The sequence below is a fragment of the Flavivirga spongiicola genome (assembly GCF_030540825.1).
Taxonomy (GTDB): domain Bacteria; phylum Bacteroidota; class Bacteroidia; order Flavobacteriales; family Flavobacteriaceae; genus Flavivirga; species Flavivirga spongiicola.
The window spans coordinates 3091373-3149043 of record NZ_JAUOEO010000001.1 but is presented as its reverse complement, the minus strand read 5'-3'; the positions used below and the strand labels follow the sequence as shown (position 1 = coordinate 3149043).

Genomic DNA, 57671 nt, shown 5'->3' with positions numbered 1-57671 from the left:
TACTCTGCAAGCGTTAGAATAATCATTTCTTCTAAAAAACGAAGATATTTATGTATATCTGTAAAAAAATTTTCTAAATCTAAGATAGGATACCCAACTACTTGCCCTGGACCATGATATGTGATATCACCACCACGATTAATTTTATAAAAAGTCGCGCCTTTTTCAATAAGTTGTTCTTCGTTTAAAAGCAGATTAGACAAATCCCCACTTTTACCTAAAGTATATACATGCGGATGCTCTACAAACAAAAAGTGATTCTTAGTTTGTAAACCAGCTTCTTCTCGCCTATTTTTAATTTTAGTATCTACAATACCTTTAAACAACTCTTCTTGGTAGTCCCAGATTTGTTTATAGTCTTTAAAACCTAAATCTTGTAGTGCAATTTGTTTATTCAAAATACTAATCCTCTAATACAACTTCTACATTTAAAGCTTCAGGGTTTGATAGATATTCCATAAATCCAAACTCCACCGTAAAGCTTTTTCTATCGGCACTAAACATGGCCGTTTCATTAGATACAGATTTAATTGCTTTAGGAAAATGATAGTTTAACTTATATTTTGAAGACCCAAACATAACAGCCATTTCTCCCAAACTATCTGTAACTTTTTTATAAGCTTCTTTATCAATTATTTTGGCAACACGTTTAAATGTTTTACCATTGTAATTATACTCAAGTGCTGTACTTCCATCTTTTCCAAGAGACGAAAACGGGTTTGTAGGATCATTAGCTTGAGCACCGCTCTTTCCTTTCTCCATGTTGCCAAAACTATTCATCGCTTTAAACATATCTTGAAGTTCACCGACTTCTTTAAAATCTGTAAACATATCAAACTTCATTTCCGAAGTTTCTGGATTCATAACCATATGCATGCTAAATGGCTCTAAATTCTTTAGTTCTAATTGCTCTTCTTCTGTTAATTTAGAAATACTATCACGCTTTGCGTCAAATAATTCTTTAAAACTAAAGGTTGAATCTATGGCTTCTTCTTTGCCTTTACTCATTTCTTCTCCTGCCATTTGCATAAGTTGGGTTCCATCAAAAGAAAATTCCATTCTACCAGAACCATCTTCATTTATATAGATGTTTTCAGAAAATTGACAGCTAGTAAAACTAATAGAAATAATAAAAACGATAAGGGTGTAAAATTTGTTCATTTAATTAAATTTTGGGTTTTTAATTTAACCTGGATGATGTATTGGAAAATCTATTGCAGCCTGAAACTACTTCAAAAGCTATCGCTGCGCTGTATTTTTCGATCTAACCGTAGCGGTGCTATGCTAAAGCCGATAAAATACTAGCTTTTATTGTATTTCCGACCCTCATAACGAAGTTCCAATACATAATCTAGGTTTAGGGAACAAAGATACGCTTTTATCTATTCGGATTATTAATAATAACAAGTGCAGCAATAACGCCTGGCACCCAGCCGCAAAGCCATAATAAGAAGACAATAAAAATGGAGCCACAACCTTTATCGATAACTGCTAAAGGGGGACAAATAATAGACAGTAAAACTCTCCAAAAACTCATACTTTGATTTATTTTAATACTGAAACATACTTCGACGACGCTCTGCACATAAATTCAGTATAGATTGATGATAATACCAATCAAACCTCAAGATGGCCATATAATTCGTTTCTTTTTCACTTATATTTCAAATTATTCATGAGCCATTTTGAAATTCAATTGGTTTAATTGTTTGACGTTATTGTTTCTGTTTTGTTACAATTTACATTAGAAATAGTAGAAAAAACTCATTTTATTTATAACATACAAAGCGATTGTAACAGTTAGTCTTCTTCCTGTGATAACGGCAAAAAAATCGTAAATCAATAATCGTAAATCGTAAATCAAATGATTATCTTTGTGCCTTTAAAATTCATACAGCATTTAGAATATGTCGCAATTATCAGAACAAGAACTTGTACGAAGAGAGAAGTTAGCAAAATTACGCGAATTAGGTATTAATCCGTATCCAGCAGATTTATACACCGTATCGCGTAATTCTAAACAAATAAAACAGGACTTTAAGGAAGGGAGCAAGGTTATTATAGCAGGCAGATTGATGTCTAGACGTATTCAAGGGAATGCCAGTTTTGCTGAGTTACAAGATAGTGAAGGCAGAATACAAGTGTATTTTAATAGAGATGAAATTTGTCAAGGTGACGACAAAAGCAAATACAACGATGTTTATAAAAAGCTTTTGGATATTGGTGATTTTATTGGTATTGAAGGCGAATTATTCACAACTAAAGTTGGCGAAAAAAGTGTTAGGGTAAAAGATTTCACCCTACTTAGTAAATCTTTAAAACCATTACCATTACCAAGAACGGATGCTGATGGAAATGTACATGATGCTTTTACAGATCCTGAGCAGCGTTACAGACAACGTTATGCAGATTTAGTGGTGAATCCACAAGTGAAAGACGTTTTTGTAAAACGCACCAAATTGTTTAATGCTATGCGTCAGTTTTTTAATGACTCAGGTTATTTTGAAGTTGAAACACCTGTATTACAACCAATACCTGGTGGTGCAGCAGCGCGTCCTTTTATAACGCATCATAATGCTTTAGATATTCCATTATACATGCGAATTGCCAATGAATTATATTTAAAACGATTGATTGTTGGTGGTTTTGATGGTGTCTACGAGTTTTCTAAAAACTTCAGAAACGAGGGCATGGATAGAACGCATAATCCTGAGTTTACCGCTATGGAAATTTATGTAGCTTATAAAGATTATAATTGGATGATGGATTTCTGTGAACGTTTATTAGAACATTGTGCTATAGCCGTAAACGGAACTACTAAAGCTACTTTTGGTGAGCATGAAATAGATTTCAAAGCACCGTATGCACGTGTTACTATGGCTGATTCAATTAAACATTTTACAGGATTTGACATCACTGGAAAAACTGAAGAAGACATTAGACAAGCAGCTAAAGGTTTAGGTATCGAAATAGATGACACCATGGGTAAAGGCAAGCTTATTGATGAAATTTTTGGAGAAAAATGTGAGGGCAACTACATACAACCTACCTATATAACAGACTATCCAAAAGAGATGAGTCCGTTATGTAAAGAGCATAGAGAAAATCCTGATTTAACCGAGCGTTTTGAATTAATGGTTTGTGGTAAAGAAATTGCTAATGCGTATTCTGAACTTAATGACCCTATTGACCAACGTGAACGTTTTGAGCACCAACTTAAATTAGCAGCCAAAGGTGATGATGAAGCTACCGAGTTTATTGACCATGATTTTTTACGTGCTTTAGAATACGGTATGCCACCAACATCGGGTATGGGGATTGGTATGGATAGATTGATTATGTTTTTAACCAACAACCAATCGATACAAGAAGTTTTATTCTTCCCACAAATGAGACCAGAAAAGAAAGCATTGGCTATTAGTGAAGAAGGAAAAGCCCTTTTAGAGCTACTAAAAAAAGCAGAACGCTTCACGCTTAATGATCTTAAGGCGCAGTCTGGCTTATCAAATAAAAAATGGGATAAAACCATTAAAGAATTAACTAAAAATAGTTTAGCTAAGGTTGAGAAAACCGATGATGGCTTGTTTGTTGAGATGATCTAATAATGTCTTTTACGCATTAAAACCGCCCATTCTACAACGGAACAGGCTATTTTCTTTTAGAGTTATTTCAAAATAGAAATGGTATAAATAAACTAAAATATACAAAACAAAAAAAGCCAGTAAATTTTATATTACTGGCTTTTTAACTAACTAACTAACTAACTACATTTAACTTAAAACAAACTATGATTTAACTCATCCCTTTACAGGGAGAGAAATTTTCCGGTAAATATTTTTTTGTATCAAAACTTATCTCAACTTCTTCTTCTATTTCAGCTAATTTAATTGCCTCCCATTCTACATCTCCTTTTCCTTTTAATGAATTAAAATTTTTCGGCAAATAATCTTTTGTATCGAAACCTAAGTCTACGTCTTCTTCAATTTCGTAAATTTCTACTGTGCTCCAATCTATATTCCCTTTTCCTTTTAAAGGATTGAAATTTTCTGGCAAATAATCATTTGTATTAAAACCAAGATTTACGGTTTCTTCTATTTCGTAAACTTCAATACTACTAATATCTAAATAGCAACTGTCATTTTCACAAATAGATGTTTCAATTTTATCTGTATTCTCATTTGGAATACCCGTTGTATTTAACACAAACAACGAACTAAAAATAAAGACTAATTTTATCATAATAATTAAATAGTTTTCTAATTTACACTACAAAATTGACGCATTTTTCCGGAAGTAGTTACATGGGTTTAGAAACTTTTAACACTGTGGATTTGTGTTTTATGTTTTATTTAAGAATCTAAGAATAGAGGTGTTAATTTTTTAAGAATTTATGCCCCTAACAAAGGCAAAATGGATCTATTAAATAAATTACCTTGGGACAAACTCATGAAGTATTAAATTCCAAAAAAAAGAAAAAAGAAGCTAGCCTCGGGATATTAATCCCTAAAAAACATTTCCTTTCTGCAACTACTGTGTGTACACACCATAAAAAGACACGAATTACACAAATCTATTGTTTTATGTTTATGTATTCCTAGGCTAAATATAAATCACCAAGCTTGTACAGGCTTGAAATCTGTCGATAGACAGATTAATTAGTGAAAATCTGTGTAATTCGTGTCTAACCTTTATTATTTCATTACATGTGACAATATTTATACACACACGCTAACTTTCTGTAACGAAGCTGGCTATTTTATTTTACGGTAATTCCAAATGAATATAGTATTACACCTGTTTTGGTATAAAATGGTATCATCTAAGAATTTAAATTTCATAAAATCTGATTTACTCCTTTTATAAAAGCCTCATAGGTGACTAAATTATTGTGCCCTCCCCCTTTTATAGTTGTAAAAGTAGTATGAGATGTTGGAGCTACTTCAAATAATCCTTTTGCAGATTTGTAAGGCACCACTTGATCATTAGTTCCATGAAATATATATATCGGACAGTTTATTTTGGTTATAAACTGATAGCTTGGTAATTTATATTTTAAAAGATGTTTTACAGGAAAAATAGGAAATCTGGATTTTGCTACATCAATTATACTATAATATGGGGTTTCTAAGATTACTTGTTTAGGATTATTCTTAGAAGCTATATAAGTAGCTACTCCTGTTCCCAGTGATCTCCCATAAACAGTTATATCGTTTTCTGAATAGTTCTTTTTTAAATAATTATAACAAAACTCCGAATCATTATACAAGGCAGTTTCGCTTAATTTGCCAGTACTTTTACCAAATGTTCTATAATCCATCACCAAAACATCGTACTGCTTTTCTACAAAAAATTCAGTAATTATCCCCCAGCGAGATAAATTACCGGCATTTCCATGAAAATACAATATAACCCCTTTAGGGTTTTCTGTTTTAAAATGGATCGCATTAATCACGGCATCATCATCAGTATTAAAAAATAATTCTTCAAAAGGGTATGAAAATTCAAACTTAAAATCTTGTGATAGCACCGTGGGATGAAACAACATTTTTTCTTGCATAAAATATAACAACGCACTAACCATAATATATAAGCTTATTACAACAACTACTATTTTTCTAAGCCTTTGTTTTAGTTTTCTTTGACACATGATTAACATGAATACTTGTAGTTGACAAATCTATTTCTTCTGGAATTCTATTTAGAATTTCATGAATCATTTTATGATATGATTCAAAGTTATTTAAGTTTTTATGTCCACCACCAATTACCGAATGTAACTTAGTAAGTTTAGGTTTTACTTGAGACAATTTAATACTTGTTTTATAAGGAATAAGGGTATCGTTCGTACCGTGTATAATATGTATTGGGCATTGTACATACTTTAACCATTTATAAGTTGGTAAAGGATATTTTATTAAAACGGACAATGGCATAAAAGGTGCATAACGCGCTGTAACTTTTGTTAAACTATAGTATGGCGCATCAAGAATTAACATTTTAGGGTAGTTCATTGATGCTAATTTAGCAGCAAAACCTGAACCTAGAGAACGACCGTAAAGTATTATTCTATCTTCTGAAGTATGTTCTTTTATCTTATTATAAACTTCTTGCAAATCTCTTTTAATAGCTTTTTGAGAACGTCTACCTGTACTTTTTCCAAAACCACGATAATCTACCATAAGAACATTGTAATTATGTCGTGTAAAATCCACAGCAAATTTGCCCCAACCTTTTATGCTTTTAGAGTTTCCTTTAAGATATAATACAATCCCTTTTGATTTGCCTTTGGGTTTAAAAAGAATACCATTAATAACAGCCCCATCTCTTGTTTCTAAATTATGCTCTTCTATATCTTGGTTTTCGTAATAAAACTGAAAATCCTCAGGTAATTTTTCAGGTTTAAACAATAAGTAGTCCTGCAGATAATAAATAGCTATACTTATTATCACATAAATAATTAGGATTATTATAGTAACATGTAACCAGTAAGGCATAAAAAAACCATTAGAATACTAATATACAATAAATTAGATGATTTATTTAACCTTACAATTCGACAAAGTTCTTTATCGAAATTTAATTATGACATCATTTAGCGTGGCAAAAAAATGTATATACATAGTTAAAAATGAGCTTTGTTATATAAGAATAAATCCAAAATTATTCAAGCAGTCCATTTTTATGATAGTTTTAACAAAGCTTTAATAAGGGTATTACATATAGTAACGTCTTAATAGATAACAAATCTATTATAACAAAAACACTATTTTTATAAAACAACTAAATGAAATATTATTCTATTAAAGTTTTTCTACTCGCATTTATACTAATTGCAACGTCTTGTAATACAGCAAAAAAACTTGCTGAAGCAGAAGCGGAAGCAGCAAAAAAAGCCGCCGCCGCAAAGAAACCAAAACCTAAAAAAGGCGCCATTAAACCTTACGACAAAGTCATTACTAAAGATGCAAAAAGTGACAAAGGACTATTTATAGTTCACAAATTAGACGAAAAGTATTTTTATGAAATTCCCGATACGCTTTTAAATAGAGAAATGCTTATGGTTACACGTATTTCTAAAACGGCATCTCGTATCGGTTTTGGTGGAGGAAAACAAAACACTCAAGTGCTTAGATGGCAGAAAAAAGGCAAAAAAATATTACTTCGCGTTGTTTCTCATAATGTTGTAGCAGCCGATTCTTTACCTGTTCATGAGGCTGTAGTTAATTCAAATTTTGAACCTATTTTATATACCTTTCCTATCAAAGCATTTAGTAAAGACTCTTTAAATACAGTTATTGATGTTACCGACTTATTTTCTAGAGATGTAAAAGCTATAGGCTTTCCTAGCTCTACAAGAAAACAATATAAAGCAGGTCGCTTAGAATCTGATAAATCATTTATTGAAAACATTAAGAGTTATCCTTTAAATATTGAAGCACGTCATATAAAAACGTACTCAGCAGGCGCACCGCCTTCTAATGCCAGTACAGGCACTATTTCTATAGAAATAAACAACTCTATGGTATTATTACCAAAAACCCCAATGAAACGCCGTTATTTCGATGAACGTGTTGGTTGGTTTACAAGTAGTCAAACTGATTATGGCTCTGAAGCGCAAAAAAGTGAAAGAGTTACATATCTCGATCGTTGGAGATTAGAAGTCAAAGATGAAGACATAGAGAAATTTAAACGCGGGGAGCTTGTTGAGCCTAAAAAACAAATTGTTTATTATATTGATAGAGCTACACCAAAAAAATGGCGAAAATATATAAAATTAGGTATTGAAGATTGGCAAGCTGGATTTGAAGCAGCTGGGTTTAAAAATGCCATTATTGCTAAAGACCCTCCAACTGAGGAAGAAGACCCTGAATGGACCCCTGAAGATGCTCGTTATTCTGTAGTACGTTATTTAGCATCACCAATTCCTAATGCTAATGGACCTCATGTAAGCGATCCCCGGTCAGGAGAAATATTAGAATCAGATATTAATTGGTATCATAATGTTATGAGCCTTTTAAACGGTTGGTTTTTTGTTCAAACTGCTGCTGCTAACCCCGATGCTCAAAGCGCTGAATTTAGTGATGAAGTTATGGGAGAGTTAATCAGATTTGTATCATCTCACGAAGTTGGACACACCTTAGGTTTACCACACAACATGGGAAGTAGTTGTGCCTATAAAGTAGAGGATTTGCGCGATCCCGAATTTACTAAAAAGTATGGAACGGCACCATCAATAATGGATTATGCCCGTTTCAATTATATTGCACAACCTGAAGATAAAGGGGTTTCATTATTTCCTAATATTGGAGTTTACGATAAATATTCCATTAACTGGGGTTACAGACCCATTTTAAATAAAACAGCTAAAGAGGAAAAAACCATATTGAACAATTGGATTCTAGAACATGCCGGAGACCCTTTATACAGATTTGGGCGCCAACAGAGAGAAGTTATAGATCCTAGCTCACAAACTGAAGATTTAGGAGATAATGCAATACTTGCAAGTACTTATGGTATTAAAAATTTAAAACGAGTAGTTCCTAATTTAATAAAATGGACAACCAAAGCAGGCGAAAATTATGAAGATCTTAGCATGATGTATGGTCACGTAGTTTCTCAATTTAGCCGTTACATGGGACATGTTTCTAGCAATATAGGCGGCGTTTATGAACATTATAAAACTGCCGAGCAGGAAGGAGCTGTTTATACGCCTGTAGATAAAGATCATCAAAAAAATTGTTTGAAGTTTATTAATGAACAATTATTTAAGACACCTAAATGGCTAATAGACACTAACATTTTTAACAAGATACAAAATTCGGGTTCAGTAGAACGTATAAGAGGTATGCAATCACGTACTTTAAATAGTATTTTAAGCCTTGGAAAAATGACTCGTTTAATAGAACATGAAACACACTATGGCAATAATGCCTACAAATTAACTAGCTTGATGCGCGATTTACGTAATGGCATTTGGAACGAGTTACGTTCTGGCAGAAAAATTGATACCTACAGACGTAACTTACAAAGAGCTCATATAGATAGGTTAGCTTATTTAATGACTTCAGGCTCAACTACATCAGATGTTAGAGCTGTTGTAAGAGCAGAGCTAAATATGTTAAAGCGCTCAGCTAGTGCTGGCATAGGGCGAGCAGGAAATTCTATGAGTAGAATTCACCTTCAAGATATTATAAAACGAATTGAAACTATTTTAGATCCTAAATAATAAATTTTTAATTAAAATAAATTAAGAAGCCTCAGTTTACTGAGGCTTCTCTTTTTCTACATAATCCTTAATAGATATTTCATCAATTATAACATCATTTAAAACGACCTCTCCATTTTTAACATAAACTAACGCATAAGTATTATTTGGTAGAGAATCACGTTGTCTATTCCTCACAGCTATCTCAGCATCATACGCCTTCGTTTCTTCCATATAATAGCGATTAAAAGAAAACTCTACACTTAATTTATTTGTATAATTTGAGTACCACCCTGCTTTAGTTTTTATATAATCGTTATTATTATTTGGTATTAAAGTTCTAGCAATCGTATCAATTTTAGCAAAACCCAGACTATCTTTAGTTAAATAAACATATATCTCTTCATGTCGTTGCCATAAAGAATCATTAGTTTTATATGAATCTATCTCATAATTAAGGTTTATATATTTACCCTTAAAAGGATCCGTTGGATCAACAGGTTGTGTTTTAAACTTATATACTTTTCCTTTCTTCAAAATTTGCTCTTGATTAAAAATCATTTGAGAAGGAATAAATAATTGTATCAATACTACAATTATAAATATTGTGAATATATGTATTGTTTTCATTTTATTTTTATTTTTTTATTATTGAACTCATTTAAAGTTTTTCAATTGGCTAAAAAATTGCCCTTTTTCATCTATATTTCGCCTTTTTTGAATTCCGTAGCGATGCTATGCTATTAAAAAAAGTCTTTATCTATATAAAAATGACTAATTTTCGCTATAATTCTAAAGCTTTAAATGAGTTCATTCATATTTATTAATTAATTCAAAATCGAATGGTGTCCAATAACAACTTTTTAAACCACTAGTTTTAAATGCAGAATTGACCCAAGAATTACACGTTTTAAGGCATGAATAACTACCTTTTGCTTTATAAAATTCATCATTAAAAGAGTACCCTTTATCTTTTAAAATTATTTTTTCACCACGACCATCTAGTTTAAAAGAGTTTAACAAGTAATAATTTAGATGAGTTAATTGTTCTTTAGTAACATTTACAGCAACCCAATTTGAATGCTTTTGAAAGTACTTAGTTAAATGAATCAACGTATTACTTTTAAAAAATAAAGCACCAAAAGCATTCTTAAAAGTTAAATCTCCCCATGTTGGGGTATTTAGATAAAAATTTTCGTCTCCCCAGCCAAAAGATAAATACCTTGCCTCTTCTTCGACATTTAATCCGGTAATTAATTTTTCATCAATTTGATGTACTGGAATAACAATATCCAAATGAATGCCATTAGTATTAAGATATATAGTATTTACAAGACTTACATTATCATCTGTTTTATTTACTGTAATAGAAGTCAATAGCAATGATCCAATTATGTAAACCCCTGGAACTATCAATAAACACAGAACATATCTAAATATTTTATTTAAGAACCTCATAACTACCTTTTTAAAGTCTTTTGTTTTTTCAACATGATATAATTGGTTAAAAAGAAACCAATACCAACACCAACAAATAGCAATCCTCTAAGTACAAAGCTCATATCCGTATCAAAAAAACGACAAGCAATAAGTGCCGTAATAATTAACAAACCGTAATTTAAAACTCCAAAATGAAATGTATCTGCTCCAATTTTCACAGCCATAATTCCTAATATTAAAACAAGCAGATTTATTAGTATTACAGGGAGCCCTGTATTAACTAAACTAATTATAAAAAATAGTGTAAAAAATATAAAGGCGTATTGAAAAAGGTTAAAATTGCGAATCCATTTTTTTGAATACGAATAAATTAACAAGACAAGAGTTAAACAAAAAAGTGTTAATGCTATATAAAACGCTTGCGAGTTAAAATTTAATTTACTGTCAAAAACAGCTTTCCAAAGCCAATTAAAACTTGTCAACAGCAACATATAAACGGTTCCTAAAGAGCCTAAAACTAAATAGCCATTTCGTCTCAATTTTTGATTATTAAAGAATGGCATTTTGCCTATATTGTATAGCAATCCAAATAAAATAACATAAATTAAAAATCCAAAATCCCCATCCTCTCTAACAAAAGCACCAATTACAATAACAAAACTTAAAGGCAAAAGCCAATTTAAAATTGATGTTATATTGTGTGACTTTTTCTGTTTTAATAGTTTATAATAATGTGGCAATAACGATACTAAGAGTATTAAGTACACCCATGGTGTTTCATTTCCCGAAAAATATCCTAAACTGCATGCATAACTCGTCATAAAAACAATTTGCAAAAGGACTAATGCATTCGATTTCAGAAGGTAAATTAATGGTAAACATAGCAATACCCAAGTTAGCAAGTAGCTGCTCAAATCTCCAGGGATATTGTAAATCTGACTCACTAAAGCGATACTTGCCCCTACTGCAAAAAACAAAAATACTCCCGAAGCCTCTTTCCAGGTAACGCTTTTATTTTTTAAAATTGAATACCCAACAATGGCCTGCCCCATAATTAAAGGTGTAAAAGCAAAAACAGTTTTTAAAGTTCTTGAAAAATCATCCCAATTATGAGCCAATATTAATATGAGACCAAGACCTACCAATGTAGAACCTAATACGGCAAAAACAGTAAACAGTCTATTTGATGAATGACTCTGCTTTGACAGATAATAAGACTCTATTTTTGAGGCAGTGTCTTTTGATATAACTTGTTCCGCAACAAGTTCTTTTATGTCTTTTTGAATTTTTGAATTCATACTTCCTTTAATTTAAAAATTTTAAAAATACTTCTTGAAAAGGATCTTTATTAACCACTGTATAATAAAATAAAGCGCCTAACCATCCATGAAACACTCCCATGACATATATATTTTTCACTTTCAAATACATATATCCATAAAATAATGCCAGAGCAAAAGTGCCTATCATCAACCATATTGAAGGAAAATGAACCACAGAAAACAAAAGAGCTGTTATAAATATAATGAAGCCTTTACTTAGTTTTCTATTTTTCAAATCATTTAAATTCCCTGCAATTAAACCAATAATTAAAAACTGTTGCATACTCCCCCAAATGGGATATGTAATTAAAAGTGGTAAAATATGCCATGTTATATTAATTGTATTTTGATAATGCCCTATACCAAGAAATAACATGACTGAAATGGTCGCAAAGGGCACCATTAATTTTAAAGCGTATTTGAAATTATCTGTTCTAAATCCCCAATACCTAATAACACCCTTTTCAACTTTATATCTAAAAATAATATATAAAATCCATAATGTCGTTGCAAAAACAACGTAGAATAATCTCCAGTCGAGGTAGTCCATAAAAATAAACTTCCCAAGTGCAGTTAGAACTACTCCCAATATTTCTATTAACCTCCTTTTATTTGAAATGGGTCTTTTTAATTTAGTTTCTGAAAATTCTATTAAATCTTTGGTGAGATTGTGTTTCATTTTAAAATTAAATTTATCAATTAAAACCTAGTCAACAACCAGTCTCCCCATGTAAAAACCATAGTAGTTAATGAGATTACTACTGTAAAAGAAATATAAGGTTTCAGTTTAAATTTCACTTTAAAAAAATTTCTCAAAGCCAGATATAGTAGCACAGGTTGGATTAACACACAAGGAATAGTAAACATTTCTTGAATAACCCCAAGAAGTACAAAACTTAATTTTGTATAAGTATGATTTATGTAAATCATCATTAAAAACGATGATGTTATGACACTTATATAAAAAATATTCCTATCTGCTTTTAACAACTTATTATTTTCAATTATTTTTTTCATGATTGTAATGTTTAAAACCTCGCAGCATCTAACCGCGAGGCCTTGGGTTATCTAACTAACCAACCATCAAAACAACCCTTTATAATTTTTGTTTTGACTAACATATCTAAAACTATTTTTCATCTTCAGTACTTCTATCAATAAACTGTACATCTCTTGTATTCTTCTGTACAGCAATGGCAGAAAACAGACTTAAAAGAAACGACATACCATAAAACCCTTTCTCACTTAAAAGTAAATCGGCATTCCAAAGTCCAATAACTAATAACACAATAGAGATCACTGTTGTAAACCAACTAATACTATAATAAATATCGGTCACCGGAATATCTTCTAATTTATCTCGTACTGCCTTTTGAACAGATATTACTGAGAATAATCCAAAAAGAAGAATTGTAAAATAATACCCTTTCTCATTTAATAGCATCTCTGCATTCCATAAACCAATACAATAAGATGTTATTCCTATTAACAATGCTGACCAAGATGCTCCTATAAAAGCTGAAGTTGGTTTTTGATCATAAACTTTCTTGTCCTTTTTAATTTTTGTTTCTTTCGATTTTTCATCTGCAGAAACTGTTGTTTGATAATTCATAATTATTGTTTTAATGATTTGATTACAGGACAAAATTGCAACACTTACCCAGTATACGAAACACAATGTTTTAATAAAACTGATGATATAATTTTTATTAATAATCTTTTATTACCTATATTTAAAATGATTTAACTAAAAAAACTGACGATTTAATGACTAATTTAAATGATATAATTTCTACTTTTTCTTATGAAGACCAACAGCGATTCACAGCATATTTAGACAAAAAAAACAAACGTAATGACACTAAAAACACGCAGCTATTTAATTATCTATTAAATGATGAATTGAATTCTAATGACATCTGCTTCAAGCTCTACGGAAGTCTTAAGAAAGATGCTTACCACGCTTTAAGAAAACGTTTATATCAATCTATCATTGATTTTATTGCAAATAACAGTTTGCAAGAAGAAAACTCAATAGACATGCAAATCATTAAATATATATTAGCTTCTAGATCCTTCTTACAACATAAACAATACAAAGTTGCTTATAAAGTTTTAGACAAAGCTGAGATATTAGCTTCTGAGCATTATTTGTTTCCATTGCTAAATGAAATTTATCATACCAAAATTCAATATGCATATACAAACCCGTCTATTTCAATGGAGGACCTTATCACAAAATTTGAGGAAAATCAAAAAAATCATCAAGTAGAAGATCAGCTCAATATTGTTTATGCAAAAATCAAACATACCTTAAACAATATTACCTACAAAGGTGACGTTGTCGATTTTCAAACAGTTCTAAATCAAACCCTACAAGAACACAACATTAGCATTAACGAGTCCATGTCTTTTAAGTCCTTATATCAATTAGCAACTATTGTGAGTATTTCGGCCTTTGTAACTAAAGACTATCTACAAATAGAGCCCTTTTTAATAAACACTTATAATATTATAATCACACATAAAAATAAAGAGAAACAACTCTTCTATCATATTCAAATTATATACTTAATAGCCAATACACTATTTAGAAACAAGAAATTCAATGAGTCTTTTTACTATTTGGAACTCATGCATAAACATATGCTACTAAAACAGAAAAAACATTACAATACTTACAAGTTAAAATATAACTTGCTAGTAGCTCTCAACTATAATTACTCTAACAAACAAAAAATAGCTATCGAAATTTTAGAACCTCTAGCGGTTAACAAGCATCCAGATACAGAATCATTATTAGACATTCATTTGAGTCTCATTATGTTTTATTTTCAGAAAAATGATTTTAAAAAAACACATACGCTCTTCTCCAAATTCTACCACACTGATCAGTGGTACACAGAAAAAGCGGGAAAAGAATGGGTCATAAAAAAGAATTTAATGGAAATATTACTTCATATTGAACTTAAAAATATTGACTTGATAGAGTCTCGACTACTTAGTTTTAAAAGAAATTATTACGACTATTTAAAAAGCATCAATCAACAACGCGTTATCACATATTTAGGCTTTGTTGAATCTTATTATAAAACCCCAGAAGCAGTGACTTCAAACGAATTTAAAAATACCGTAGCGCAATCTTTCGATTGGGTTGACATACATAAGGAAGACATTTTTGTAATAAGTTTTTATAGTTGGTTGAAAGGTAAGATGAATAATCAAGACCTATACTCAACTACTTTAAATTTAATAAAACAATCTCAGCAAGAATTAACAAATAAATAATAATTCATTATCCAAACTTTAACTATTTTTATATGATGCTAAAAAAGGGGGTTTTAATTATTTCTTGTATTTGTAATCTTCTTGTTGTTGCTCAGCAAAAAGATAGTTTATCTACAAAAAATGGCATTGACAACCCTAGTCTTTTAACCACACATCATTTTGGCATTTTCAGCTCCAGAATTAATCCGAATTTCAAATACAAACCTCCAAAAAAACCAATACTCACTATAAGCACTACAAGCGGAAACAACTTTCATCCTTTTGTTGAAGGGTATTTCCCAAAAGATCCAGACGTAAGAGAAGAACAAAGTAAACTTATTTGGTATAATAGGGATTTCACCTTTATAGATCAACAAACAACCCCTGCTGATTATTCAAATATTGTCATTGATGCTGTTATAAAAGAATTTAGGTTAAGTATAAACATACCGTTAGATAAAAAAAATGAGCTAGGGGTTACGTTGCGATCTTATCTAATAACAAAAGGAAAACATCCATTTTCAATTTTCACTGGAGATGAGACCATTGAATGGTTTCATAGTAATATAAATGGAGGGGAAGATCCTTTCGGCAGACGTTACTATGGCTTGAATCAAGTAAACTTTAAATATTTTGACAGAAATGGCAATACACTTGAACTACATAACAATGATTTTTTTATAGGAGGCATCGAATTAAATCATTTTTATTACCCGACACTTTCAATAAATAAAACTAAAAAAATATTTATCAATTTTGGAAGTCACTTAGGTATTAACACTTCTAAATTTAATTCGTCTCTAGATTTAGGTCTTTCTGTAAATGCCATTAAAAAACTAAAACTAAATAATAGCTACGAATTTAATATGGGAGTCGGGATGAATGTTTTATACAAAAACCTCATCAACTTTAAAGAGGTTATCGATTTGGGTAATAATCCATTTTTAGCAACTATTGAAAGTGATATCGAAATAACTAAATACACAAAAAAGGGCAACTATAATTCATTAGGAATAAACTATCAAATTCAATCCCGCTATAACAAAAGAAAAGAAGCTGATTATTATAGGCTTTTAGGTAACTGGGAAGAAATAAGGGGCGGCTGGCATCATGGTATTGCTACTTTATATAGAGCACAATCTAATTGGTCTTTTGTATATACTTATGGTCATCCTAACTATAAACTATCTCTATACTTTAAGGAAGACTTTTTGGTTAATAATGCTCCAGATTTTCAAACTGGCGTGTCTCTAAAAATTCCTGTGTTTAAATAATCTCATCATTTTGTCATTCCTGTGACACGCTCTGAACTTGTTTCAGCCTGGTAGAGACCTTCCGGTTTATAAAATACGTGAAGCATAATAATCAACCAATACTACCTTTACAATTTTAATCAATAAAACTTGTAGAATATGTCGCATGAGTGTAGCAAGCAGTTTGGAACGACATATGTTCGAGTGAAAATAAAGCAGTGATCAATATCTCTAATATTCAAGTGGATTCCTGCTGTAGTTTATCTTGAGCGAAGACAAAAGGCAGGAATGACAACAAAAGTTTAATACTGTTAATGTTAGGTTAAAATCAAAAAACAGTTTAAACCTTTTAAAAAAGTAAAAGTCCTACTTGCAAATAACTTAAAAGATATAAAAATGAAAAAATTAATAGTCATTGCTATAGCATTAATATCTATTCAAGCTATAGCGCAAACGGAAAGAAGAGATCGATCTGAACGTGCTCAAAAAATGAATAACCTTTCTGCTGAAGAAATGGCCACTTTAAAAACAAAAAAAATGACTTTGTTTTTAGATTTAAATGAATCACAACAAAAGGAGGTTCAAAAAATAAATCTGGAAAATGCTACTTTACGTAAAACAATGATGGCACAGCGTAAGGCCAGAAGAACGAATGGAACTGCTCAAAGACCGACTAAAGAGGAGCGCCTTAAAATGGAAAATGCCCGATTAGACCATAAAATTGCTATGAAAGCCAAAATGAAAAACATATTAAATAAAGAACAATATGTTAAATGGGAAAAAGCACAATTAAGAATGGCTGCCAAAAGAAAAGACAAATATAAAGGCATGAAAAGAAAAAAATAGATTTAGTTTATTGGTTGGTTTTAGTTTGTTAATTAAAAGAGCATTTCAAAATTTGAAATGCTCTTTTTTAAATACCAATAAATTGATAAACTATTCTTTAATAACCTTTAAGGTTGAACAACCTACATTCGAGTCTATTTTAACAAAATATAAACCAGGCATCATGTTCTTAGTTTCAATTATTGTTTTTTCAGTTTTACTCTTAGGGTACACTATTTTAACTAATGATCCGTGTACATTATAAATCGTGATTTTTGAAACATCTGTACTTAGCATTTTAATTGTTAGTCTATCCGAAAAAGGAATTGGAAACGCAACATGATCTGGTATACTATGATTTTCACCCTCGAAGGCAAGCCTCGTATTTTCTTTCTTTTTAGAACTCTTTGAAGTACTCCCATTATAGTCTGATAAAATTTGACTAGCAGACCAAGCTTCATCTATAATATGCAAATCATCTATCTGTCCTAAAAATCTTCGAGAAGCATGATCTGTTCCTATTTTCACTGTTCCATTTCCTGTATTTATGGTTCTAGAACTTGAAGATGATATGGTATCTAATTGGCCATCTATATATATTTTAAGCTCATTGATATTTGGTGTTCCATCATTAGAAAATGTACAAGCTACATGATGCCATTGGCCGTCATTAATTGTAGTAGTACCTACAATAGAGCCTCCAGCTACTTCGGCACGTATTCTACCGGATCCATCTACGAGAAATATCCATTTTGCAGAGGTTGCTGTTGTTCCCCAAGAGGCTATAGCATCATTGGTTGTGGTTGTTTTAATCCATGCGATAATTGTTCTGTCATCTCCTCCTTCTATCCCATTGTATCCATTTACAACGACTTCATCTGTACCATCAAAATCTGCTACTTGCCCTCTTTCACTATCATTAATAAAAGCAACGCCACTATTGGTTCCGTTATATCCATTGCCTGAAGTATCTTGTACGTTATTATCTAATGGATATTCGGCTTCTAACGTCATGTCGTTCACCGTAATATAAGCTGATTTTGTTTCTGTATTACTACCATTATTATTGGTTGCTGTTAACTGTACTTGATATGTTCCTACTGCATTATATGTTATTGTCGGATTTTGTGAAGTACTGGTTGAAGGCGTGCCTCCTGTAAAGCTCCAAGACCAGCTAGTAACATTTCCTGTAGAAGTATCTGTGAAGCTTACACTATTTCCCTCAATGATTGTTGTTTGATTTGCAGTGAAATTAGCGGTTGGTGGCAAGGACGAGTTGTAACCAACAAGAATGTCGTTAGCTGACCAGGCTTCATCAATAATATGTAATTCATCCATTTGCCCTAAGAAACGTCGGGAAGCATGATCTGTACCTATTTTCACTGTTCCATTTCCTGTATTTACATCAGTAGTGTTTGAGGAGGATATGGTATCTGATTGTCCATCTATATAGATAACACCTTCATTAATCGTAGGTGTACCATCATCAGCCAAAACAAATGCTACATGATGCCATTGTCCGTCATTAATAGCTGTTGATCCTACAATAAATCCACCTGCTACCTCAGTACGAATTCTACCTGATCCGTCTACAAGGAAAATCCATTTTGTTGAAGTTGCTGTTGTTCCCCAAGATACTATAGCATCATTGGTTGTGGTTGTTTTAACCCATGCCGTGATTGTTCTGTCACTTCCTTGTTGTATACCACTATATCCGTTGACTATAACTTCGTCTGTACCATCAAAGTTAGCTACCTGCCCTCTTTCACTATCATTAATAAAAGAAACACCTCCATTAGTTCCGTTGTATCCATTACCAGAAGTATCTTGTACATTAGTATCCAATGGATATTCTGCCTCTAGCGATTGAGATGCTACACTATATAGGTCAGATCTCCAAAATCCTCTACCGTCTGTTGCTATTGTTAATACACTTTGACTACGCGTAGCACCATAATAGATATCCATTCCCGATACACGTATCACTGGTAAACCATTCCCGTAATCTATCCAATTTGTTAAAGTGACATCTTTATAATACACGCCAATATCAGTGCCTATATAAATGCCTTCATTGCTAGATTTATCATATACCATTTCCAATAAAGCAACTGATGGTAGCCCATTTGAAATGTCTGTCCATGAGCTTCCTTTATTTGATGATTTATAAACTTTACTTCCTTGTAGAATGTAAACCAGATTATCATTAGTAGGATGCGTAGCAATGTCTGTAACAGTTCCAGATCCTGGTAAGCTTGTGGAAATATTAGTAAAACTAGGTGATGTAGCCCTTACATTATCAGATCTATAGAAACTACCTGCTCTAGAAACATACATAATATTATGGTTCGCATCACATTGTTCTATTTTTTGAATTTTGGTATTACCTCCAAATGAAGATATTTTTGTCCAGGTTACATCCAGTCTATTAGCAGTTCTTACGTTTTGGCTTCTTTCTACTTCAAATAAACCTACAAAAAGGGTGTTTACACTACTTTTATCTAATACCCCGGTTCCTGTATACTCCCCTCTATCTGCTGAAGTTGAATTTATACGCTGAAAGGTAAGTCCTCCATCAATTGATCTGTGAATTTTATCATATTTAAAATGGTAAGCATAAGTGTCATCTGAATAATCAAACAGCACTGTAGATTCATCTCCACCCCAATTAGAATACCATGTCCCATTAAGGTTTAACTTAATTCCTGCATGAAATGTACCTCCAGCCACATTGCTTTTAGTTGTTTGACTTTGCGTACATTCCCAGACCTCAGCTATAGGTAAACCATCTGTAATACCTTGAAATTTATTACTACCATTCAAAAACCAAATTCCACCATCATTAAGGGCAAATAATTTATCATTTATAGGGGAATATGCCCAGGTTAATTGATCTAAATGTAAACCAAAACCCAGATCGGTAACATTATCAAAGGATTGTGCCCAAGTTGTTCCTCCATTTGTTGATTTCCATGATTTTACGCCGCCAGCGTATAAAATATTCGCATTAGTAGGATCTGCTACGATAAAAAGGTTGTAGTTTGGTTGCCCTCTAGATATTGTTCCATCTATTTTATAACCAGTAATGCAAGGTGTGCCTCCTGAGCGTTTTGTAAATGTAACTCCAGAATCTGTAGAACGATAAACACCTTCGAAAGAATCTTGTCCTAAATGGTCTCTTGAATTAATAACATACACATAGTTTGGTTGGTTAGGAGTTACAGCTATTTTCATAAATGCTCCTTGTCCAAAAGCTGTTGTATTTTCAGTCCATGTTACACCCCCATCTGTAGATCGAAAAAATTGAGATGTAGATCCATTTGTACTAGCATACATGATATTTGCATTAGTTGGATGAATTCTAAGTTCTTCTACCTTACTCGCAGTTTTAACTAAAGTAAATGTGGCTCCTCCATTAGTAGAACGATAAATACCACTTTCATTTCCTGCAACAATAATGTTTTGATTATCGGTTTTGATTAATAGTGCATTCGTTTTATTAGTAGAAAGACCGGTAGTATTCCAAGAAGTTCCACCATCAGTTGATTTTAATATGCCAGAATTTGTTCCTATGAATATAGTATTAGGGCTTGAAGCATGAAATTTAGATATATAAACCTCTTCTGGCAAATGGTCTGTAAGTGGCGCCCAACTTAAACCTGCGTCGGTTGTTTTAAAAAGTCCGCTTTTAAAACAAGAAACTAAATAAGTATTTGCATCAGTTGGGTGAAAAGCAATGTCCTTTACTCTTCCTCCGTTTCTAGGGTCTCCATTAGTTTTCTTGCCTACATTTATGGGCCCGTAATTTGTCCAATTACCTTGTTGGGAAACCAAAGCCATCGATCTCATTTTTTGGAATTCTTTATTAACTTGGGTAGCAGAAATAACGTTTCCAAATTCATCTAATCGTTTTAGATTTTTTGCATACCAACGCTCAAACTGTTTAGATCTATCCCCTTTAAAATGTTTGTTGTATTGCCAATAATCATCAAAAGTTTTTTTGGCCTCAGACAGATTTACTCCAGGTTCTTCCATCATATCAATCCAAACTGGAAGATTCTCTTCTAAAGATTCATTACTTTTTATAGCGAATTCTTCATGAAGAATTGAAAAGATTCCTATACCTGTAAGTAATAGTAAAACTAAAGTTGTTAATTTTTGATTAAATTTAATAGATTTCATTTTCTAAATGTTTTTTTGGTTAGTTATGAATCATGTTATAGTTTCTATAAAATTCAAACTTTCCTACAAGAGATATAGGAGGAATTTTCGTCTTTTTTCAGGGACATATCTATTAAATTGATTGAATATCAATTATTTATACAATTAAGCACGTGTATAGCATAAATAACTACATAATGCATATCAGATAGAAACGTTAAAACTTAAGCAGTTTTTGTTTTTTGCTATTATGAGTTATATTCTAATGTAGAATTTAATGTTTTTAAAGTGAAGAAGCAGACTTATAGGACTAAGTTAAGCTTACATAAAATTACTATAGTACTTAAAAAGAGTAATAAAAGTAAATTCATTACTCTCTTTAATTTAAGTTTTTTATTAAAAAGTCCTAAAATCGCTTAATTGTAATAATCAGTAACTTTAGAGTCTATTACCTTAGATAGGTTGTTTAGATTAAAAATAAGAGGCTTTTTATAAGGTTTTTGCAACCGTATTTACCGCAGCAATAGTAAAATCTAAATCTTTATAAGTTAAAGCATCAGTAATAAACCATGTTTCGAAAGCACTTGGTGCAATATAAACACCTTCATTTAGCATACCATGAAAGAATTTCTTAAACGTATCGTTATTTCCTTTTGCAGAAGTTTCAAAATCTATGACTTCAGAGTCATCAAAGTGAACTGAAATCATAGAACCAACTCTATTTACGGTATAAACAATATTATTATCATTTAAAACTTTAGCAATGCCTTTATGCAGATACTCTGTTTTTTCAGCTAACCGATTAAAAATTTCAACATCATTATTCAATTCATTTAGCATAGCTAAACCAGCAGCCATAGCTAGTGGATTACCACTTAAAGTCCCAGCTTGATACACTGGCCCCAATGGCGCCAAATAATTCATAATCTCATTTCTGGCCGCAAATGCTCCCACTGGCAAACCACCTCCAATTACTTTTCCGAAACAAACAATATCTGCATCAATACCAAACAGCTCTTGAGCGCCACCCTTCGCTAAACGAAACCCTGTCATAACCTCATCAAAAATTAACAAAATACTATGAGTATCACACAACGTTCTTAAGGTTTTTAAGAAGTCTCCTTTTGGTGGAATGCACCCCATATTTCCTGCAACAGGCTCTATAATAATACAAGCTATTTCTCCTTTATTCGCTTCAATTAACTGGGTTACATTTTCAATATCATTATAGCGAGCCAACAAAGTATCTTTAGCTGTTCCTTCTGTTACTCCCGGACTGTTAGGCGTTCCAAAAGTAATAGCTCCACTACCCGCTTGTATTAAAAACGAATCACTATGTCCGTGATAGCAACCTGCAAATTTTATTATTTTATCTTTTCCTGTAAAACCACGTGCTAAACGTACCGCACTCATACATGCTTCTGTACCTGAATTTACAAATCGTATTTTATCAATATTTGGCACCATTGAAACTGCTAACTCTGCAATTTTAGTTTCAATTTCTGTTGGCATTCCAAACGATGTTCCCTTTTTCGCTTTATCTACTACAGCATTAACAACAGGATCATAAGCATGCCCTAGAATCATCGGTCCCCAAGAGTTAATATAATCTATTAATCGATTATCATCTTCATCGTACAAATAGGCTCCTTTTGCTTCTTTAACAAAAATAGGCGTTCCTCCCACTGCTTTAAAAGCTCTTACTGGCGAATTTACACCACCTGGAATAACCTTTTCTGCTTCTACAAACAGTAAGCTACTTCTTTTATAGTTCATAAATTTATAATTGGTTATTTATGGTTTTATAACTAATACTTGCCCAATATTTAAGGCAGTATCGTTTAATTTATTTAATTTTTGAAGTTCTTTAACCGTCATACTATACTTTCTTGAAATAGAGTATAAAGTATCACCTTTCGAAACGGTATATGTCATACGCTCAACACTTGTTGGTATCTTAAATTCTTCGTACGAATTTCCCAATACTTCTTTATCGAACTTATATAATTCATAGCGTTCAATGATACTAATCAATTTTTGAGGATATTTTTTATCGGTAGCATATCCTGCAGCTCTTAACTCTTTAGCCCAGCCTTTGTAATTTTCTTTTTTAAGTTTGAATAGCTTTGCATAACGCTTTTTTTTCAAGAAAAGAGAATGGTCTCTAAACGAATATTTTGCGTCTTTATATTTCCTAAAACATTCTTGAGCTTTGTCATCATCGTGATAAATTTTACCTCCTGTCCAACCATGACATTTAATACCAAAATGATTATTGGCTTTGACGGAAAGACGTCCTTTACCAGAACCAGATTCCAAAACACCTTGGGCCAAAGTGATACTTGCAGGAATACCGTATAAACGCATCTCCTGTTGTGCAATTTCTTTATAAACATCAATATACCTCTCTGTAGGATTTGCATATACTTTAGCTGAACTCCCAGAAGCATTTTTTGTTTCTTCTTCTTTATTGCTTTCTCCATTTTCTACCGTAGTCGTATTTGGTCTTTTTGTAATGATTGTCTTTTTAGAACGGCAACTAAAAAGAAAACACCCTAAACATAATACTAACGCTATTCTATTTATTTTTCTATTCAATTATTGATAAATTTTTATTTTTTAACACTGAATTCATCCCTTTAATACCTTGCAAGCCTCCTGTATGGATTGCTAAAATTTTTGAATCTTTTTTAAAATAATCTTTATTAATTAAATCAAAAACCCCAAACATCATTTTACCTGTATACACAGGATCTAACGGAATTGCATTTGTTTTCTTAAACTGATTGATAAACGTCACCAACTCCTCATTTATTTTTGCATACCCGCCAAAATGATAATCGGTTATTAAATCCCAATTCGTCTTGGCTACAAATTTACTAATATCTTGTCGTAAAAAATCACCTTTTAGAGCTGGAAAACCTAAAACTTGTTGACTAGGTTTTGAACAATTTATAAGCCCAGAAATGGTTCCGCCAGTTCCAACAGCACAGCATATATAATCAAAAACATTATCTGCCTCTGTTAATATTTCTTCGCAGCCTTTAATAGCCAGAATATTTGTGCCGCCTTCTGGAATAAGGTAAAAATCATTAAACTCTTCTTTTAATTTAGCTAAAAAGGCTTTAGATGTTTTATCCCTATAATCTGCTCTAGAAACAAATTTAAACTGCATCCCATTTTGTTTTGCAAAACTTAAAGTTTCATTATCGGAGATTTTATCTTCAAGCTCATTCCCTCTAATAACCCCAATCGTTTTGAAACCCAATAGATTTCCTGCTGAAGCTACAGCAGCTATATGATTAGAAAAAGCCCCACCAAAAGTAAGGAGCGTTTTAAATCCTTTTTTTTTAGCTTCAAGAAGATTGTATTTAAGCTTTCGATACTTATTTCCAGACACAAAAGGGTGTATTTCGTCCTCTCTTTTTATAAACAGCTCAGCCCCCTTATTATCGGGTACACTTACTTGTTGATTTATGCTATGTCCAAGCTTAAATATCATTGGCACGAAGATACTTTAAAAATTGTCAAAGCGAATGTTGCTTTAATTTCATACAAGCAAAAAACGTCTTTGTATCTGGTTTTCAACAAAAAACAAAAGAAAAAAACTACTTTTAAGTAAAAAATAACTTACATTTAAATGTTTGCTTAGATCAATACTTATTTAAATGAACATTAGATCCCTAAAACTAAACTACTAATATTAATTAAAAAACAAACCTTCTTTAAAATGAAAAAATCAATTATTGCTCTAAATTCTACATTATTAGCTACTATCTTAACTATATGCTTTTTGTCTTGTAAAAAAGAAAAAAAAGTAGAGGATGTTAAAAATGAAACCGTAACAACGTACAATGAAAAAAAGGGAGATGCCTTGTGTTTATCTGAAGCAAGTTGGTTTCCTCACAGTCAAACACCTCCTCCAGCAGAAGGGAAAGGCAGCCCATTTGACGTCACTTCAACAACAAACTGTATTTTTCATCAATGGTCATGGCAAAAGTTTCTATGGGTAACAAAACCCGAAGGAGGCTTACCTTTATTCCTCAATCAAAAAGAAATTATTCAAGTTACAGATGCTATGAAACCTGTTATACAGCAAGAAGGAGCTAATGTTGTATTAACAGACACTATACAGGCAGGCTCAAAACATGGCGTACTAAAAGCAAATCCAGCATATAATAGTGCAACCGGCAAAGCTTTTACAGTACACTATTCAATACACACAAGCTTAATTATGCAAAAGTCGGCCGAGATTTTTAAAGTAGCTTTAGCATCAGGAAAATTACCAGCAAACAATTTACAGACTTTCCCTGTAGGGTCTTTAGAATTAAAAGTTTCTTGGATAGATGCCACAGCTGTACCAAACGATAAATTAAATAATTATTATATAACGACAGCAGCCATAATTAATAAAGATGGTAAAACATACACAAATACCAAGGTTGCTTTATTAGGAATGCATGTTGTAGGCGTTGTAGAAAACCATCCAGAATTTATCTGGGCTACTTTCGAACATAATGATATGGCGCCAAATTATGATTGGAAGGCGAACTCCGCGAGTTCAACTAGCGATAAATTATTATTTGCAAAGGGCAGTACAACAGGTTTAGATGGTATTACATTTATCAAAGATGATAAGCCCGTATTAGCAAGTAAAGCTTACGACTTATTTCAATACGGAGTACCAGTAACCGCATCAGGCTATATGGATACAAGCCAAAAAGAACCTGAAAACTTTAATCATATAAAAGAAATAAATGCAAGTGTCACAAAAAATCTTAAAGATGTTTGGAAAAACTATTTTTACAACGGTTCTATATGGATAGATACAGACGGTTTAACACCAAGTCAACAAGCCCAAAAAATTGTAAGTTTGGGAGGGTCTATAGGTGCAGCAACACCAGGATCAAGTGCCCGAGGATCTTTGAATTGTGCAAATGTTACTATGGAAACATTTACACAAACCTTTCAAAACAACATTTCGGATATTAATGTAAAAAATCTCGCAAATTGTTTTTCTTGTCATAATCCAATAAGTTTTACTGGCAATACGTCTCCAATATACTTAAGTCATATATTTGATGCTTATATTAAATCAAGTGAAGGAAAAAGTAAAGAAGAGATTGATTTAATGAAAGATGAACAACAAAATAAAATGGCAGAATTTCTTAGAACATTAAAGTAAATACATCCATCTTTTACAAAAAATAAAAGAGGCTGTCTTAAAATACTTAAGGCAGTCTTTTCTATTTTATTTTTTGGATAAATACCTAAAGTTATAACTTTTAGCTTATTCGATACTTAAATATCATTGGCACGAAGATACTTTAAAAATCGCCAAAATGATCGATGCTTTAGATAATATAAATTAAATTCATTGGCATAAGCTTCTCGTTCAAAAGAAATGTTTCTATAAGCTAAATCCCATTTTTTATATTGAAATAATCTTATCGAAAATTCAATAACATAAATCAAATAAAAGGGAATTATCAACATTTCTAGCTGCTGTCTTAAATGAATTTTCTCATGATTAACTAAAATAGCATGACTCTTTAAATCTTTTGATTTTAAAAACACAAAAGGAAAAATGGTAAAACCAGTATACCCTTTAGGAACTAAATATTTCGAAATTAAAATCATATTCTACATCATTCAAAAACCAATTAGATTCTCGTCTTCTCGAGAATGACAATTCTTTAAAATTACATTATCTTTGTTTAAAATGAAATAAGCATAACTAAATTTTGATATTTAAAATGCTAATTGCATCTGACGAATACAAAACAATGAATACAATCAGATGAAAAAAATAATCCCCATTGAAGAAGGTGATTACTACTTAACACCAGAAGGTTATCGCTGTTTCACGGAGCAATACCATTTAAGAAGAGGCTATTGTTGTGAAAGCGGATGCAGGCATTGTCCATACGGGTACGATAAGAACAAAGGATAACAAACAACTGCTATGATCCTATATACCAAAGGCTTGGTATGATTATTGATACTATTATTAATAAAAAAGCACTTAAAATCAATGATTTTAAGGCTAATTGTGTAATGTAGAACTAAAATAAAAGGCTATGAAAAAACTATTAAACATCTTACCTCTTTTAGCATTGCTAATTGTGGTTTCCTCATGCAGTTCTGTGCGTGTCGCAGCAGATTACGATAAGAATGCTAGTTTTGGAGAATACAAAACCTTTGCATTTTTTAAAACAGGCATTGACAAAGCAGAAATTAGCGATTTAGATAAACGAAGAATTCTTCGTGCTATTGAAGCAGAATTGCTAACTAAAGGCTTTGCAAAATCTGAAAAACCTGATTTATTAGTAAGTCTTTTTACAAAATCTCAGCAACGTGTAGACGTTTACAATAACTCTTGGGGTTATGGTGGCTGGGGCTGGGGAGGCTTTGGTCCTTGGGGAGCAGGTTTTGGTCCTGGTTGGGGCTGGGGTTGGAATCAGCCCAGTGTAAGCACCAGCACACAAGGTGTTTTATATATAGATCTTATTGATGCCAATAAAAAAGAATTAGTTTGGCAAGGTATGGGAACAGGCTACTTAAGCAGAAATATGGAGAAAAAAGAAGCTCGCATTAAAGAGTTTGTAACAGAAATCATGACGAAATACCCTCCGGGAGCTCAGCAATAAAAAATAATACGTCTAAAAAGTAACATATTTTGTCATTCAGAGCGCAGCGAAGAATCTTATAGCATTACAAATAAATATATTATTTAATAGATTCTTAGCTGCGCTCTGAATGACACCTTATTGACCTACCCTAATCACATAACAATATCATTTGGCCAAACGTATGGCTCAGGAATATCGGTATCATCAATAAGTTGCCTGATATCTATTTCTATACCTCGACTTAAATCTGTAATAGGTACATCATTAGGTCCTCCTTCAAAAGGATTCTCTGTATTTTCTCCAATAGCTTCCATGGTATGAAACACCCATGAAATTAAGGCACTAAAAGGAACAGAAAACCATACAAAGTGTTTTGCTATAGTTTCCTGAGCTACATGCATTAGGGATGTTTGCTCTTCATGTTTATTTAATAACCCCAGGATTTTATCACCAAAACTCTCAAACCCTTCCATAATCCCATAAGGAATTAATAAAATAAAAATCCAAACAAACAGATAATTTAGGGTCGCAAATTGCCTAGGATATGGAAAGTTTTTAATACGCTCGCTTTTACCTTGAAGCGTATAAAACTCAACCAATATATTCATCATTTCCATGTGCCTGAAGTCTTCTATTAAACCTTGATTCATTAGTTCTTTTAAGCGACGGGATTGAATACCTAATATTTGTGATGCCTGATTTCCTTTTGAAAAAACCTCTTTGTATTCTGCTTCCGAAATATATGGTTTTATATTACTTTCCAAATCTTCTACGTCTTCGCAAACTCTATATTTTGAAGCTCTAAATTCTTTATTAGATTTTCCGGACTTAAGATGCATTTCCCATGGTTTATCTTCTCTAAGCTGATATCGCAAAGCTGTTAACCAAGCAACATGCCTATGTACCAATTCCCGTTTGATAGCCTGCATTTCTTCTTCTGTTCTATCTTCGGTGGTATGATCATTATTAATAAAATCCTTTACCATGATCGTCCAGGAACGTGATGCATTAACAATACCTCCCCATATTTTTCGAGCTTCCCAGAGTCTATCATAAGACGCATTATTTTTAAAACTCACAACAAATGCCACGGCAGTACCTAACACGCCTAGTGGCAACCAAGGAACATGTAACCATTTTAATCCCAATACATCAAATAGAAAAGCAGGGATTATAGCTAAAAATATAAATAATAAAATGTGTCTTCGAGTCCATTTTAAAACTCCTAATACTGGAAATATCCTTCTTGTATACATAAAATAATTTTACGAAGTAATTTAAGCTTTTTTAGATTAAAGCGAAAAATAGCAATTTTATTCCCAAATAAATGCTTTTTTGAACTGCATAGCATCGCTACGGAGTAATAAAAAGACAAAATGTGGGAGCACCAACCTAACCAACAGGCAGGAAAGGGCATTTTGCAGCCAATTATAAAAACATGTACTCAGCTTGGCTGGGTCGTTTAAATTACTTCTATAAAAGAAAGGTACAAAAGTTAATAGTTTAATAATTCATCTATTTTATTTTTCACTTTCTCAGTAGATGGAATCATCGTTTGTTCTAAAATGGAGTTTAATGGAATTGCAGGAACATTTTCACTACCAATAGTCATTACTGGCGCATCTAAATATTTGAAGCATTCTTCCTGAATTTTTCCAGCCAAAGCTCTGGCAAAGCTATTATTGCTTGGTTCTTCAGTGACTACCAAGCACTTTCCTGTTTTCTTAACCGATTTCATTATGGTGTCTTCATCTAAAGGAAATAATGTTCTTAAATCAATAATCTCTACCTGACCCCTGATCCCTTTAGTTGCATTATAAGCCCAATGTACCCCCATTCCATAAGTCACAATAGTCAATGTCTCTACATCTTCCTGTTTCCAGATTTCCTGTAATAGCCAAGCTTTACCAAAAGGCAATATATAATCCTCGCTTGGTTCTACTGATGTTGCTCCTTGAGTTCCAGGGACTTTAGACCAATACAAGCCTTTATGTTCAAGTATAACTACCGGGTTTGGATCATAATAAGCCGCTTTCATCAACCCTTTTAAATCAGCACCATTACTTGGGTATGCAATTTTAATACCTCGAATATTGGTAATCACACTTTCTACTGAAGATGAATGATAAGGTCCCCCACTACCGTAAGCGCCTATTGGCACACGTAAAATCATGCTTACTGGCCATTTTCCGTTAGATAAGTAACAACTGCGGCTAACTTCTGTAAATAACTGGTTTAACCCTGGCCAAATATAATCGGCAAACTGTACCTCAACAATGGGCTTTAACCCAACTGCACTCATACCTACAGTTGACCCCACTATAAAAGCTTCTTGAATGGGCGTATTGAAAACTCTATCATCTCCAAATTTCTGTGCTAAGGTTGCTGCTTCTCTAAAAACACCTCCTAATCTTCCACCAACGTCCTGACCATATAACAAACATTCTTTATGCTTTTTCATAAGCTCCTCAATAGCAAATAAAGCACAATCTACCATAACTACTTTTTCGGAGTCCTTTGGTGAACGCTCTCCTTTTTCCTCTATAACTGGTGTTGGCAAAAAATCGTATGTAAATAAATCTTCAGGTGCTGGATCTTCTGCTTTTAAAGCTTTTTCAAAATCTAATTGTACGGTCTCTTTTGCAGAATTTTCTATACTATTTACTTCCTTTTCTGAAAACCCAGCATCTAATAATTGTTGTTTTAATACGGGGTATGGATCACGACTTCTCGCTTCTTCTAAATCATCTCGGTACCATTCCATTCTAACGCCAGAAGTGTGATGATTTAATAAAGGGACTTTAGCATGTACTAAAAACGGACGACGTTCTGTACGTATGGTTTCTATAACTTTTTCTACCGCTTCGTAACTTTCTGTAAAGTTAGCTCCATCGATAGAAATAGCTTCCAAACCATTAAAACCTTGTGCATATTCAAAAGCATTTTGAGCTCTTGTTTCTGCTTCATTTGCTGAAATATCCCAACCGTTATCTTGTACTAAATATAAAATAGGCATTTGCTTCAATGCTGCCATTTGAAAAGCTTCAGCAATTTCTCCTTCGGTTACTGAAGCGTCTCCAAGAGAACATACAGTAATTGGTTTAAGAGACATCTCGACTGCGCTCGATGTAACACTGTTCTCTAAACCTTGTTTTTCAATATATTGCATCCCCATGGCAACGCCTGTTGCTGGAATGGTTTGCATCCCTGTAGCTGATGATTGATGTGGAATTTTTGGTTTGTCATCATCCTTTAAACTTGGATGCGAATAATACGTTCTTCCTCCAGAAAAAGGATCTTCTTTTTTTGCTAATAATTGCAACATTAAATCATATGGCTCTAATCCAAATGATAATAGCATCGCATCGTCTCTATAATACGGAAATGCATAATCTTGAGGCAATAACTGCATTCCCAGAGCTATTTGGATAGCTTCATGACCTCTGGAAGTAGCATGTACATATTTTGAAACTTGTTTAAAATTAGCTTCGTATAATTCTGCCATCGCTTTAGCTGTGCACAGCTTTAAAAATGCTTTTTTTAGTATGTCCTTGTTCATAGTCATTTTCCACAAAAGCGGAAATCTTTTTTATTATGTTTAATTGCTTCCCGACACCATTTCAATTATTACCGAAATGACTCAAAGTGATACTTATTTTTTAAACTAACTCGTTTTTAATAGTTACCATCCAACCGAATTCGTCTTCTAACCTTCCAGAACGAATACCATGCACTGTACCCCGAATCATTTGTCCAACTGGATTATTATCTGAAACATGAATCGTTTTGTCTTTATAACCAATATCTTGGATCATCGCTACCCCTACTGCAGTCCCTGTTCCAAAAGCTTCTTCTAAAGTATTATTTTCTGAGGCTTGAATAATTTCATCTATAGAAATCAAACGCTCTATAACTTTATATCCACGAGCACGCAGCAATTCAATGGAACACATTCTACTTATGCCATTTAAAATACAACCATCCAACTTAGGTGTTATAAGTTCACCGTTTATTTTAAAGAATACATTCATAGTACCCACTTCTTGAATGTACTTATGCTCAACAGCATCTAACCACAAAATCTGGTCATACCCCTTTGCCTTAGCTAGTTCCGTAGGTTGAATAGCTGCGGCATAGTTTCCTGCGACTTTTGCTTCGCCAGTACCTCCTTGAGCTGCTCTAATGAATTTTGTTTCGGCATGTAAACTAATTCTTTTAGTAAAAAATGGTCCTGAAGGAGATGCTATAATAATGAACTTATAATGGTTTGCAGCTCTCATACCTATAAAAGGTTCATCTGCATACATAAATGGACGAAGATATAAGGCACTTCCTTCCTGTGGTGGAATCCAGTTTTTCTCAAGACCAACAAATTGTTTTAGCCCTTCCACAAATAACGCTACAGGAAAGTCTGGCATACCAACACGTCGTGCACTGAAATTTAAACGTTCTCCATTTTTTTCTGGACAAATGAGCCCAGGGTTTCCATGGATGTCTAACGTTGATTTCATGCCTTCAAAAATTGCCTGCCCGTAATGTAAAGCCATGGCTGCTGGATGTGTTGGAATCAAATCTAATGGCTCTATTCTTGGGGTTTGCCATTGGCCATTTTCATAATCGCAAATAAACATATGATCTGTGAAAATGGTTCCTAACGGAATGTTATCAAAATCTAAATCATTTACTTTAGACGCTTTAACTCTGGTAATTTTTATAGTGTTTTCCATAATATTTAATGAGATACTGAAAGTTCAGTATGACTTTATTTATATTGTTCTACTTGTATCAAATTGTTCGAAATAATCGGCTACGCGTTTTAAGAAACTCCCTCCTAAATAGCCATCAACGACTCTATGGTCAAATGACAAAGAAAGGTACATCATACTCCGTATAGCAATTTCATCTCCATTTTCTGTTTCGATAACTTCGGCTCTTTTCTTAATAATTCCTAATGCTAAAATGGCAACTTCAGGTTGGTTGATTATGGGTGTTCCCATGAGGCTACCAAAGGTTCCTACATTCGAAATTGTAAACGTGCTACCTTTTATATCGTCACCTGCTAATTTATTCTCTCTTGCTTTGTTTGTCAGTTCGTTTACATTAGCGGCCAGCTCTGTTAAGTCTTTAGTATCTGCATTTTTTACCACAGGAACAATTAAGTTTCCACTTGGTAATGCTGCTGCCATTCCAATATTAATAGCTTCTTTTACAATGATGTTACCGCTATCTACTGATGCGTTGATATTTGGAAAATCTTTCACCGCTTTTGCAACTGCTTCTACAAACAATGGCGTAAAAGTTAAACGTTCTCCATATTTTTCTTGAAATGCTTTTTTATTTGCATCTCTCCAATGAACCATGTTTGTTAAATCTGCTTCAACGTATGCCGTTACATGTGGTGAGGTATGTTTTGAATATACCATATGATCTGCAATCATTTGGCGCATTCGATCCATTTTGACGACTTTGCCTTTTCCTTTATCGAAGCTTAATTGGGGAATACGGTAGGCCGTAGGGTCTTGCTGTGCTACAGGTTGTGCAAATTTGAATGGTCTCCCATCTTCTATATATCTAAATACATCGCTTTTACGTAATCTATCTTCATTTCCTGTTGCTGGAATCCTGGCTAGTTCTTCAAAACTAATGTGATGCTCTTTAGCAATAGAAATAATCAACGGAGAAAAGAAGGTATTTGAATTTGAAACACTAAACTTTTCTTCGGAAGGTGTTTGAACTTGTTTTGAAGTTCTTGATTTCGCTTTATTCTCAACTGGACTTGGGCTAGCAGGTTTTTCAATTTCTATAGGTTTAGCCGACTTTGTTTTTTCTGAAACGTCTAATAAAGCAATCACTTCTCCAACTGATACAACATCTTTTGCTTCAAATAGTATTTTTACTAATCTTCCAGAATAAGGTGCAGGAACTTCATTATCTACTTTATCTGTAGCTATTTCTATAATGATATCACCTTCATCAAACGATTCTCCTTCACTAACCAACCAGTTGATGATAGTTCCTTCTGTAATACTTTCGCCCATTTTGGGCATTTTAAATTCGAATTCCATTATTTTAAATAACTAATGTTTGTTAGTTTTTGAATTATTGTTTTTACTAAATATAGTAAACATTTACTTTTTCATAAAATCTCGAAGCGTATCATACACTCCTTCTTGCATTTTCATGGTGTCCGGAATGGCTCTTAGAGGGGCAACTTCATTTAAACTTTCGTGACAATCTGCTGGTAATTGTTGGTACAATTGTGTTCCTTTAGTTTTCCAATCAATCATCTCGTCACTAACTTGTTTGATAATTTTTGCTGGATTACCTACTACTAAACTTCGACCGGGAATTTTAGTTTCTGCTTTTACAAAAGACATAGCTCCAACAATACATTCATCTCCAATTTCGGCATCATCCATAATGACCGTGTTCATTCCAATAAGGCAATTTTTACCCAAATTTGCGCCATGAATGATAGCGCCATGACCAACGTGAGCACTCTCCTTTAGTACGATAGATTTCCCAGGAAACATATGAACTGTACAGTTTTCCTGAACGTTTACGCCATCTTCCAAAATGATTTGCCCCCAATCTCCACGAATGGCTGCTCCCGGGCCAACATAACAATGCTTGCCAATAATGACATTACCGGTTACGGCAGCCAAAGGATGCACAAAACTAGATTCGTGTACAACGGGTATGTATCCTTTAAAACTGTAAATCATATCCTTATTCCTGCGTAGGCAGGAATCTCATTATTTATTAACTCTAAATTCTCAATTATCTAAATACCAATGAAAATTTAAACCTGATCCATTGTGATTTATTTCTTCAATATTATCTATAACTCCATTATAAATTACTCTATAAAATTTATTTACCATTATCTGGTTATACCAATGTTTTGTCTTTGTTTGCCATGAGATTCCTGCCTTCGCAGGAATGTGTCACTTAAACCCTTTTAATTTTTCTTTTGTAAAATCACTTAAAACTAATCGTCCACTTGTTTCTGCTCGCTCTGCTAATAGTTCATCCCAATGGTCTGTTCCTTTCCAAAAAACCTTTTTCATTTCCATCATCGCTTCTGTATTGTAAGTACATAAATGCTCTGCTGTCACTTTTACAGCTTCATCAAGTTCTTCAGTACCATCATATACATGCGTAAATAAGCCTTTTTGTTTTGCCCATTCTGCAGGATAAAATGAATTAGCGTCTATAGCAATCTGAGACATCGCACTCAATCCCATTTTACGTTCTATTGCTGGTCCCACAACAAAAGGTCCAATACCAATATTTAGCTCGCTTAATTTGATTGCTGCGAATTTTGTTCCCATACAATAATCTGTTGAAGCTGCTAAACCAACACCTCCTCCAACAGTTTTTCCTTGAATGCGCCCAATAATAAACTTTGGGCATTTACGCATCGCATTAATCACATTTGCAAATCCTGAAAAGAATACTTTTCCTTTTGCAGCATCATTTATATTAATAAGTTCTTTAAAACTTGCTCCTGCACAAAATGTCCGGTCACCCCCACTTTTTAGAACAATTACTTTGACAGCATCATTCTCACCTGCTTCAGTTATAGTTTCGGCTAGTTCTGCTAATATGTTTCCTGGCAAGGAATTATGTGCAGGATGAAAAAACTCGATGTATCCTACCTCGTTTTCTATATCTATTTTAACATAAGGGTCACTCATACTTTTTTATATTTTTTATCATTACAAAGAATAAAATGCGTGCAATCTTATCATGAGATTCCTCACTTCTTTCGGAATGACAACATCGTTTATATTAATCCAAATTGTTCAAAATGATGATTCAAATGCTTTCGCTCCATCAAATACCACTCATATCTATTTAATTCTCCAAACACTACATTTTTTAAAGTAGCATCAGGGTTTTCTTTAAAATACTCCAAATAGTTATTTCTAGCTTCATTTAGTTTAATAATAGCCTCTTCTAAATTGTTTGATTTTAATTCCCCAATTTTAGATTCCTCTGCTAAAGGGAACATGTGCTCATATGGCATTTTATCATAATTATAAAGTGAGTTATGCACTTTTTCTAATATTTTTTCAGGTGTTTTAATTTCAAAATCCTGTATTTCTCCTGATGCAATTCTATAAGTATATTCTAAATGTTCAACCATATGTTGCGCCGACATACTTCCCCATTTTGGTTTAATATCTACTGTCAATTTATTTAAACATTCTTGAATTTTCTCTTCTGTCATTTCAACAAATGTCTCCTGTTTTTTCTGAACCATTGTTAGAATGGTTGCTATAGCCACCAATTCATCGTCAGCATCAAATACCTCAACAAACCATTTTACAATACCACTAGGGTGTTCTGCACCTGCAACATCTCTATCTACTTTTTGTTTGCATGTTAAACGTACATAAACGGTATCATTATGATACAAAGGACGTAAAAAACGACATTCTTCCAAGCCATAATTTGCAGAAACTGGTCCTTTATTCGGATATACAAATAATCCGGCAGCAGCCGAAATAATAAAATACCCATGAGCTGTTCGCTTTTCAAAAATACTTCCATCTAATGATGTTATATCCGTATGTGCATAAAAATGATCCCAAGTAAGGTTAGCAAAATTAATTATATCTGTATCTGTAAATGTGCGCTTATGTGTTTTTAAAGACATACCTGGTTGAATATCTTCCCAATGGTATTTAAATGGATGCTGTTCTGCTTCTTTATACTTGGCATTTGCCTGATAAATGCCAGTAATTTCTGTTAATGTGGTTGGTGAACCCTGAATTGCGGTGCGTTGCAAGTAATGCTTAATACCTCGCATGCCTCCCATTTCTTCTCCTCCACCAGCACGTCCTGGGCCTCCATGTGTTAAACTTGGAAGTGGCGACCCATGCCCTGTGCTTTCTTTTGCACTCTCTCTATTAAGAACTAAAATACGACCATGATGACTCGCTGCATTGACCACATAATCTTTTGCAATATTATCATCATTAGTGGTAATTGACGATACTAAAGAACCTTTACCCATTTGAGCTAAAGTTATAGCCTCATCTAAATTTTTATATGGCATAATAGTACTAACAGGACCAAATGCTTCTTTTTCATGCACAGCGTGATTAGTAAATGGATGATCTTCTCTTAATAAGATCGGGCTAATAAAAGCGCCTTTTTTAGCATCTGCTCCAATAACATTTACCTTATCTAAACTACCATATACTATATGAGCCGTTTTACTAATTTCTTCAACACGTTCTCTGACTTCATCAACTTGGTCTTTGCTTACCAAAGACCCCATACGTACTTCTTTAAGCCTTGGATCTCCTATAGTTACTTTATCCAAAGCACTTCCTAATGCAATTTGTACATCTTCAACCAATTTCTCTGGAACAATAACACGCCTAATAGCTGTACATTTTTGTCCCGCTTTTACGGTCATTTCCTTACGTACTTCTTTTATAAAAATATTAAACTCTGGCGTTCCAGGAATGGCATCTTCACCCAATATAGATGAATTTAAAGAATCAGCTTCCATATTAAATGGAACAGATTCATTTATAATTTGTGAATGCGATTTCAATAAACGACCTGTTGAAGCTGAGCCTGTAAAAGTTACAACATCTTGAGATTGAACCGTATCTAATATAGATCTTGCAGAACCTGTAATTAATTGCAAAGCACCTTCTGGCAATATGTTAGATGCTATAATTTCTTTAACAACAGCTTCGGTTAAAAAGGCTGTATTTGTTGCTGGTTTCACAATAGCAGGAACACCAGCCATCCAGTTAACAGCACACTTTTCTAGCATGCCCCAAACTGGAAAATTAAAAGCATTAATGTGAATGGCAACACCTTTTTTGGGCACCATAATATGGTGAGCCATAAAGCGTCCGCCACGAGATAAATCGATTGGATCTCCTTCTACATGATAGGACTGATTTGGAAACAATTTACGCAATGAAGCATTAGCAAAAAGGTTACCAAAACCACCCTCAATATCTATCCAACTATCAATTTTTGTAGCTCCTGTTCTATAGCTTAGCTCGTAAAATGCATCTTTTCTCTTAACAAGATACAATGCTAATTTTTTAAGCATGTTTCCCCGCTCTTGAAAAGTCATTTTGCGCAAAGTTTCTCCTTTATCTCGTCCGTATTGTAAGATTTCAGCAAAGTCAAGACCTGTAGTATCGGATAACGCAATCACTTCTCCCGTTACAGCATCAAACATAGGAACACCATCACCTGTGCCTTTTTGCCATTGACCTGTAACATAATTTTGTGCTTTTTTCATAATAAATGCCTGCGAAGGCAGGTATCTTTTTTATTTATTAACTCTAAATTCTTTATTATCTAAATTCCAATTTACACTTAAATCTGACCAATTAGGATTCATTTCTACAATCAGTTTTACTTTCCATTCTCTTTTCCATTTTTTAAATTGTTTTTCTCTAATTGATGCTTCTTTTCCATTTTCTAACCCTTCAAAATAAACAAGGTTTTCACAATTATACTTTGCAGTAAAAGATTTTGGATAAATTTTATTTTTATGCTCTTTTACTCTTTCATCAATATTATCGGTTACACCTATATAAATTACTCCGTTAGGTTTATTTGCCATTATATAGACGCACCAATGTTTCATTTCTTTTATTATGAGATTCCTGCCTACGCAGGAATTCTTTCTATAATTGCTGCATATCCTTGCCCTACTCCAACACACATGGTAACTAATGCATATCTTTTTTGTTGTTCTTGTAATTCTAAAGCTGCTGAATATGCAATTCTAGCTCCTGTAACACCTAATGGATGCCCAATGGCGATAGAACCTCCATTTGGGTTTAATCTTGGATCGTTATCTGCTAATCCCCAAGCTCTGGTACATGCTAATGCTTGTGCAGCAAATGCTTCGTTTAATTCTATAACATCGATATCGTCCATAGTTAAACCTGCTTTTTCTAATGCTCTATTCGAAGCTTGCACTGGACCGATTCCCATGATTCTTGGCTCAACACCAACTACAGCTGAGCTTACTATTCTTGCTATTGGTTTTAATCCATATTGTTTTACAGCATTTTCTGATGCAATAATCGTAGCTGCTGCTCCATCATTTAATCCCGATGAATTTCCAGCAGTAACACTTCCTCCTTCTTTCTTAAAAGCTGGGCGTAATTTTGCCAATACTTCCTTCGTTGTTGTTGGCTTTACAAACTCATCTTTTGAAAAAATAATTGGATCCTTTTTCCGTTGTGGAATTTCAACATGAACAATCTCTTTATCTAAACGCCCATTTTCTTGCGCTCTGGTTGCTTTCATTTGACTCCAATACGCAAAAGCATCTTGATCTTCACGAGAAATATTATACATTTCCACAAGGTTTTCGGCAGTATTCCCCATACCGTCTGTACCATATAGTTTATGTATCTTCGGGTTAATAAAACGCCATCCAAACGTAGAATCGTACATTTTAGAATCACCTCCAAATCCAGTCGACGGCTTTCCTATAACGTATGGACCACGCGTCATATTCTCAACACCTCCTGCTATAAACACATTGCCATCTCCAGCTTTAATAGCTCTGTTCGCATGAATAATAGCTGATAATCCCGAACTGCATAAACGGTTAACGGTTTCTCCCGGAACTGTAAATGGTAACCCTGCCAACAAAGAACACATACGTGCTACATTACGGTTATCTTCTCCTGCCTGGTTTGCACAGCCCATGATAACATCATCATAAGCGTCTTTAGGAATATTCTTGTTACGCTCTACAATTTCTTTAATAGCAATAGCCCCTAAATCGTCTGTACGAACAGCGGACAAAGTGCCTTTATAACTCCCTATTGGTGTTCTAATACCGTCTATTATGTATGCTTCTTTCATAGTAATGCCTGCGCAGGCAGGTATCTTATTAATTATTACTCAAAATTAACTCTCTCCCTAAACACTTACTTATAGAGGGATCGTCTTGAATTTGTTTTTTCTTTCTATTATGAGATTCCTGCCTACGCAGGAATTTGTTTATTCCCAATCTTTTTGAGTACGATAAACCACACCTTTAAATAGCGCAACCAATTCATCTCCTCGTTTTACTTCTACGATGTTAAACCCTAATTTATTATTTACTTTTTCAATAACACATTCTGCGACTAAATAATCACCTTCATTTAATGCTTCTATATGATTAATGCTTGTTTCAATAGAGACTGCATACTTCCCATGTGTGTTTGAGGTAAATCCGAAAGCTGTATCAGCAAGCGAATAACTAATTCCTCCATGTGCATAATTCATACTGTTAAGCATCTCTTTTCGAATAGTCATGGCTACCTTAACACGTCCAATCTCACTTTCTAAAATTTCAATACCTAACCATTGGCTGTAGGCGTCTTGGCTTAACATTCGGTAAGGAATGAGGTGTGAGGCTATAGGTTTATTTTTAGTTGACATTTAAAATTATTTAATTCTTTTTGAAATCCTAACTCTTAACGTGGTTATCATTTTTGATAATTCGGTTAGTATCCTTCTATTTTCCTCATCTTCTTCATTTGTAATATAATTTCTCATTTGGGCTTTTGAACTACAAGAAACACATTCATGTGCACTATGCCATGCATTACCCAAATAGTTATGAAATTGTTTATCAGTTCCACTTGAACCTTCAGAGACATTCAATGCTATCGAATCTGCTGCTCTTTTGAATTGCGAAGACAACTCAAACCGTTCTTCTTTTGGAAACTTTTTAACTAAACCATTTACCAACTCTCCAAACTCCATTGCCCTAACATAAATGGTTAAATCTTCAAACTTAAAATGATAATTTGATTTCCTCATCCCTCAAACCTAATTAAAAAACCTCATCCCTAGTTTATTCATCTTACGTAATAATGGACTGCAACGGTATCTATCTTCATGATATTCGTTATATAAATTATCCATTGTTTCAACACACCAATCAATACCTTTTTCATCTGCCCAAGCTAATAGCCCTTTAGGGTAATTCACGCCTTTAGTCATAGCATTGTCTATATCTTCAGCCGAAGCAATATTTAAAAACAAGGCATCTGCCGCTTCATTGATTAACATTATTAGTATCCGATTGAATATAGCTTCTGCTATTTCACTATTTTGAGATTCTTCGCTACCGCTCTGAATGACACGTTTGCCGTTTTCATCATAATTGTAATACCCCTTTCCAGATTTTCTCCCGAGATAACCTGCTTCTGCAAAACGTTTTTGCGTAAATGCGGGTTTATATCTTGGATCGAAATAAAATGCAGTAAATACTGTTTCGGTTACTGTATAGTTAACATCGTTTCCTATAAAATCCATTAATTCGAATGGTCCCATACGGAAACCTCCTAATGTCTTTAAACTGTGGTCAATCGTTACAAAATCCGCTAAACCTTCTTCATAAATTCTTAATGCTTCTCCATAAAACGGGCGTGCTACTCTATTCACTATAAAACCTGGTGTATCTTTTGCTATGGCTACTGTTTTTTTCCAATCAGATATAATCTTAACCGACTTCTCTAACACTTCTTTAGACGTTTGAATAGCTGGAATAACCTCAACCAACTTCATTAAAGGTGCTGGATTGAAAAAATGGATCCCAACACAACGTTCTGGTTTTTCTAATGATGCAGCAATTGATGCTATTGATAAACTAGATGTATTTGAAGCGATAATACAGTTATCTGACACATAGGTTTCTAATTCAGAAAACACCTTTTGCTTAATATCCAAATTCTCTATGATGGCTTCGATCGTTAAATCAGAATCTGAAAGACTTTTCAAGCTATCTACATATTGAATATTGCCTTGAATCCTACTTTTCTCGGCAGTATCAATTCTTCCTTTTTCAGTGAGTCTGTTTAATATTTTATCCAACGCTACTTTGGCTTTATCTAAAGCTAATTGATTGGTATCATATAATTTCACCTTGCAACCAGAAGTTGCTGCTACTTGCGCAATACCACTTCCCATGGTTCCAGAACCTATAATTCCTACTTGTATGATTTGTGATATTTGATTGTTGATATTTGATTTGTGATTTGACATATTCAAAACTAAGATTTAAGCTTATTCGATGTTGTTTTAATACTTGTAACAAGTATTAAAATTAATTCATCGTTCTTCTAATTGGTTTGGTTTCATTTTAACTTCCTTTCATTTCTTTTTGTTCAAAAATCAGCAATCAACAATCTCCAATCATTAATCAGAACGGTAGATTTGTTACATCTACGTTTCCGCCAGAAATAATAATTCCAACTTCTTTATTTTTAAATTGCTCTTTTTCTTTTAATAAAGCTGCAAATGCTACGGCGCTTGAAGGTTCAATAATTATTTTCATGCGTTCCCAAACAAGTTTCATGGCATCTATAATCGCTTCTTCTTCAACTAAAATGATGCTTTCCACATCTGCTTTAATAATGGGAAAATTTTTATCTCCAAGGTGTGTTCGTAAACCATCAGCAATAGTATCAACAGATTCGTTATACTCTATTTTTCCACTTTTTTTAGAACGAAAAGCATCATCTGCATTTTTAGGTTCGCCTCCAATAACTTTACATTTTTCAGAAAAATATTTTGCTGCTAAAGCTGTTCCTGCAATGAGTCCACCACCACCAACAGGCGTCAAAATACAATCCAATTGCGGTTGCTCTTCTAACAATTCAATAGCAGCAGTTCCTTGTCCATGAATAACACTAGTATCATTTGAAGGATGAATAAAAGTAGCATCTTTTTCTAGTTTAACTTTTTCAGCCATTTCCTCACGAGCCATTGGCGTAGACTCACTTTCAATAATATGTCCTTTATAACCTTTTACCGCATTTTTCTTTACTAGGGGTGCATTCTCTGGCATGACAATATAAGCGTTAACGCCTGTTTTATTTGCTGCCAATGACAATGCCTGTGCAAAATTACCAGATGAATGTGTTACCACCCCTTTGTTTCTTTCTTCTTCTGTTAAACATAAAATAGCATTGGTAGCTCCTCTCATTTTAAAAGCACCCATTTTTTGAAAGTTCTCACACTTAAAATAGACATTAGCACCAACTATCTCATTAATTAATTGAGATGTAAGCACAGGGGTCTTGTGAATAAATGGTTTCACGCGGTTGTGTACTTTTATGAGAAATTCCTTATTCATATTTATTTTATCGATAATGAGACCTTTCGACTTTAGTTTATACTGAGCGCAGCCGAAGTACTCAAGGTGACAAAAACTACTATTTACCTTTAAAGTTTGGTTGACGTTTCTCAATAAAAGCTGCAACACCTTCTGCATAATCTTCAGTTCCTGCCGCTTCTATTTGATGTTTTGATTCTAATGCTAACTGGTTTTCTAAATCATTCGTTAACGATTGGTTTAGTGTTTTTTTAATTAAACCCAGTGCCTTTGTTGGCATGTTTGCCATTTTAGAAGCTGTTTTTTGAACGGTTTCTGAAAAGGCATCAGATGGTACATATTTATAAATCATCCCTAAACGTTCTGCCTCTTCAGCACTCACTTTATCTCCTAACATGGCTAACGCAGATGCTTTTTGAAACCCTATTAATCTTGGTAAAAAGAAGGTTCCCGCACTATCCGGAATTAAGCCTATTAAGCTAAATGCCTGAATAAAACTCACCTTTTCATCTGCTATAACCACATCACAGGCTAAAGCTATATTTGCTCCTGCTCCTGCTGCCACGCCATTGATAGCTCCAATGATTGGTTTTTCAATATTTCTAATTCTTAGAATTATTGGATTGTAATGCTCTTCTAATATTTTTTTGAATCCTGGATTTAACTCTGGTGAAGTGACTTCTTTTAAATCTTGACCAGCACAAAATGCTTTTCCGTTCCCTGTTAAAACCATGGCTCTAACAGCATCATTCTTCTCGCAATCATCAAATACACTTTGTAAGCTTAAAGCCATTTCACGATTAAAACTATTAAACACTTCTGGTCTGTTAAGCGTTATATACGCTATATTATTCTCAATTTTTAAAAGAATCGAATTGCTCATACCTTTATTCCTATGAAAGTAGGAATCTTATTAATTAAACTTCTTTTTTACTTGATGTTATCCTGAAACGCACTCAGGGTGACATCAACTTTGTCATTTCAAACATTTAAAATAATCAAAGGGTTCTTGGCAGTCTTCACATTTAAACAGTGCTTTACATGCCGTTGAACCAAATTGACTCACCAATGTGGTATTTTTTGAACCACAATTAGTGCACTTTACCAGTTTTTTGCCTTCCAGTAATACTTCTTTATCTGCATCTGCTTCTAAAGGCGCTGCTATTCCATACTTTTCAAGTGCTCGTCTTCCTTTTTCTGTAATCCAATCTGTGGTCCAGGCTGGAGATAAAACCAATGTTACTTTTGAATTGAAACCAGCCTGTTTTAAAGCTAATTTAATATCATCTCCAATAACATCCATGGCTGGACAACCACTATATGTTGGTGTTATTTTTATTAAAACTTCACCATTAACTATTTTAGCAGAGCGAACAACTCCCATATCTAGAATCGACAGTACTGGTATTTCCGGGTCTGAAACCTGAGCTAGAATTGGGATTAAAGCCCCATCTATCTTCCCCAAAGGGGAAGAACTCTTACTCGAATATGGTATGTCTTTAAATTTATTCATAATCTAATTTCCTCCCTTTGGGAGGATTAAGGTGGGCTTTACCACTCCATATTTGGGAACGCACGCTGCATATATTGCATGTCTGCTAGCAAATAGCCCATATGTTCTGTATGAATACCTTGCTTTCCTCCTTTTTGAAAATATTTTGATTCTGGAACCAATAAGGTTGCCTTTTCTAAAATTTCTGATACTTTATTGTAATAAGTTTCTTTTAAGTTAGCCGTTTCCACACCAATTCCTTGAGATATCATAGCTTTATCTGCTTCCGTTTGATGGAACAACTCATCTGTATAGGTCCATAAACTATTCACTGCATTTTGCATACGTTTATGGCTTTCTTCAGTGCCATCTCCCAGACGTATTATCCAATCTGTAGAAAAACGTAAATGATAAGACACCTCTTTAATAGACTTATTGGCAATAGCGGCTAAAGTTTCATCCTTACTATTTTTAAGTTCTAACAAAAACATATAATGATAAACATCAAACAAAAACTGTCTTGTCATTATGTATGCAAAATCTGTGTTAGGTTGCTCCACTAACAACGTATTAAAATAGCCTCTTTCTGGACGTAACATGGCAATATCATCTTCTGTCTTACCTTCACCCTGAACCTGTACGGCGTATTGATAATAACTACGTACTTGCCCAAATAAATCTAAAGAAATATTTGTGCAAGCAATATCTGTTTCTAAGCTAGGTCCATGACCACATAATTCTCCTAGTCTTTGACCGAGAATTAAAGAGTTATCGGCTATTCCTAAAATATATTTGTATAAATTGTTATTCATAGTTTCTCTTCATGAGATTCCTGCCTTCGCAGGAATGACAATTATTACATATGTTTTATCTCATCAGGCAACACATAAAATGTTGGATGGCGATATACCTTATCTTGAGCTGGCTCAAATAATTCACCATTATTTTCTGGATTAGAGGCTGTAATATTTTTAGATTCAACAACCCAAATACTAACACCTTCTTTTCTTCTTGTATATACATCCCTTGCATTTTCTAAAGCCATGTCTGCATCTGCTGCGTGTAGGCTTCCAAAATGACGATGTTCTAATCCGTTTTTACTTCTTACGAATACTTCCCAAAGCGGCCATTCTTTTTTCATAGTATTAAATGCCTGCGAAAGCAGGTATCTTATTAATTTATACTAAAATTTATTTTTATTCTATTATGAGGCCTCTTTTTTCAAAGAGGTTGCTTTTTTTTCTGCATGAGCCATAGCTGCATCCCTGACCCATTGCCCATTTTCCCAAGCGCGAACTCTTGTAGTCATACGCTCTTTGTTACATGGCCCGTGACCTTTTACAACTTGCCAAAACTCATCCCAATCTATTTCACCAAAATCATAACCTTTTTTAGCTTCATTCCATCTTAAATTTTCATCCGGAACTTTTAAACCTATAAGTTCTGCTTGTGGTACCGTTTGGTCTATAAACTGCTGGCGCAATTCATCGTTTGTTTTACGCTTTAATTTCCATTTCATAGACTGCGCCGTATGCACCGATTTATCATCTGTTGGACCAAGCATCATTAATGATGGCCACCACCAACGGTTCAATGCATCTTGAGCCATTTCTTTTTGTTCAGGAGATCCATTTGCCAGTTTCACCATAATTTCATAGCCTTGTCGTTGGTGAAAACTCTCTTCTTTACACACTCTTACCATAGCTCTTGCATAAGGTCCGAAAGACGTGTTGCATAATGGCACTTGGTTTATAATGGCAGCACCATCTACCAACCAACCTATAGCTCCTATATCTGCCCATGTTAATGTTGGGTAATTAAATATACTAGAGTATTTTGCCTTACCTGAATGTAATTGCTCAAACAATTCATCTCTGGTAACTCCTAAAGTTTCAGTAGCACTATATAAATATAAGCCGTGACCTCCTTCATCCTGAACTTTAGCTAATAATGCCACTTTCCTTCTTAAAGATGGGGCTCTCGAAATCCAATTCCCTTCTGGGAGCATCCCTATTATTTCAGAATGAGCATGCTGCGACATTTGTCTGATATGGGTTTGACGATACTTCTCTGGCATCCAATCCTTAGGCTCAATTTTTTCGTCACGAGCTATACGTGCTTCAAATTGTTCTTCTAATTTTTTTATTTGTGCTTCACTCATTTTTTTTAGTTGTTAGTGAATCGTTTTTTATATCTCTTTTCATTTTATGAGATTCCCATCTTCGTGGGAACTAGACATCAAAATCTACTACTACTTTTTCGCTTGTTGGGACCGCCTGACAACTTAACACCAAATTTTGAGCAACCTCTTTTTCATCAAGTGCATAGTTAATTTTCATCTCAACAGAACCTTCAACGACTTTACATTTACAAGTACTACAAACACCTCCTTTACATGCAAAAGGCAAATCTGCTCCTGCTGCCAAGGCGCCATCAAGAAGATTATCATAGTCATCTTCCATAATGAATTGAAACTCTTTTCCTCCATCAATAATAGTTACTGCTGTCCCTTCTGCTTTATGCTCTAAAACTTCAGTAATATGCTTATTATCTTCATCTGTACTTCCAGAGAAAAACAACTCGTAATGTATTTTAGCAGCATCTAACCCAGCTGCTTGCAACTCGTCACGAATTAGGAAAATCATGTCTTGTGGACCGCAGATAAAACAGTCGTTTGTATCTGCTATATCAATAAATGTATTCGTTAATATTTGAAGTTTTTCATGCGTAAATCTCCCATTTAAAAACTCAATATCTCTCTGTTCTTTTGTTAAAAAATGAAACGTATGGAATCTTTGGAAAAACTTATTCTTGAGTTGTTCTATTTCCTCCTTAAAGATAATTGATTTTGCCGTTCGATTCAAGTAAAATAGCTTGAATGTACTATTTGGTTCAAGCTCTAAATGTGTTTTTATTATAGATAGCATGGGCGTAATACCACTTCCCGCAGCAAATCCAATATAGTTTTTAGGTATGGAGGCATCAATATCTACATAAAAACTACCTGAAGGTTCCATAATTTCTAATACATCTCCAGCTTTAAGTTCTGTATTGGCATACGTTGAGAAGACCCCTCCTGGAATTTGCTTAATGGCCACTTTCCACTCATTATCTATTGGGCTTGAACACAAAGAATATGATCTACGCACATCTTCACCATTAATATCCTTTTTTAATGTAAGATGTTGCCCTTGGATAAATTTGAATTTATCTCTTAAATGCTCTGGAATATCAAAAACGACTACAGATGTATCTTTTGTTTCCTTATAGACATCAGTCACTTTTATGCTATAAAACTCTGCCATAAATTATTTAAATTCTAGAAAATAATTCAACTAACAACCGTTAGTTTGTTTGACAAATTTACAAAAAAAAGATAAACTACTTAATAATTCCTGTTAATAAAACTTTGTTAAGGTTTTCTGCCAGTTCGAATGGGTCTAAATCTTCCTTGCTAGGAATCCAAATATATAGTGAACGTAAAGTAGATAACATTGAAAATAGCATAACTTCTGCATTGGAATCTTGGAGCTGATTGCTTGAGATGCCTTGCTCAATTATTTGCCTAATGTTATCTTCATAATCCAAGCGTAGCTTTAAATAATAATCTAAATCTTCTTCAAGGTGCATCCAATCATTATTTAATGAAGCCATTCCCGATGTATTACTTGAAGTAATATCTACATGAAGTTTTACTATACTACTTAACTTATCTATACTTGAATCATTTGAACTCATAATAGTCGTCATCCCCTCTGTAAACGCTTCAGCTAGAGATATAATGATGTTTGAAAGAATTTCTTGTTTAGAATTAATATGGTTATATAAACTGGCAGCTTTAATTCCCATTACTTTAGCAATATCTCGCATGGTAACTGCACTATAGCCTTTTTTTTGGAAAAGAATTGTCGAAGTTTTTATTATCTCTTCTTTGCGTGTTTCTACTTTCATTTAAAATTTTAAAGTTTTTATCAATTCCGGGGTTGTTATATGGGTTTCATCATATTTTAATATCCATCCTAAAGAGTTTGTTAGAATATAAAACTTTGAGAGTTCACTTATTAATCTGTTTTTAGCGTTTGTCTTTAAATCGGAAGCTTCTAACTTTTTATCCAATGACTCCTTAACAATCTTTTTTATATCATTATAATCTTTAGCTTCAAAAGGATTAAAGAAGTCCGACTGAATATCATAATATTCCAAATCTGGATTAATTTTTATCTCTTCTTTTGGAATGCTTAAAATAGTTAGTGTTTTATTGGTATTGTCTACCTCAAATTCAATTTTACTTAAATCATAAGCTATTGTAACTTCTGCATTAACAACAACTAGTGCTTTTTTTTCTGAAGTAAAATAATCTCCAAAAATATCTTTAGAGTTCTTATAATTAAAGACCTCACTAAAATGACCTTCTGTTACTACTAACTTTCCAACATTTTTAATTTGTTCCTGAATGAGTTCAGAGCTTTCTTGAAGTACTATCTTGTCTTCCTGCTTATCTCCACAATATTTAAAGGAAAATAGAATAATTAAAGTAATTATAACACCAAATAGAATTTTACGCATATGCTAAGTAAAGAAATATTTTAGAACTAACCTTCTTCAATATATACTTACGTATTCCTTTTTAATACCAATTAAACCTCAAAATGACGCATATAATTCGTTTCTTTTTCACTTATATTTCTTCAAAAAACAGAACCATAACTTCGGCTATGCTTAGGTTTTTTGACTTATCTAAACAAAAAAAAACTCAAATTATTTATACATCATTTTGAAATTCAATTGGTATAACTCAGATTTCCGTTTTTACTAAAACAAGTTCGGCACAGCTACAAGTATAACAATGTCTTATTACTTATTTATTAGCTTTAAAAGAATTAGTTTTTCTTTTAAACAAAAAAAACATTAGTTTCCTTCGACATAAGAAGTCTAAACTAATGAATTTAAAGCAAAACTAAATTAACTAAACTAACGGTACAAATATACAGGCTTCTCAGCGCCCTTATATTAAACTAAAGTTAAACAAACATTAAATTAATTATCTTCTTACTTTTTGTATTACCTCTAGTTTATGATACAAAAAAAAAACACCAATTGTAACTCATTTTACTGATTATTACAATTGATGTTTTTTATATGAACTGATTAATAGCATTTTAAATCTACAAATTATTAATTTTAGAATTCATAATTTCTCGATAAAACGTTATTAAAAAAGACAAAACGTAATAACGGTAATGAGGTAGATTATTAGCATTCTATAATTTAGAAAGCTTTAAAAAAAAAGTTGCCTTAATTAAGACAACCAACTTTTGTTTTAGTTAAAAAGGACCATTAGCTAGAGCTAAGATAGGACTTCCAAACCCATTCACAGTTATATTATTAGGACTACTATCTTTAAGTGGAAAACTCTCATCATTAGCAAGAAATAAAAATTCGGTACCAGGAATAGCAGTTAGAACTGATGTAGGAGGTGTAAAATTAGCTGTATAAACGGCTGTACCAACTACATATCTCATATTTGAAATATAAGCATCTAAATAACCAGGCCTCCAAGTATTTCTACCAATATACACAGTAGATAAAGAATTCATAAACGTACCAGTGCAATCTGTCGTCCCTTGTGCAACTCCATTCAAATAGGCCGTAATTGTACTCCCAGATCTTACAACTGCAATATGATGCCATGACGTTGTATCAAGTAATGAAGATGAAAAGAAATTTCTATCTGCAGAGCATGGATTATTCACATCTATCCTTCCTGTGAAATTATTAGAATATATTGACAAATAATCTCCTTGACCTCCACCAAATATTGGATCCATTGTTCCTGCTCCTATTGAATTAAACTTTATCCATGTTTCAAAAGTAAAATCACCAGTAGCATTTAATGAACTTGGTTTTGTAAAGGTTAAATATTGCGAATTAGCAGCATTTATATGTAAACTATTTTGTAATGGTATTGGGGTTAATGTTGGTCTTACTTCTCCATTTATTGTTATACCAACACCATTACCTATAGCACCATTTTTGCTTACATAATTAGTGTCTGTTGTAGTGTTTTGTCCATTTTTTGTAATAACTTCAACACTACTAACTGTTAATATTGCTGTAATACTACCACTAGTGTATGATGCATCAGCTGACTGATTTGCAGTTATGGTAGTTGTTCCTGCACTTAGAATAGTAACTATAGCACCACTAATAGTTGCTACAGATGTATTACTACTCGTATAACTAAAAACACCAGAACTATTGGAAATAGGTGGGTCAATTGTAAAAGAACCATCATAATAAATCCTATCAATATCACTAAAACCAGAGATAGTAGGTGTAGCTCCTGTAGAGATGGTTACCGATGCAGTATCACTCCCACAACTATTGGTACCGGTAATTGTATACGTTGTAACTGCACTAGTTACTGTTGGTGTTCCGTCTATTGAACCATCAGCTCCCAAAACCAAACCTGTTGGTAGTGCTGGAGAAACAGAATAATTGCCTGTTGATACTGCCCCTCCTAAGTTAGTAATTGTTATACTTGAAATTGCTGAATTCAGCATATAATTTTGTGTTCCTGAAACAGAATAACTTATGGAAGGTACAGCGCTACTAACAGTAACCAATCCAGTAGAACTCCATGCTGTACCACAAGAACCACTGGTTAATAGGGCTCTATATTTTCTTGTTGTTGTTATCCCTGAGAAATTATAAGTGTTAGAGGTATTGCTAATATCTGTCCAAACAATGCCTCCATCAATAGAATATTGCCACTTAGTAATACTACCTGTATACCCACTCAATGTTAAAGTTCCTGAATTAGAACCGTTACAAAAACTAGCATTGGAAATTGTTCCGCCTGCTGGTGCCGTACCTGCAATACATGAAATAGTGTATCCGGCTGTATAAACCGTATTGGAACAACTTTCTATGACTGCTCTAAAATAATAGGTTCCAGCCGCAGTTAATTGATACGACATTGCCGATGTAGTATTAGCAATATCAGTAATACCACTTGCAAAAGTACTACTAGTCGAAACTTGCCATTTAGTAACATTGCCACTATTACCATTCAAGGTAAAGTTTACATTAGCATTAACACAAATGGTATTATTATCTGCCACGATATTTCCAGCAACAGCTGTATCTACATTGATTCTAGTAGATGAGGTGGTTAGACCAGTACAACCCGGAGTATTAACCACTGCTCTATAGTAGGTGTTTTGATTAATATTAGTAACTGTATTAGTGGTAGATGTATTCGTAATATCGATACCCGCGGTTAAAAAGTCATCATACGAGTATTGCCATTTAACTACAGTACCACCACTAACTAATCCCGTTAGGGTTAATGTGGTACTATTCACTGTAGAACAAACATTTGTGTTTCCTCCAGTAATAGTCCCTGATGGCGCTCCTAACAATAATAAATCTCGAGTAAAAACAACATTGGCACCAACATTATCAGTAGACATACCTCCATATTCTACAATATAAGAGGATAGATTACTACTGAAATTTAAATCATTCCAATGACCTCCATTACCTGCATAAAATTGTCCACAATCTTCACCCCCATTACTTCCATTGGGTTCTCCAGGATTCCAATAAGCAAATTGACCTGATTGTATTGTTGGTGTACCATGACCTACTGAAAACAGCGTTCCTTTTTCGGGACCAGTAACCCAATACCATCTTCCGTCTGAAGAACCTGCACCGGTGTTAGTTGCATAGGTAGTTGTTCCTGTTGCTGCGTTAATATAAACATTGTTGTCTGAGGCTCCCATCCAAGAATCTGATGGTATGATTTTCCAAATAAAATTAGTTTCGGCCAAAGAGGTCATTGTTGCCAAATAACCCTGACGACCAAAATAGGACTTTGTTGAAGCTGCTGCCAATGCAGTTGCCCAATTTATAGTTCCTGGAACATTTTCATAAAAATGACCATTCAAATTATTGTAATATTTATTTCCCGCGACAAAACTTACTTGTCTTTGCTCTTGAAAGCAGATTGCAGACACAGTAGTTATCGTGACTGTTCTCAACAAAGTTTGCCAATTGGCAGCAGTCGTTGTGCCCGAAAATACTAAACTTCTGGTAGTCGCATTAAAAGCCGCAGCAGTAATTCCAGAGGGCAAGGTACCAGTATAAGACAGTACATCACCAGTAGTGTAACTACCTGAAATTGTAACTGTAAAGGCCGTAAGATCGCCATCAGCAGTTATAGTAAGCAATGGATCTACTGGAGTTTGCACAGCATTAGTTATTGTAAGTGTACTGCCTGTTCCCACAACATTCACGGTAGTTGCCTGTGAAAATATCTCGCTTGCAAAGCATAATGCCATTAATAAAATAAAATGTTTGTACATGTTCATCTTTTAAAAAATTTAATCTAATTTGCCTGTTTGCTCTCCATTTTTGACGTTTTAAAAACCTTATATGGAATAAAAAAACATACAAGATTTTATAAAACGATACTAATGGGAGTACTAATAATAAAAATCAAATTGAATTCTATCACTTGTGGATAAGGCATATGCTCCATTATTAGCTGGCACATATGTTAATGTCGTTCCACTTACACTATAAGCACTATTACTTATTCTAATCCCGTTGATATACATTTTCACCCTACTATCTGTAGATGGTGTTTGTGTTAATGTAAAACTTGTTTGACTTGCTGTTGCACTAAACTCGTCTGCTACTTCTCTTACCGGAACTGCTACAGAAGGTGTACTCCAACTTAAAATACCACTACCATTAGTTTGCAATACTTGGTTTACTGTACCATCTGTATTAGGTAAAGTTATAGCTCCAGTTGTAAGTTTTCCATTTGTTATAACATCGGTTACACTTGTATTTCCTAATTGAATCGAGTTACTTGCAGATACTATGGCTCCATTTCCAACAGCAGTTGCATTTGTTAAAGCACCACTAGTAACATCAGCATCATAGCCAATTATTAAATTGTAATCTCCTGTTGTTATCGTATTTCCAGAACGGTACCCTAAGGTAATATTACCTTCTCCGCCATTGTTGTTTCTACTAGACTCATTTCCTAATGCAATATTGTTGCTTCCTGTAGATTCCTCATACAATGCACCTCTTCCCAAAACAATATTATTAGACCCACTATTACCTTGTCTGTATGCTAGTGTTCCTAAAGCAATATTATCAGACCCGGAAGTTCCTTGATAGTTAGCACCATTACCTATAGCAATATTACTATCTCCTTCTGCTGCATTTCTATTTGTTGCGGTTCCTATAGCTACATTATTGCTTCCTGTTATAGAAAAACCGGCTTGAGTACCAATAGCTACATTATTTACACCTGACGAATTGGTAACTAGTACATTAGTCCCCATAGCTGTATTAGAAGCCACACCATTTCCTCCTGAACCAAATATAGTACCTCTCGCTACTATATTAGAACTAAATGTTTTTGTTCCTGCAATCGTTTGATTGGTTGTTAAGTCTACAAAGTTTTTTGTTGCTGACCCTGTACCTCCATTTGCTAAAGGTAAAACACCACTATAAGCTGTGGCTGTTGTGGAAGGCGTTGTCCATGTTAAGATTCCACTGCCATTGGTTTGTAACATTTGATTTGCTGTACCATCTGTATTTGGTAAAGTGATCGCTCCAGTTGTAAGTTTTCCACTTGTTATAATATCGGTTACACTTGTATTTCCTAATTGAATGGTATTATTTGCAGTAACAATTGCTCCATAACCTAGTGCGGTAGAATTGGTTTGGTTATTTGCTAAGACATTTGCCGTAGTTCCTATAATAGTATTATTAGACCCCGTAGTTAAAACATCACCAGACCTTTGCCCCACACCAATGTTATTACTACCTATAGTATTGATTAAAGATTGATTTCCAATAGAGGTGTTAGAAACACCTGTTTGCAGTGCCATCATAGACTCCGCGCCCACAGAAGTATTCCCTGACCCAGTAGTTAAACCTACTAAATTACTGTAGCCAACACTAGTGTTATTATCAAAACTTACACCTACGTAATTTAACATAGCGCTTTGTCCTATAGCAGTATTTCTATGTCCTGTGCTGACTCCATTTAAAGCATTTCCTCCAACCGCAGTATTACTACTTCCACTTGCATTTCCGACACCGATAATCGTTCCATTAAAAGACGCATTAGAACTAAAAGTTTTAGTGCCTGAAATACTTTGGTTCGTAGTTAAATCTACAAAATTTTGAGTTGCTGATCCTGTACCTCCATTAGCTATAGGTAAAACACCACTATATGCAGTTGCTGTTGTGGAAGGGGTATTCCATGTTAATACACCACTTCCATTAGTTTGTAATACCTGGCTAGAAGCACCATCACTATTCGGCAACGTGTAAGCCGTTGGAACACCTACTTTAGCCGTATTTGCAACAATTGCATTTGCTTGCCCAACAGTGACACCAGTTTTTGCGGTATTTAATGCTATCGCTGCTGTATTCGTTGCTATATTAGTTGTATTTGCAGCTATATTTCCGTTTGCTGTGGCTATCGCAGTGTTCGCTGAAGTTTCATTGGCATCTACGTCCGATTGTACTCCTGCTATGGCGGTGTTCGCTGAAGTTTCATTGGCATCTACGTCCAATTGCACTCCTGTTATGGCGGTGTTTGCTGCTGTTTCATTGGCATCTACATCGGCTTGTACCGCATTGATGTTATTTTGTAAGGTTACATCTGCAGCATCACTTGCGATTTCGTTGGCGTCTACGTCCGATTGTACTCCTGTTATGGCGGTATTTGCTGCGGTCTCATTGGCATCTACATCGGCCTGAACCGTATCGATGTTGTTTTGTAAGGTTACATCAGCAGCATCGCTTGCGATTTCGTTGGCGTCTACGTCCGATTGCACTCCTGCTATGGCGGTGTTCGCTGCAGTTTCATTGGCGTCTATATCGGCCTGAACGGTATTGATGTTGCTTTGTAAGGTTACATCAGCAGCATCACTTGCGATTTCGTTGGCATCTACGTCCGATTGCACTCCTGCTATGGCGGTGTTTGCTGCGGTCTCATTGGCGTCTACATCGGCCTGAACCGTATCGATGTTGTTTTGTAAGGTGGTATCAGCAGCATCGCTTGCGATTTCGTTGGCATCTACGTCCGATTGCACTCCTGTTATGGCGGTATTTGCTGCGGTCTCATTGGCATCTACATCGGCCTGAACCGTATTGATGTTGCTCTGTAAGGTTACATCAGCAGCATCGCTTGCGATTTCGTTGGCGTCTACGTCCGATTGCACTCCTGTTATGGCGGTATTTGCTGCGGTCTCATTGGCATCTACATCGGCCTGAACCGTATCGATGTTGCTCTGTAAGGTTACATCAGCAGCATCGCTTGCGATTTCGTTGGCGTCTACGTCCGATTGTACTCCCGCTATCGCCGTGTTTGCTGTTGCTTCATTGGCGTCCACATCGGCCTGAACCACAGCTATAGCTAGGCTTGTTGTAGTTTCATTGGCATTAACATTGGCCTGAACCGTATCAATATTATTTTGCAGAGTTGTGTCGGCAGCATCACTTGCTACTTCATTAGTATCTACATCCGATTGAATTCCCTCTTCTGCCTGCTCCGCTCTGTTCTTTTCTACAATAATTGCTTCTGTATTATCAATGATGGCTTGAGCATTACTTCCTACTACTGGTTGAGGCATAAAAGTTAACTCCTGTTCGCTTAAAGGGGTGAAATGATTTCCGTTATTAGAAAAATCTATTTCTACCTTTAATTTTTTTGAAAACCCATGCCATGCTACATCGGCAAATTCGTTTGTACTTGTAGAAATACCATGGCCAATAAGAATATTTATCATACCATAAGCATCTGTACTTGTGTTATGATATTCTTGATATTCTTCATTATTAAATTCATCTAAAATAGTAAACTGAATCACAATATTACTATTTGCTAAAATATGTGTTTGCGCATTAGCTCCAGGAAGTTCCTTTATGTCTGGGTTTAAAATTACTGCTTGATAGCTTATACCAGGAGTTTGAGAAAAACCTTGAAAACCTGCTACAATTAATAAAAGTAATAGTGTTATTTTTTTCATAATATTAAGGGTTAAATTTTATTTATAATTTGGGCACTAAAATGGGTTCTATTGATTGACTCTGTTATTTTAATACGTAGATTAAGATGAGACATTCTTAAATAGTTTAATTAACACGCCAAAACTTATGATCTTACTTTTAATCTTTAATGATTCATTACCATTATGATCGGCTTGATTTAAGCTTTTTCCGAATATATATTCCGCATAAAAAGATAATTCGTCTGAAACCGGATACAAGAAACCTCCTCCTGTTTTAAAGCTAATCATAGCGCTGTCGAAATCTTCAATATTTTTAAGACTTATAATTTCATTATTTACACTTTGAGTACCTTGTAAAAGAAATCCAATAGAGGCCATTCCCTTTAAATACAATTGAATTTTATTAATGGTAAATAATCTATAATCTAAACTATAATCAAACTCTAAATAATTAACATTCCACTCCAGAATGCCTTCCAAAGTTTCATCACTTCCAATAGCTCCATATCCAGAATAACGAGCACCTAGAGATGTGTTTAATTTATTAGTTAAAAATTTCGTTCTATAGCCCATGGCCAGAAAATTGTGAGACGTTGCCTGTAAATTATCTAGAGCTACACCTTGTGAATCTTTATAATTAAATGACGACGACGTTTTTCCTGTTTCCAAATACAATTGTTGAGCTGTCGCCACTGTAGATAGAATAAAGAACAATATTAAGTAAGTTACATTTTGTGTTTTCATCTTTTGGTTGGTCATTAAGGGTTAGAAAGTATTTAATCGATTTCTATTTTTTAATAATTTTTGTTACGAACTGCTTAGTATTGGCGATAACTTTTAAAATGTAACTTCCAGAAGGCAAAGCGTTTAATTTTACATCTACAAGTTGATTTTCTTGATAAC

50 protein-coding genes (2 of these 50 running past the window's edge) are annotated in these 57671 nt (G+C 33.8%); 8 read left to right on the top strand and 42 right to left on the bottom strand.

Going from position 1 to position 57671, the window contains the following annotated elements; all coding sequences use genetic code 11:
* The 3 genes from lipB to Q4Q47_RS12630 all read right to left on the bottom strand — a co-directional run.
* Window positions 1-398, bottom strand: the 5' portion of a protein-coding gene (lipB, locus tag Q4Q47_RS12640) for a lipoyl(octanoyl) transferase LipB (RefSeq protein ID WP_303307019.1). The gene continues 301 nt to the left of window position 1, outside the view; the window shows 398 of its 699 coding nt (coding positions 1-398); its start codon is at window positions 396-398; the stop codon falls past the left edge of the window.
* Between the two features lie 4 nt (window positions 399-402).
* A complete protein-coding gene (locus Q4Q47_RS12635) occupies window positions 403-1161 on the bottom strand; it encodes a hypothetical protein (RefSeq protein WP_303307018.1) in 759 nt (252 codons plus the stop codon).
* A gap of 217 nt (window positions 1162-1378) precedes the next feature.
* Window positions 1379-1537, bottom strand: coding sequence for a YqaE/Pmp3 family membrane protein (locus Q4Q47_RS12630; RefSeq protein WP_135878136.1), 159 nt, complete (start codon window positions 1535-1537; stop codon window positions 1379-1381).
* Between the two features lie 370 nt (window positions 1538-1907).
* Here Q4Q47_RS12630 and lysS point away from each other — a divergent pair, with 370 nt between their 5' ends.
* Window positions 1908-3602 (top strand): lysine--tRNA ligase, encoded by a 1695-nt coding sequence (gene lysS / locus Q4Q47_RS12625; RefSeq protein WP_303307017.1) that lies wholly within the window; start codon window positions 1908-1910, stop codon window positions 3600-3602.
* A gap of 190 nt (window positions 3603-3792) precedes the next feature.
* On the opposite strand, the gene Q4Q47_RS12620 is transcribed toward lysS, so the two are convergent.
* The 3 genes from Q4Q47_RS12620 to Q4Q47_RS12610 all read right to left on the bottom strand — a co-directional run bounded on the left by Q4Q47_RS12620 (window position 3793) and on the right by Q4Q47_RS12610 (window position 6494).
* Entirely contained in the window at window positions 3793-4239 is a 447-nt protein-coding gene (locus Q4Q47_RS12620; protein WP_303307016.1) for a hypothetical protein, read from the bottom strand.
* Between the two features lie 595 nt (window positions 4240-4834).
* Window positions 4835-5557 carry an alpha/beta hydrolase gene (locus Q4Q47_RS12615; RefSeq protein WP_303307015.1) on the bottom strand — a complete coding sequence of 241 codons (723 nt, stop codon included), beginning with the start codon at window positions 5555-5557 and terminating at the stop codon, window positions 4835-4837.
* A 58-nt stretch (window positions 5558-5615) separates the two neighbouring features.
* The gene (locus Q4Q47_RS12610; RefSeq protein WP_303307014.1) at window positions 5616-6494 is read right to left on the bottom strand and encodes an alpha/beta hydrolase; all 879 of its coding nucleotides are present in this window, start codon (window positions 6492-6494) and stop codon (window positions 5616-5618) included.
* A 290-nt stretch (window positions 6495-6784) separates the two neighbouring features.
* Here Q4Q47_RS12610 and Q4Q47_RS12605 point away from each other — a divergent pair, with 290 nt between their 5' ends.
* Window positions 6785-9226 (top strand): zinc-dependent metalloprotease, encoded by a 2442-nt coding sequence (locus Q4Q47_RS12605; protein WP_303307013.1) that lies wholly within the window; start codon window positions 6785-6787, stop codon window positions 9224-9226.
* 36 nt (window positions 9227-9262) lie between these two features.
* Here the strand turns inward: Q4Q47_RS12605 and Q4Q47_RS12600 are convergent, their stop codons facing one another.
* From Q4Q47_RS12600 to yiaA, 6 genes are all read right to left on the bottom strand, one after another.
* Window positions 9263-9835 (bottom strand): GDYXXLXY domain-containing protein, encoded by a 573-nt coding sequence (locus tag Q4Q47_RS12600; RefSeq protein WP_303307012.1) that lies wholly within the window; start codon window positions 9833-9835, stop codon window positions 9263-9265.
* Window positions 9836-10015: 180 nt separating this feature from the next.
* Window positions 10016-10663 (bottom strand): TIGR02117 family protein, encoded by a 648-nt coding sequence (locus Q4Q47_RS12595; protein ID WP_303307011.1) that lies wholly within the window; start codon window positions 10661-10663, stop codon window positions 10016-10018.
* Window positions 10664-10665: 2 nt separating this feature from the next.
* Window positions 10666-11943 carry a DUF2157 domain-containing protein gene (locus Q4Q47_RS12590; protein WP_303307010.1) on the bottom strand — a complete coding sequence of 426 codons (1278 nt, stop codon included), beginning with the start codon at window positions 11941-11943 and terminating at the stop codon, window positions 10666-10668.
* 7 nt (window positions 11944-11950) lie between these two features.
* Complete coding sequence (locus Q4Q47_RS12585) at window positions 11951-12646, bottom strand: CPBP family intramembrane glutamic endopeptidase (RefSeq protein WP_303307009.1); 696 nt, start codon at window positions 12644-12646, stop codon at window positions 11951-11953.
* Window positions 12647-12666: 20 nt separating this feature from the next.
* Window positions 12667-12984 (bottom strand): hypothetical protein, encoded by a 318-nt coding sequence (locus tag Q4Q47_RS12580; protein WP_303307008.1) that lies wholly within the window; start codon window positions 12982-12984, stop codon window positions 12667-12669.
* Window positions 12985-13096: 112 nt separating this feature from the next.
* Window positions 13097-13579 carry an inner membrane protein YiaA gene (yiaA, locus tag Q4Q47_RS12575; RefSeq protein ID WP_303307007.1) on the bottom strand — a complete coding sequence of 161 codons (483 nt, stop codon included), beginning with the start codon at window positions 13577-13579 and terminating at the stop codon, window positions 13097-13099.
* Between the two features lie 155 nt (window positions 13580-13734).
* On the opposite strand from yiaA, the gene Q4Q47_RS12570 reads away from it, so the two are divergent.
* The 3 genes from Q4Q47_RS12570 (at window position 13735) to Q4Q47_RS12560 (ending at window position 17333) form a co-directional block, all read left to right on the top strand.
* Complete coding sequence (locus Q4Q47_RS12570; RefSeq protein ID WP_303307006.1) at window positions 13735-15255, top strand: hypothetical protein; 1521 nt, start codon at window positions 13735-13737, stop codon at window positions 15253-15255.
* A gap of 32 nt (window positions 15256-15287) precedes the next feature.
* Entirely contained in the window at window positions 15288-16508 is a 1221-nt protein-coding gene (locus Q4Q47_RS12565) for a hypothetical protein (protein ID WP_303307005.1), read from the top strand.
* 375 nt (window positions 16509-16883) lie between these two features.
* On the top strand, window positions 16884-17333 hold the full coding sequence (locus Q4Q47_RS12560; RefSeq protein WP_303307004.1) for a hypothetical protein: 450 nt from the start codon (window positions 16884-16886) through the stop codon (window positions 17331-17333).
* Between the two features lie 90 nt (window positions 17334-17423).
* Here the strand turns inward: Q4Q47_RS12560 and Q4Q47_RS12555 are convergent, their stop codons facing one another.
* The 4 genes from Q4Q47_RS12555 to Q4Q47_RS12540 form a co-directional block, all read right to left on the bottom strand.
* A complete protein-coding gene (locus tag Q4Q47_RS12555) occupies window positions 17424-21494 on the bottom strand; it encodes a LamG-like jellyroll fold domain-containing protein (protein ID WP_303307003.1) in 4071 nt (1356 codons plus the stop codon).
* Between the two features lie 468 nt (window positions 21495-21962).
* Window positions 21963-23249 (bottom strand): glutamate-1-semialdehyde 2,1-aminomutase, encoded by a 1287-nt coding sequence (hemL, locus tag Q4Q47_RS12550; protein ID WP_303307002.1) that lies wholly within the window; start codon window positions 23247-23249, stop codon window positions 21963-21965.
* 18 nt (window positions 23250-23267) lie between these two features.
* Window positions 23268-24071 (bottom strand): glucosaminidase domain-containing protein, encoded by an 804-nt coding sequence (locus Q4Q47_RS12545; RefSeq protein ID WP_303307001.1) that lies wholly within the window; start codon window positions 24069-24071, stop codon window positions 23268-23270.
* Window positions 24064-24975: a 1-aminocyclopropane-1-carboxylate deaminase/D-cysteine desulfhydrase gene (locus tag Q4Q47_RS12540; RefSeq protein ID WP_303307000.1), complete on the bottom strand. Its 912-nt coding sequence runs from the start codon at window positions 24973-24975 to the stop codon at window positions 24064-24066. Before Q4Q47_RS12540 ends, Q4Q47_RS12545 begins: the two co-directional genes overlap by 8 nt.
* 228 nt (window positions 24976-25203) lie before the next feature.
* Between Q4Q47_RS12540 and Q4Q47_RS12535 the strand changes: the two genes are divergently transcribed.
* Window positions 25204-26658 carry a hypothetical protein gene (locus Q4Q47_RS12535; protein WP_303306999.1) on the top strand — a complete coding sequence of 485 codons (1455 nt, stop codon included), beginning with the start codon at window positions 25204-25206 and terminating at the stop codon, window positions 26656-26658.
* Window positions 26659-26774: 116 nt separating this feature from the next.
* Here Q4Q47_RS12535 and Q4Q47_RS12530 read toward each other — a convergent pair whose 3' ends face one another.
* A complete protein-coding gene (locus Q4Q47_RS12530) occupies window positions 26775-27113 on the bottom strand; it encodes a hypothetical protein (protein WP_303306998.1) in 339 nt (112 codons plus the stop codon).
* A gap of 160 nt (window positions 27114-27273) precedes the next feature.
* Here Q4Q47_RS12530 and Q4Q47_RS12525 point away from each other — a divergent pair, with 160 nt between their 5' ends.
* Together Q4Q47_RS12525 and Q4Q47_RS12520 are read left to right on the top strand one after the other, a co-directional pair.
* Window positions 27274-27426 (top strand): DUF5522 domain-containing protein, encoded by a 153-nt coding sequence (locus tag Q4Q47_RS12525; protein WP_274186525.1) that lies wholly within the window; start codon window positions 27274-27276, stop codon window positions 27424-27426.
* A gap of 127 nt (window positions 27427-27553) precedes the next feature.
* Entirely contained in the window at window positions 27554-28123 is a 570-nt protein-coding gene (locus tag Q4Q47_RS12520) for a DUF4136 domain-containing protein (protein WP_303306997.1), read from the top strand.
* Window positions 28124-28257: 134 nt separating this feature from the next.
* Here Q4Q47_RS12520 and Q4Q47_RS12515 read toward each other — a convergent pair whose 3' ends face one another.
* From Q4Q47_RS12515 to Q4Q47_RS12395, 25 genes are all read right to left on the bottom strand, one after another.
* Window positions 28258-29361 (bottom strand): bestrophin family protein, encoded by a 1104-nt coding sequence (locus Q4Q47_RS12515; protein ID WP_303306996.1) that lies wholly within the window; start codon window positions 29359-29361, stop codon window positions 28258-28260.
* Window positions 29362-29600: 239 nt separating this feature from the next.
* Window positions 29601-31670: an alpha-ketoacid dehydrogenase subunit alpha/beta gene (locus Q4Q47_RS12510; RefSeq protein WP_303306995.1), complete on the bottom strand. Its 2070-nt coding sequence runs from the start codon at window positions 31668-31670 to the stop codon at window positions 29601-29603.
* A gap of 94 nt (window positions 31671-31764) precedes the next feature.
* Window positions 31765-32832 carry a branched-chain amino acid aminotransferase gene (locus tag Q4Q47_RS12505; RefSeq protein ID WP_303306994.1) on the bottom strand — a complete coding sequence of 356 codons (1068 nt, stop codon included), beginning with the start codon at window positions 32830-32832 and terminating at the stop codon, window positions 31765-31767.
* Window positions 32833-32871: 39 nt separating this feature from the next.
* Entirely contained in the window at window positions 32872-34170 is a 1299-nt protein-coding gene (locus Q4Q47_RS12500; protein ID WP_303306993.1) for a dihydrolipoamide acetyltransferase family protein, read from the bottom strand.
* 63 nt (window positions 34171-34233) lie between these two features.
* Complete coding sequence (locus Q4Q47_RS12495) at window positions 34234-34830, bottom strand: acyltransferase (protein WP_303306992.1); 597 nt, start codon at window positions 34828-34830, stop codon at window positions 34234-34236.
* Window positions 34831-35052: 222 nt separating this feature from the next.
* The gene (locus tag Q4Q47_RS12490) at window positions 35053-35805 is read right to left on the bottom strand and encodes an enoyl-CoA hydratase/isomerase family protein (protein WP_303306991.1); all 753 of its coding nucleotides are present in this window, start codon (window positions 35803-35805) and stop codon (window positions 35053-35055) included.
* An 89-nt stretch (window positions 35806-35894) separates the two neighbouring features.
* Window positions 35895-38390, bottom strand: coding sequence for a phenylacetic acid degradation bifunctional protein PaaZ (gene paaZ, locus Q4Q47_RS12485; RefSeq protein ID WP_303306990.1), 2496 nt, complete (start codon window positions 38388-38390; stop codon window positions 35895-35897).
* Window positions 38391-38420: 30 nt separating this feature from the next.
* Window positions 38421-38741: a GIY-YIG nuclease family protein gene (locus Q4Q47_RS12480; RefSeq protein WP_303306989.1), complete on the bottom strand. Its 321-nt coding sequence runs from the start codon at window positions 38739-38741 to the stop codon at window positions 38421-38423.
* A gap of 23 nt (window positions 38742-38764) precedes the next feature.
* Window positions 38765-39979, bottom strand: a complete 1215-nt coding sequence (gene pcaF / locus Q4Q47_RS12475; RefSeq protein ID WP_303306988.1) for a 3-oxoadipyl-CoA thiolase — start codon at window positions 39977-39979, stop codon at window positions 38765-38767.
* Window positions 39980-40117: 138 nt separating this feature from the next.
* Window positions 40118-40543 carry a PaaI family thioesterase gene (locus Q4Q47_RS12470; protein WP_303306987.1) on the bottom strand — a complete coding sequence of 142 codons (426 nt, stop codon included), beginning with the start codon at window positions 40541-40543 and terminating at the stop codon, window positions 40118-40120.
* Between the two features lie 6 nt (window positions 40544-40549).
* Window positions 40550-40927 (bottom strand): four helix bundle protein, encoded by a 378-nt coding sequence (locus tag Q4Q47_RS12465; protein ID WP_303306986.1) that lies wholly within the window; start codon window positions 40925-40927, stop codon window positions 40550-40552.
* Between the two features lie 9 nt (window positions 40928-40936).
* A complete protein-coding gene (locus Q4Q47_RS12460; RefSeq protein WP_303306985.1) occupies window positions 40937-42154 on the bottom strand; it encodes a 3-hydroxyacyl-CoA dehydrogenase NAD-binding domain-containing protein in 1218 nt (405 codons plus the stop codon).
* 157 nt (window positions 42155-42311) lie between these two features.
* Window positions 42312-43247, bottom strand: a complete 936-nt coding sequence (locus Q4Q47_RS12455) for a pyridoxal-phosphate dependent enzyme (RefSeq protein ID WP_303306984.1) — start codon at window positions 43245-43247, stop codon at window positions 42312-42314.
* Between the two features lie 79 nt (window positions 43248-43326).
* Entirely contained in the window at window positions 43327-44109 is a 783-nt protein-coding gene (locus Q4Q47_RS12450; protein WP_303306983.1) for an enoyl-CoA hydratase-related protein, read from the bottom strand.
* A gap of 93 nt (window positions 44110-44202) precedes the next feature.
* The gene (gene paaD / locus Q4Q47_RS12445; RefSeq protein ID WP_303306982.1) at window positions 44203-44739 is read right to left on the bottom strand and encodes a 1,2-phenylacetyl-CoA epoxidase subunit PaaD; all 537 of its coding nucleotides are present in this window, start codon (window positions 44737-44739) and stop codon (window positions 44203-44205) included.
* Between the two features lie 38 nt (window positions 44740-44777).
* Window positions 44778-45530 (bottom strand): 1,2-phenylacetyl-CoA epoxidase subunit PaaC, encoded by a 753-nt coding sequence (paaC, locus tag Q4Q47_RS12440; protein ID WP_303306981.1) that lies wholly within the window; start codon window positions 45528-45530, stop codon window positions 44778-44780.
* A 44-nt stretch (window positions 45531-45574) separates the two neighbouring features.
* Complete coding sequence (gene paaB, locus Q4Q47_RS12435; protein ID WP_303306980.1) at window positions 45575-45859, bottom strand: 1,2-phenylacetyl-CoA epoxidase subunit PaaB; 285 nt, start codon at window positions 45857-45859, stop codon at window positions 45575-45577.
* 63 nt (window positions 45860-45922) lie between these two features.
* Complete coding sequence (gene paaA, locus Q4Q47_RS12430) at window positions 45923-46879, bottom strand: 1,2-phenylacetyl-CoA epoxidase subunit PaaA (protein ID WP_303306979.1); 957 nt, start codon at window positions 46877-46879, stop codon at window positions 45923-45925.
* A gap of 70 nt (window positions 46880-46949) precedes the next feature.
* Window positions 46950-48023: a 1,2-phenylacetyl-CoA epoxidase subunit PaaE gene (gene paaE, locus Q4Q47_RS12425; protein ID WP_303306978.1), complete on the bottom strand. Its 1074-nt coding sequence runs from the start codon at window positions 48021-48023 to the stop codon at window positions 46950-46952.
* Between the two features lie 76 nt (window positions 48024-48099).
* Window positions 48100-48669, bottom strand: a complete 570-nt coding sequence (locus Q4Q47_RS12420; protein ID WP_303306977.1) for a TetR/AcrR family transcriptional regulator — start codon at window positions 48667-48669, stop codon at window positions 48100-48102.
* Window positions 48670-49284, bottom strand: coding sequence for a DUF4230 domain-containing protein (locus tag Q4Q47_RS12415; protein WP_303306976.1), 615 nt, complete (start codon window positions 49282-49284; stop codon window positions 48670-48672). It abuts the gene before it with no gap.
* Between the two features lie 758 nt (window positions 49285-50042).
* The gene (locus tag Q4Q47_RS12410; protein WP_303306975.1) at window positions 50043-53087 is read right to left on the bottom strand and encodes a LamG-like jellyroll fold domain-containing protein; all 3045 of its coding nucleotides are present in this window, start codon (window positions 53085-53087) and stop codon (window positions 50043-50045) included.
* Between the two features lie 120 nt (window positions 53088-53207).
* Complete coding sequence (locus tag Q4Q47_RS12405) at window positions 53208-56786, bottom strand: beta strand repeat-containing protein (RefSeq protein ID WP_303306974.1); 3579 nt, start codon at window positions 56784-56786, stop codon at window positions 53208-53210.
* Between the two features lie 81 nt (window positions 56787-56867).
* On the bottom strand, window positions 56868-57512 hold the full coding sequence (locus Q4Q47_RS12400; protein ID WP_303306973.1) for a hypothetical protein: 645 nt from the start codon (window positions 57510-57512) through the stop codon (window positions 56868-56870).
* Between the two features lie 43 nt (window positions 57513-57555).
* Window positions 57556-57671: the end of a T9SS type A sorting domain-containing protein gene (locus Q4Q47_RS12395; protein WP_303306972.1), read on the bottom strand. Its footprint extends 388 nt past the window's final position; 116 of the gene's 504 nt are visible here — the last part of the coding sequence; its start codon lies off the right edge, out of view — the gene reads right to left on this strand; it ends in the stop codon at window positions 57556-57558.

Bases quoted from the DNA above. Each gene is read 5' to 3' on its own strand.
- paaD (WP_303306982.1), bottom strand. From the start codon at position 44,739: ATGAATAAATTTAAAGACATACCATATTCGAGTAAGAGTTCTTCCCCT.
- yiaA (WP_303307007.1), bottom strand. From the start codon at position 13,579: ATGAATTATCAAACAACAGTTTCTGCAGATGAAAAATCGAAAGAAACA.
- paaC (WP_303306981.1), bottom strand. From the start codon at position 45,530: ATGAATAACAATTTATACAAATATATTTTAGGAATAGCCGATAACTCT.
- Q4Q47_RS12590 (WP_303307010.1), bottom strand. From the start codon at position 11,943: ATGAATTCAAAAATTCAAAAAGACATAAAAGAACTTGTTGCGGAACAA.
- Q4Q47_RS12490 (WP_303306991.1), bottom strand. From the start codon at position 35,805: ATGAGTGACCCTTATGTTAAAATAGATATAGAAAACGAGGTAGGATAC.
- Q4Q47_RS12530 (WP_303306998.1), bottom strand. From the start codon at position 27,113: ATGATTTTAATTTCGAAATATTTAGTTCCTAAAGGGTATACTGGTTTT.
- Q4Q47_RS12405 (WP_303306974.1), bottom strand. From the start codon at position 56,786: ATGAAAAAAATAACACTATTACTTTTATTAATTGTAGCAGGTTTTCAA.
- Q4Q47_RS12495 (WP_303306992.1), bottom strand. From the start codon at position 34,830: ATGATTTACAGTTTTAAAGGATACATACCCGTTGTACACGAATCTAGT.
- Q4Q47_RS12460 (WP_303306985.1), bottom strand. From the start codon at position 42,154: ATGTCAAATCACAAATCAAATATCAACAATCAAATATCACAAATCATA.
- Q4Q47_RS12615 (WP_303307015.1), bottom strand. From the start codon at position 5,557: ATGCAAGAAAAAATGTTGTTTCATCCCACGGTGCTATCACAAGATTTT.
- Q4Q47_RS12605 (WP_303307013.1), top strand. From the start codon at position 6,785: ATGAAATATTATTCTATTAAAGTTTTTCTACTCGCATTTATACTAATT.
- Q4Q47_RS12500 (WP_303306993.1), bottom strand. From the start codon at position 34,170: ATGGAATTCGAATTTAAAATGCCCAAAATGGGCGAAAGTATTACAGAA.
- Q4Q47_RS12610 (WP_303307014.1), bottom strand. From the start codon at position 6,494: ATGCCTTACTGGTTACATGTTACTATAATAATCCTAATTATTTATGTG.
- paaZ (WP_303306990.1), bottom strand. From the start codon at position 38,390: ATGAAAAAAGCACAAAATTATGTTACAGGTCAATGGCAAAAAGGCACA.
- Q4Q47_RS12455 (WP_303306984.1), bottom strand. From the start codon at position 43,247: ATGAATAAGGAATTTCTCATAAAAGTACACAACCGCGTGAAACCATTT.
- Q4Q47_RS12635 (WP_303307018.1), bottom strand. From the start codon at position 1,161: ATGAACAAATTTTACACCCTTATCGTTTTTATTATTTCTATTAGTTTT.
- Q4Q47_RS12600 (WP_303307012.1), bottom strand. From the start codon at position 9,835: ATGAAAACAATACATATATTCACAATATTTATAATTGTAGTATTGATA.
- Q4Q47_RS12400 (WP_303306973.1), bottom strand. From the start codon at position 57,512: ATGAAAACACAAAATGTAACTTACTTAATATTGTTCTTTATTCTATCT.
- Q4Q47_RS12580 (WP_303307008.1), bottom strand. From the start codon at position 12,984: ATGAAAAAAATAATTGAAAATAATAAGTTGTTAAAAGCAGATAGGAAT.
- Q4Q47_RS12420 (WP_303306977.1), bottom strand. From the start codon at position 48,669: ATGAAAGTAGAAACACGCAAAGAAGAGATAATAAAAACTTCGACAATT.
- Q4Q47_RS12415 (WP_303306976.1), bottom strand. From the start codon at position 49,284: ATGCGTAAAATTCTATTTGGTGTTATAATTACTTTAATTATTCTATTT.
- Q4Q47_RS12505 (WP_303306994.1), bottom strand. From the start codon at position 32,832: ATGGAAAACACTATAAAAATTACCAGAGTTAAAGCGTCTAAAGTAAAT.
- Q4Q47_RS12465 (WP_303306986.1), bottom strand. From the start codon at position 40,927: ATGAGGAAATCAAATTATCATTTTAAGTTTGAAGATTTAACCATTTAT.
- Q4Q47_RS12620 (WP_303307016.1), bottom strand. From the start codon at position 4,239: ATGATAAAATTAGTCTTTATTTTTAGTTCGTTGTTTGTGTTAAATACA.
- Q4Q47_RS12585 (WP_303307009.1), bottom strand. From the start codon at position 12,646: ATGAAACACAATCTCACCAAAGATTTAATAGAATTTTCAGAAACTAAA.
- paaA (WP_303306979.1), bottom strand. From the start codon at position 46,879: ATGAGTGAAGCACAAATAAAAAAATTAGAAGAACAATTTGAAGCACGT.
- Q4Q47_RS12520 (WP_303306997.1), top strand. From the start codon at position 27,554: ATGAAAAAACTATTAAACATCTTACCTCTTTTAGCATTGCTAATTGTG.
- Q4Q47_RS12540 (WP_303307000.1), bottom strand. From the start codon at position 24,975: ATGATATTTAAGCTTGGACATAGCATAAATCAACAAGTAAGTGTACCC.
- Q4Q47_RS12410 (WP_303306975.1), bottom strand. From the start codon at position 53,087: ATGTACAAACATTTTATTTTATTAATGGCATTATGCTTTGCAAGCGAG.
- paaB (WP_303306980.1), bottom strand. From the start codon at position 45,859: ATGAAAAAAGAATGGCCGCTTTGGGAAGTATTCGTAAGAAGTAAAAAC.
- Q4Q47_RS12470 (WP_303306987.1), bottom strand. From the start codon at position 40,543: ATGTCAACTAAAAATAAACCTATAGCCTCACACCTCATTCCTTACCGA.
- hemL (WP_303307002.1), bottom strand. From the start codon at position 23,249: ATGAACTATAAAAGAAGTAGCTTACTGTTTGTAGAAGCAGAAAAGGTT.
- pcaF (WP_303306988.1), bottom strand. From the start codon at position 39,979: ATGAAAGAAGCATACATAATAGACGGTATTAGAACACCAATAGGGAGT.
- Q4Q47_RS12450 (WP_303306983.1), bottom strand. From the start codon at position 44,109: ATGAGCAATTCGATTCTTTTAAAAATTGAGAATAATATAGCGTATATA.
- Q4Q47_RS12565 (WP_303307005.1), top strand. From the start codon at position 15,288: ATGATGCTAAAAAAGGGGGTTTTAATTATTTCTTGTATTTGTAATCTT.
- Q4Q47_RS12595 (WP_303307011.1), bottom strand. From the start codon at position 10,663: ATGAGGTTCTTAAATAAAATATTTAGATATGTTCTGTGTTTATTGATA.
- lysS (WP_303307017.1), top strand. From the start codon at position 1,908: ATGTCGCAATTATCAGAACAAGAACTTGTACGAAGAGAGAAGTTAGCA.
- Q4Q47_RS12555 (WP_303307003.1), bottom strand. From the start codon at position 21,494: ATGAAATCTATTAAATTTAATCAAAAATTAACAACTTTAGTTTTACTA.
- paaE (WP_303306978.1), bottom strand. From the start codon at position 48,023: ATGGCAGAGTTTTATAGCATAAAAGTGACTGATGTCTATAAGGAAACA.
- Q4Q47_RS12510 (WP_303306995.1), bottom strand. From the start codon at position 31,670: ATGACTATGAACAAGGACATACTAAAAAAAGCATTTTTAAAGCTGTGC.
- Q4Q47_RS12570 (WP_303307006.1), top strand. From the start codon at position 13,735: ATGACTAATTTAAATGATATAATTTCTACTTTTTCTTATGAAGACCAA.
- Q4Q47_RS12515 (WP_303306996.1), bottom strand. From the start codon at position 29,361: ATGTATACAAGAAGGATATTTCCAGTATTAGGAGTTTTAAAATGGACT.
- Q4Q47_RS12630 (WP_135878136.1), bottom strand. From the start codon at position 1,537: ATGAGTTTTTGGAGAGTTTTACTGTCTATTATTTGTCCCCCTTTAGCA.
- Q4Q47_RS12535 (WP_303306999.1), top strand. From the start codon at position 25,204: ATGAAAAAATCAATTATTGCTCTAAATTCTACATTATTAGCTACTATC.
- Q4Q47_RS12560 (WP_303307004.1), top strand. From the start codon at position 16,884: ATGAAAAAATTAATAGTCATTGCTATAGCATTAATATCTATTCAAGCT.
- Q4Q47_RS12480 (WP_303306989.1), bottom strand. From the start codon at position 38,741: ATGAAACATTGGTGCGTCTATATAATGGCAAATAAACCTAACGGAGTA.
- Q4Q47_RS12525 (WP_274186525.1), top strand. From the start codon at position 27,274: ATGAAAAAAATAATCCCCATTGAAGAAGGTGATTACTACTTAACACCA.